This is a genomic window from Alteromonas sp. AWQ4_252 (assembly GCF_056158205.1).
This window is the reverse complement of record NZ_JBSWSV010000001.1, coordinates 3,055,906-3,113,576: the sequence shown is the minus strand read 5'-3', so window position 1 is coordinate 3,113,576 and position 57,671 is coordinate 3,055,906. Positions and strand designations below refer to the sequence as shown.

General features: G+C 44.6%; 51 protein-coding genes (2 of these 51 only partly in view). 34 read left to right on the top strand and 17 right to left on the bottom strand.

What is annotated here, in order from left to right:
* From sdhA to ACXACM_RS13680, 11 genes are all read left to right on the top strand, one after another.
* Positions 1–669: the end of a succinate dehydrogenase flavoprotein subunit gene (gene sdhA, locus ACXACM_RS13730; RefSeq protein ID WP_474822409.1), read on the top strand. 1,104 nt of this gene lie to the left of the window's left edge; only the last 669 of its 1,773 coding nucleotides appear in the window; the start codon falls outside the window, past its left edge; its stop codon occupies positions 667–669.
* A gap of 14 nt (positions 670–683) precedes the next feature.
* Positions 684–1,394, top strand: a complete 711-nt coding sequence (locus ACXACM_RS13725; RefSeq protein WP_474822408.1) for a succinate dehydrogenase iron-sulfur subunit — start codon at positions 684–686, stop codon at positions 1,392–1,394.
* A 170-nt stretch (positions 1,395–1,564) separates the two neighbouring features.
* Entirely contained in the window at positions 1,565–4,387 is a 2,823-nt protein-coding gene (locus ACXACM_RS13720; RefSeq protein WP_474822406.1) for a 2-oxoglutarate dehydrogenase E1 component, read from the top strand.
* 10 nt (positions 4,388–4,397) lie between these two features.
* Positions 4,398–5,891: a 2-oxoglutarate dehydrogenase complex dihydrolipoyllysine-residue succinyltransferase gene (odhB, locus tag ACXACM_RS13715; protein ID WP_474822404.1), complete on the top strand. Its 1,494-nt coding sequence runs from the start codon at positions 4,398–4,400 to the stop codon at positions 5,889–5,891.
* 142 nt (positions 5,892–6,033) lie between these two features.
* Entirely contained in the window at positions 6,034–7,200 is a 1,167-nt protein-coding gene (gene sucC, locus ACXACM_RS13710; protein WP_070124077.1) for an ADP-forming succinate--CoA ligase subunit beta, read from the top strand.
* Positions 7,200–8,072, top strand: a complete 873-nt coding sequence (gene sucD / locus ACXACM_RS13705) for a succinate--CoA ligase subunit alpha (protein ID WP_474822403.1) — start codon at positions 7,200–7,202, stop codon at positions 8,070–8,072. Before sucC ends, sucD begins: the two co-directional genes overlap by 1 nt.
* 122 nt (positions 8,073–8,194) lie before the next feature.
* Complete coding sequence (locus tag ACXACM_RS13700; RefSeq protein WP_474822402.1) at positions 8,195–8,704, top strand: RNA methyltransferase; 510 nt, start codon at positions 8,195–8,197, stop codon at positions 8,702–8,704.
* A 588-nt stretch (positions 8,705–9,292) separates the two neighbouring features.
* Positions 9,293–10,183: a PEP-CTERM/exosortase system-associated acyltransferase gene (locus ACXACM_RS13695; protein ID WP_474822401.1), complete on the top strand. Its 891-nt coding sequence runs from the start codon at positions 9,293–9,295 to the stop codon at positions 10,181–10,183.
* Between the two features lie 127 nt (positions 10,184–10,310).
* Complete coding sequence (locus ACXACM_RS13690) at positions 10,311–12,128, top strand: alpha-amylase family protein (RefSeq protein ID WP_474824356.1); 1,818 nt, start codon at positions 10,311–10,313, stop codon at positions 12,126–12,128.
* A gap of 287 nt (positions 12,129–12,415) precedes the next feature.
* Entirely contained in the window at positions 12,416–13,876 is a 1,461-nt protein-coding gene (locus ACXACM_RS13685; protein ID WP_474822399.1) for an MFS transporter, read from the top strand.
* A 2-nt stretch (positions 13,877–13,878) separates the two neighbouring features.
* Positions 13,879–15,573: an alpha-amylase family glycosyl hydrolase gene (locus tag ACXACM_RS13680; RefSeq protein ID WP_474822398.1), complete on the top strand. Its 1,695-nt coding sequence runs from the start codon at positions 13,879–13,881 to the stop codon at positions 15,571–15,573.
* Positions 15,574–15,599: 26 nt separating this feature from the next.
* Here the strand turns inward: ACXACM_RS13680 and ACXACM_RS13675 are convergent, their stop codons facing one another.
* The gene (locus ACXACM_RS13675; RefSeq protein ID WP_474822397.1) at positions 15,600–16,637 is read right to left on the bottom strand and encodes a LacI family DNA-binding transcriptional regulator; all 1,038 of its coding nucleotides are present in this window, start codon (positions 16,635–16,637) and stop codon (positions 15,600–15,602) included.
* A 218-nt stretch (positions 16,638–16,855) separates the two neighbouring features.
* Between ACXACM_RS13675 and glnS the strand changes: the two genes are divergently transcribed.
* Together glnS and ACXACM_RS13665 are read left to right on the top strand one after the other, a co-directional pair.
* On the top strand, positions 16,856–18,523 hold the full coding sequence (glnS, locus tag ACXACM_RS13670) for a glutamine--tRNA ligase (RefSeq protein ID WP_474822395.1): 1,668 nt from the start codon (positions 16,856–16,858) through the stop codon (positions 18,521–18,523).
* 173 nt (positions 18,524–18,696) lie between these two features.
* On the top strand, positions 18,697–19,614 hold the full coding sequence (locus ACXACM_RS13665; RefSeq protein ID WP_474822394.1) for a sialate O-acetylesterase: 918 nt from the start codon (positions 18,697–18,699) through the stop codon (positions 19,612–19,614).
* An 18-nt stretch (positions 19,615–19,632) separates the two neighbouring features.
* On the opposite strand, the gene ACXACM_RS13660 is transcribed toward ACXACM_RS13665, so the two are convergent.
* Positions 19,633–20,379 carry a YciK family oxidoreductase gene (locus ACXACM_RS13660; RefSeq protein ID WP_474822393.1) on the bottom strand — a complete coding sequence of 249 codons (747 nt, stop codon included), beginning with the start codon at positions 20,377–20,379 and terminating at the stop codon, positions 19,633–19,635.
* 291 nt (positions 20,380–20,670) lie between these two features.
* Here ACXACM_RS13660 and ACXACM_RS13655 point away from each other — a divergent pair, with 291 nt between their 5' ends.
* The 5 genes from ACXACM_RS13655 (at position 20,671) to ACXACM_RS13635 (ending at position 26,669) form a co-directional block, all read left to right on the top strand.
* The gene (locus ACXACM_RS13655) at positions 20,671–23,271 is read left to right on the top strand and encodes a VolA/Pla-1 family phospholipase (RefSeq protein WP_474822391.1); all 2,601 of its coding nucleotides are present in this window, start codon (positions 20,671–20,673) and stop codon (positions 23,269–23,271) included.
* A 188-nt stretch (positions 23,272–23,459) separates the two neighbouring features.
* Positions 23,460–24,479 (top strand): protease SohB, encoded by a 1,020-nt coding sequence (sohB, locus tag ACXACM_RS13650; protein WP_474822390.1) that lies wholly within the window; start codon positions 23,460–23,462, stop codon positions 24,477–24,479.
* Between the two features lie 13 nt (positions 24,480–24,492).
* Positions 24,493–25,119, top strand: coding sequence for a TetR/AcrR family transcriptional regulator (locus ACXACM_RS13645; RefSeq protein WP_474822389.1), 627 nt, complete (start codon positions 24,493–24,495; stop codon positions 25,117–25,119).
* Between the two features lie 27 nt (positions 25,120–25,146).
* Positions 25,147–25,911 (top strand): Nif3-like dinuclear metal center hexameric protein, encoded by a 765-nt coding sequence (locus ACXACM_RS13640; protein ID WP_474822388.1) that lies wholly within the window; start codon positions 25,147–25,149, stop codon positions 25,909–25,911.
* 5 nt (positions 25,912–25,916) lie between these two features.
* On the top strand, positions 25,917–26,669 hold the full coding sequence (locus ACXACM_RS13635; protein WP_474822387.1) for a methyltransferase domain-containing protein: 753 nt from the start codon (positions 25,917–25,919) through the stop codon (positions 26,667–26,669).
* 2 nt (positions 26,670–26,671) lie between these two features.
* On the opposite strand, the gene ACXACM_RS13630 is transcribed toward ACXACM_RS13635, so the two are convergent.
* Complete coding sequence (locus ACXACM_RS13630) at positions 26,672–27,691, bottom strand: 2-hydroxyacid dehydrogenase (RefSeq protein WP_474822386.1); 1,020 nt, start codon at positions 27,689–27,691, stop codon at positions 26,672–26,674.
* Positions 27,692–27,825: 134 nt separating this feature from the next.
* On the opposite strand from ACXACM_RS13630, the gene ACXACM_RS13625 reads away from it, so the two are divergent.
* Positions 27,826–28,686: an NAD(P)-dependent oxidoreductase gene (locus ACXACM_RS13625; RefSeq protein ID WP_474822384.1), complete on the top strand. Its 861-nt coding sequence runs from the start codon at positions 27,826–27,828 to the stop codon at positions 28,684–28,686.
* On the opposite strand, the gene ACXACM_RS13620 is transcribed toward ACXACM_RS13625, so the two are convergent.
* Positions 28,666–30,363 carry a response regulator gene (locus tag ACXACM_RS13620; protein ID WP_474822383.1) on the bottom strand — a complete coding sequence of 566 codons (1,698 nt, stop codon included), beginning with the start codon at positions 30,361–30,363 and terminating at the stop codon, positions 28,666–28,668. The two genes, ACXACM_RS13625 and ACXACM_RS13620, sit on opposite strands and share 21 nt — an antisense overlap.
* A 238-nt stretch (positions 30,364–30,601) precedes the next feature.
* On the opposite strand from ACXACM_RS13620, the gene ACXACM_RS13615 reads away from it, so the two are divergent.
* Both ACXACM_RS13615 and ACXACM_RS13610 read left to right on the top strand, forming a co-directional pair.
* Positions 30,602–31,720, top strand: a complete 1,119-nt coding sequence (locus ACXACM_RS13615; protein ID WP_474822381.1) for an enoyl-CoA hydratase/isomerase family protein — start codon at positions 30,602–30,604, stop codon at positions 31,718–31,720.
* A 62-nt stretch (positions 31,721–31,782) separates the two neighbouring features.
* Complete coding sequence (locus ACXACM_RS13610; RefSeq protein WP_474822379.1) at positions 31,783–32,604, top strand: putative RNA methyltransferase; 822 nt, start codon at positions 31,783–31,785, stop codon at positions 32,602–32,604.
* Positions 32,605–32,644: 40 nt separating this feature from the next.
* Here ACXACM_RS13610 and ACXACM_RS13605 read toward each other — a convergent pair whose 3' ends face one another.
* Together ACXACM_RS13605 and ACXACM_RS13600 are read right to left on the bottom strand one after the other, a co-directional pair.
* Entirely contained in the window at positions 32,645–34,168 is a 1,524-nt protein-coding gene (locus ACXACM_RS13605; RefSeq protein ID WP_474822377.1) for a DUF3413 domain-containing protein, read from the bottom strand.
* A gap of 9 nt (positions 34,169–34,177) precedes the next feature.
* Positions 34,178–34,393, bottom strand: a complete 216-nt coding sequence (locus tag ACXACM_RS13600; RefSeq protein ID WP_474822376.1) for a YejL family protein — start codon at positions 34,391–34,393, stop codon at positions 34,178–34,180.
* A 152-nt stretch (positions 34,394–34,545) separates the two neighbouring features.
* On the opposite strand from ACXACM_RS13600, the gene yejK reads away from it, so the two are divergent.
* The 3 genes from yejK to ACXACM_RS13585 all read left to right on the top strand — a co-directional run bounded on the left by yejK (position 34,546) and on the right by ACXACM_RS13585 (position 37,451).
* Positions 34,546–35,616 carry a nucleoid-associated protein YejK gene (gene yejK, locus ACXACM_RS13595; RefSeq protein ID WP_474822375.1) on the top strand — a complete coding sequence of 357 codons (1,071 nt, stop codon included), beginning with the start codon at positions 34,546–34,548 and terminating at the stop codon, positions 35,614–35,616.
* Positions 35,617–35,766: 150 nt separating this feature from the next.
* Positions 35,767–36,642 carry a 6-carboxytetrahydropterin synthase gene (locus ACXACM_RS13590; protein ID WP_474822374.1) on the top strand — a complete coding sequence of 292 codons (876 nt, stop codon included), beginning with the start codon at positions 35,767–35,769 and terminating at the stop codon, positions 36,640–36,642.
* A complete protein-coding gene (locus ACXACM_RS13585; protein ID WP_474822372.1) occupies positions 36,633–37,451 on the top strand; it encodes a M23 family metallopeptidase in 819 nt (272 codons plus the stop codon). The genes ACXACM_RS13590 and ACXACM_RS13585 overlap by 10 nt, the downstream gene beginning before the upstream one ends.
* A gap of 33 nt (positions 37,452–37,484) precedes the next feature.
* Here the strand turns inward: ACXACM_RS13585 and ACXACM_RS13580 are convergent, their stop codons facing one another.
* Complete coding sequence (locus ACXACM_RS13580) at positions 37,485–39,248, bottom strand: M61 family metallopeptidase (RefSeq protein WP_474822371.1); 1,764 nt, start codon at positions 39,246–39,248, stop codon at positions 37,485–37,487.
* A gap of 116 nt (positions 39,249–39,364) precedes the next feature.
* Between ACXACM_RS13580 and ACXACM_RS13575 the strand changes: the two genes are divergently transcribed.
* From ACXACM_RS13575 to ACXACM_RS13560, 4 genes are all read left to right on the top strand, one after another.
* A complete protein-coding gene (locus ACXACM_RS13575; RefSeq protein WP_474822369.1) occupies positions 39,365–40,039 on the top strand; it encodes a PilZ domain-containing protein in 675 nt (224 codons plus the stop codon).
* Positions 40,040–40,062: 23 nt separating this feature from the next.
* Positions 40,063–40,524 (top strand): Mpo1 family 2-hydroxy fatty acid dioxygenase, encoded by a 462-nt coding sequence (locus tag ACXACM_RS13570; RefSeq protein ID WP_474822368.1) that lies wholly within the window; start codon positions 40,063–40,065, stop codon positions 40,522–40,524.
* Between the two features lie 153 nt (positions 40,525–40,677).
* On the top strand, positions 40,678–41,751 hold the full coding sequence (locus tag ACXACM_RS13565) for a sensor histidine kinase (protein WP_474822367.1): 1,074 nt from the start codon (positions 40,678–40,680) through the stop codon (positions 41,749–41,751).
* Positions 41,752–41,989: 238 nt separating this feature from the next.
* Positions 41,990–42,817 (top strand): LytR/AlgR family response regulator transcription factor, encoded by an 828-nt coding sequence (locus ACXACM_RS13560; RefSeq protein ID WP_474822365.1) that lies wholly within the window; start codon positions 41,990–41,992, stop codon positions 42,815–42,817.
* 49 nt (positions 42,818–42,866) lie between these two features.
* On the opposite strand, the gene ACXACM_RS13555 is transcribed toward ACXACM_RS13560, so the two are convergent.
* A complete protein-coding gene (locus tag ACXACM_RS13555) occupies positions 42,867–43,865 on the bottom strand; it encodes an ATP-dependent 6-phosphofructokinase (RefSeq protein ID WP_474822363.1) in 999 nt (332 codons plus the stop codon).
* 148 nt (positions 43,866–44,013) lie between these two features.
* Between ACXACM_RS13555 and ACXACM_RS13550 the strand changes: the two genes are divergently transcribed.
* Entirely contained in the window at positions 44,014–44,862 is an 849-nt protein-coding gene (locus ACXACM_RS13550; protein ID WP_474822361.1) for a DUF6279 family lipoprotein, read from the top strand.
* A gap of 16 nt (positions 44,863–44,878) precedes the next feature.
* Here the strand turns inward: ACXACM_RS13550 and ACXACM_RS13545 are convergent, their stop codons facing one another.
* Positions 44,879–46,525, bottom strand: coding sequence for a response regulator (locus ACXACM_RS13545; RefSeq protein WP_474822359.1), 1,647 nt, complete (start codon positions 46,523–46,525; stop codon positions 44,879–44,881).
* A 95-nt stretch (positions 46,526–46,620) separates the two neighbouring features.
* Here ACXACM_RS13545 and ACXACM_RS13540 point away from each other — a divergent pair, with 95 nt between their 5' ends.
* The 3 genes from ACXACM_RS13540 (at position 46,621) to ACXACM_RS13530 (ending at position 48,537) form a co-directional block, all read left to right on the top strand.
* On the top strand, positions 46,621–47,151 hold the full coding sequence (locus ACXACM_RS13540; RefSeq protein WP_474822357.1) for a VC2046/SO_2500 family protein: 531 nt from the start codon (positions 46,621–46,623) through the stop codon (positions 47,149–47,151).
* Positions 47,152–47,234: 83 nt separating this feature from the next.
* Complete coding sequence (trhO, locus tag ACXACM_RS13535) at positions 47,235–48,257, top strand: oxygen-dependent tRNA uridine(34) hydroxylase TrhO (RefSeq protein WP_474822356.1); 1,023 nt, start codon at positions 47,235–47,237, stop codon at positions 48,255–48,257.
* Between the two features lie 37 nt (positions 48,258–48,294).
* The gene (locus tag ACXACM_RS13530) at positions 48,295–48,537 is read left to right on the top strand and encodes an EF-hand domain-containing protein (protein WP_216026444.1); all 243 of its coding nucleotides are present in this window, start codon (positions 48,295–48,297) and stop codon (positions 48,535–48,537) included.
* Positions 48,538–48,580: 43 nt separating this feature from the next.
* On the opposite strand, the gene ACXACM_RS13525 is transcribed toward ACXACM_RS13530, so the two are convergent.
* From ACXACM_RS13525 to ACXACM_RS13515, 3 genes are all read right to left on the bottom strand, one after another.
* Positions 48,581–49,912 carry a DEAD/DEAH box helicase gene (locus ACXACM_RS13525; protein WP_474822355.1) on the bottom strand — a complete coding sequence of 444 codons (1,332 nt, stop codon included), beginning with the start codon at positions 49,910–49,912 and terminating at the stop codon, positions 48,581–48,583.
* Positions 49,913–49,999: 87 nt separating this feature from the next.
* Positions 50,000–50,662, bottom strand: coding sequence for a CoA transferase subunit B (locus ACXACM_RS13520; protein ID WP_474822353.1), 663 nt, complete (start codon positions 50,660–50,662; stop codon positions 50,000–50,002).
* Between the two features lie 2 nt (positions 50,663–50,664).
* Positions 50,665–51,372, bottom strand: coding sequence for a CoA transferase subunit A (locus ACXACM_RS13515; RefSeq protein WP_474822352.1), 708 nt, complete (start codon positions 51,370–51,372; stop codon positions 50,665–50,667).
* A 104-nt stretch (positions 51,373–51,476) separates the two neighbouring features.
* On the opposite strand from ACXACM_RS13515, the gene ACXACM_RS13510 reads away from it, so the two are divergent.
* On the top strand, positions 51,477–52,376 hold the full coding sequence (locus ACXACM_RS13510) for a LysR family transcriptional regulator (RefSeq protein WP_474822351.1): 900 nt from the start codon (positions 51,477–51,479) through the stop codon (positions 52,374–52,376).
* A gap of 43 nt (positions 52,377–52,419) precedes the next feature.
* On the opposite strand, the gene ACXACM_RS13505 is transcribed toward ACXACM_RS13510, so the two are convergent.
* Complete coding sequence (locus tag ACXACM_RS13505; RefSeq protein WP_474822349.1) at positions 52,420–53,181, bottom strand: hypothetical protein; 762 nt, start codon at positions 53,179–53,181, stop codon at positions 52,420–52,422.
* A 79-nt stretch (positions 53,182–53,260) separates the two neighbouring features.
* Complete coding sequence (locus ACXACM_RS13500; RefSeq protein WP_474822347.1) at positions 53,261–53,959, bottom strand: sensor histidine kinase; 699 nt, start codon at positions 53,957–53,959, stop codon at positions 53,261–53,263.
* Between the two features lie 222 nt (positions 53,960–54,181).
* On the opposite strand from ACXACM_RS13500, the gene cysB reads away from it, so the two are divergent.
* Complete coding sequence (gene cysB, locus ACXACM_RS13495; RefSeq protein WP_474822346.1) at positions 54,182–55,156, top strand: HTH-type transcriptional regulator CysB; 975 nt, start codon at positions 54,182–54,184, stop codon at positions 55,154–55,156.
* Between the two features lie 11 nt (positions 55,157–55,167).
* On the opposite strand, the gene ACXACM_RS13490 is transcribed toward cysB, so the two are convergent.
* The 3 genes from ACXACM_RS13490 to pabB all read right to left on the bottom strand — a co-directional run.
* Complete coding sequence (locus ACXACM_RS13490) at positions 55,168–56,541, bottom strand: L-serine ammonia-lyase (RefSeq protein ID WP_474822344.1); 1,374 nt, start codon at positions 56,539–56,541, stop codon at positions 55,168–55,170.
* A gap of 148 nt (positions 56,542–56,689) precedes the next feature.
* Entirely contained in the window at positions 56,690–57,262 is a 573-nt protein-coding gene (locus ACXACM_RS13485; protein WP_474822343.1) for a CoA pyrophosphatase, read from the bottom strand.
* A protein-coding gene (gene pabB, locus ACXACM_RS13480; protein ID WP_474822342.1) for an aminodeoxychorismate synthase component I crosses the window boundary here: on the bottom strand, positions 57,255–57,671 show its final stretch. The gene runs 975 nt beyond the window's last position; 417 of the gene's 1,392 nt are visible here — the last part of the coding sequence; its start codon lies off the right edge, out of view; its stop codon occupies positions 57,255–57,257. Before pabB ends, ACXACM_RS13485 begins: the two co-directional genes overlap by 8 nt.

The window sequence follows — 57,671 nt, the reverse complement described above, 5'->3', positions numbered from 1 at the left end:
TTGACTGTTGACGAAAACGGTAATGACAAGGTAGTCAACGGATTATTCGCCTGTGGTGAAATTGCCTGTGTTTCTGTACACGGCGCTAACCGTTTGGGCGGAAACTCACTACTCGATTTGGTTGTATTTGGTCGTGCCACAGGTTTACATCTGGGTGAAAAATTATCAGAAATTGCACCAAGTCGTGATGCTTCTGAGTCTGACCTTGACGCTGCAATGTCCCGCTTTAATCGTTGGGAAAGTTCTGAAAAAGGAAAGGGCGAAGACCCGGTACAGATAAAGAAAGATTTGCAAGAATGTATGCAGCTTAACTTCTCGGTGTTCCGCGAAGGTGACGCTATGGCTGATGGTCTTGAGCAACTTAAGGAAATCAGAGAGCGGCTTAAAAATGCTCGTTTGGATGATAAAAGTGCCGACTTTAATACTCAGCGCATTGAGTGTTTGGAACTGGACAACCTTATGGAAACTGCTTACAGCACTGCCGTTGCAGCAAACTTCCGCACTGAGAGTCGTGGTGCGCACAGTCGTTTCGACTTCCCTGAACGCGATGATGAGAACTGGTTATGCCACAGTATCTACAACCCAGCGACAGAAAGTATGTTGAAACGTGACGTCAATATGGCGCCTAAGTTACGGGAAGCGTTCCCGCCGAAAGTGCGTTCATATTAAGAGAGGCTAGTATCATGCAATTAAATTTTTCAATATATCGTTACAACCCTGAGGTTGATGACGCGCCTAAGATGCAAGACTTCAAGCTTGAAGTGGAAGAAGGGCAGGACATGATGGTGTTGGATGCGTTGCTCCAACTCAAAGAACAGGACCCTACTTTGTCGTTCCGTCGCTCATGCCGTGAAGGAGTATGTGGTTCAGATGGTATGAACATGAATGGCAAAAATGGCCTGGCATGTATTACGCCGCTTTCTGCTTTAGGTAAAGGAAAGATTGTCATCAGACCATTGCCTGGATTACCTGTTGTTCGTGATCTGGTTATAGACATGACACAGTTTTACAATCAGTATGAGAAAATTAAACCGTTCCTCATTAATGACAGTAAGCAGCCTCCGGCCCGCGAGCATCTTCAGTCACCTGAAGATCGCGCTAAGTTAGATGGCCTGTATGAGTGTATTCTGTGTGCCTGTTGTTCAACGTCATGTCCGTCTTTCTGGTGGAATCCAGAAAAATTTGTTGGTCCTGCAGGTCTGTTGCATGCTTATCGTTTTCTTATCGATAGTCGTGACACTGCTACTGAAGAACGGCTTAACGATCTTGATGATGCGTTCAGCGTCTTCCGCTGTCACGGTATTATGAACTGTGTCAGTGTTTGTCCTAAAGGACTAAACCCAACAAAAGCAATTGGACAAATTAAGTCAATGCTTTTACAACGGGCTGTTTAGTACATTTTCTGACTCTTTTTAATGGGTACAGACTGTATTTCACTGAATGGCCATCCGTTGGGATGGCTATTTTTTTATATATACGGCATAAACGGTTGGTTCTTATAAAAATAACAGCCATAATATAAAGCCGTATTAAAAGTTTTTCCTAAACGTAGCAAGGCACAATAATGCAAGAAAGCGTGATGAAAGCGTGGTGGGATTCCTCGCATATGGCGGGCGCCAACGCTGCCTATGTGGAAGAGCTGTACGAAATGTACATCGATGATCCACAAAGCGTTTCTGATTCCTGGCGACAGGTCTTCGACTCCCTACCGAAGGTCGACGGCGTTGAATTGGAAACAAACCATACGTCCATTAAAAACCAGTTCAGACAGTTAGCGGCTTTAGGCCCGATTGCAAGAATGACCTCGGGCTCGTCTCAAGAGGGAGGAAGTCCTTCTGATGACCGTCAGGTCAAGGTTTTGCAATTGATTAACGCTTACCGTTTTCGTGGTCACCAGAACGCAAATTTAGATCCGCTCGGATTGTGGAAACAACCCAAAGCAAGGGATTTAGACCTTTCTCACCACAGTCTGACTGATGCAGATCTTGACGTTAATTTTAATGTAGGTTCCTATGCCATTGGTAAAGATACCATGTCATTAGGGGAACTCTACAAGTCACTTAATCGAACATATTGCGGTTCAGTGGGTGCGGAATATATGCACATCACTGATACTGAGCAAAAACGCTGGTTGCAACAGCGCATCGAGTCTGTTGAGGCTCGTCCTCAGATTAGTAAAGAACAAAAAATTTCTATTCTTAAGGGCTTAACCGCTGCCGATGGAATGGAAAAATACTTGGGAGCCAAGTTTCCAGGTGCAAAACGATTCTCCCTTGAAGGTGGTGACGCACTTATTCCCATGTTGAAAGGGCTTATTACCGAAGCGGGAAGCGTTGGTACCAAAGAGGTCGTGATTGGTATGGCTCACCGCGGGCGTCTGAATGTACTGGTTAATGTCTTGGGTAAGAACCCATCCGTACTGTTCGATGAGTTTTCCGGAAAACACGATAACTCATTGGGTTCCGGCGACGTGAAATATCACGCCGGTTTCTCATCCGATTTTGCAACACCCGGTGGCAATGTTCACCTTGCACTGGCGTTCAACCCCTCTCACCTTGAGATTGTTAACCCGGTTGTAATGGGTTCTGTTCGAGCGCGTATCGACCGTCGAAACGACGATTTTGGCAAGGTGTTACCCATAACTATTCACGGCGATTCAGCTATTGCCGGACAGGGTGTGGTTCAGGAAACGTTTAACATGTCTCAAACCCGCGGTTTTGCTGTGGGCGGTACCGTGCGAATTGTTATCAACAATCAGGTTGGTTTCACTACGTCCAAAACTGAAGACACACGTTCTACGCAGTACTGTACCGACATTGCGAAAATGGTTCAGGCACCTATTTTTCACGTTAATTCTGACGATCCTGAAGCAGTTTTGTTTGTCACAAACCTGGCATTAGAATATCGCAACAAATTCAAGAAAGACGTTGTTATTGATTTGGTTTGCTATCGCCGTCACGGCCACAATGAGTCAGATGAGCCAAATGCTACGCAACCTTTGATGTACCAAAAAATTAAGAAACATCCGGTACCTCGTCAGCTCTACGCTGACCAATTAGTTGCAGAAGGTTCCATTGAGGCCCGCGATGCTGAGAAAATGATTGAAGAGTATCGTGCAGCATTGGATCATGGTGCATGTGTTGTTGAAGAATGGCGTCCAATGACTGAGCACTCTGTCGACTGGACTCCATTTATCGGCCATGATTGGGATGTTCCATATGACGGAAGTATTTCAGTAGAAAAACTGAAGGCGCTAGGGGAGTCCATTAGCGATTACCCGGAAGATTTCAAACTACATTCCCGCGTTAATAAGGTTTATCAAGACCGCAAAGCCATGGCTTCCGGTGACAAACCTCTGGACTGGGGAATGGCGGAAAATCTTGCTTATGCATCTATTGTTGACGACGGTCACAATATTCGTATGACTGGGCAGGATTCCGGTCGAGGCACTTTTTTCCATCGCCATGCAGTTTTGCATAACCAGACAAACGCTGGCACTTTTATGCCCCTTCAGAATATCCGTGATGGGCAAGGCGAAATTGAGATCTTTGACTCTGTTCTGTCTGAAGAGGCAGTAATGGCGTTTGAGTATGGATTTGCCACTGCCGAACCCAGTTGCCTTACTATTTGGGAAGCGCAGTTCGGTGATTTTGCCAATGGTGCGCAGGTTGTGTTCGACCAGTTCTTAAGCTCGGGCGAAGCCAAGTGGGGTCGTTTGTGTGGTCTTACAGTACTGTTACCACATGGTTACGAAGGTCAAGGTCCTGAGCACAGTTCAGCCCGCCTTGAGCGTTTCCTGCAAATGTGCGCCGATCACAACTGGCAGGTTTGTGTACCTTCTACACCAGCTCAGGTCTTCAATATGATTCGCCGGCAGGTTATTCGACCCATGCGTAAACCGCTTATTGTAATGTCGCCGAAATCATTGTTGCGTCACCCTCTGGCGGTATCAACACTTGAAGAACTTTCTGAAGGTGTATTTAAAAACGTTATCGGCGAAATTGATGACATTGATGCAGCTAAAGTTAAGCGTGTGGTGATGTGCTCCGGTAAGGTATATTACGATTTGCTTGACCAACGCCGTAAGAATGAACAGGATGACGTCGCGATTATTCGTCTGGAACAGCTGTATCCCTTTCCACAGGAAGAATGCGCTAAAATTGTAGCGCAATACAGTCATGTTAAAGATTGGGTATGGTGCCAGGAAGAGCCTCAGAATCAAGGCGCTTGGTACAACAGTCAGCATCACTTCTGGCAAGCCATTCCCGATGGCGCAAAATTATCATACGCGGGACGTGAAGCGTCAGCTTCTCCTGCTGTAGGCTATTTATCAGTACACAACCAGCAACAGAAAGCCCTGGTTGAAGACGCACTCACGATTAAATAAAGGAACAGAGATGACAATTGAGATAAAAGTTCCGGTTCTGCCCGAATCAGTTGCCGATGCCACCATTGCAACTTGGCATGTAAAGGCCGGTGACACAGTAAAACGCGATCAAAACCTGGTTGATATTGAAACTGATAAAGTTGTGCTTGAAGTGGTTGCACCTGCTGATGGTGTGATTGGTGAGATCTTAAACGAAGAAGGCGCAACAGTACTGGGCGAACAAGTTATCGCCAAATTGAGCAAAGGCGATGGTGCGCCAGCAGCTGCTAAGCCTGCAGAATCCAAAGATGCGGCAAAAGCAGACGCACCTGCGGCTTCTGGTAAAACGAGTGATGTTAAAGTACCGGTTTTGCCTGAGTCAGTAGCTGATGCCACTATCGCTACATGGCACGTTGCAGTTGGCGAAGCAGTGAGCAGAGACCAGAACCTTGTAGACATCGAAACTGACAAGGTTGTACTTGAAGTTGTTGCTCCTGCAGATGGGGCTCTTTCTGAGATCCTTGCTGAAGAAGGTGCCACTGTTACCGCAGAAGAAGTAATCGCGAAATTCGTTGAAGGTGCTTCCGGTTCAGCTTCTGCACCTGCTGCAGCTGCGTCTGATGATAGCGAAGATAGTGATGCACTTAGTCCTTCCGTTCGCCGCCTGCTGGCCGAAAAAGGTGTTGATGCATCTAAGGTGAAAGGCTCAGGTAAAAACGGCCGCATTACCAAAGAAGATGTTGAGCAATATCTTAAAGCTGGTAGCGATACCAAGACCGCTCCTGCAGCAAAATCTGAAACGGTAGCTGACCTGCCCACTGGCGATCGTACCGAAAAACGTGTTCCCATGACACGTCTTCGCAAAACAATTGCTAATCGCCTGCTTGAGGCGAAAAATTCCACAGCCATGTTGACGACATTTAACGAAGTTAATATGAAGCCAATCATGGATTTGCGTAAGCAATATCAGGACAGTTTTGAGAAGCGCCACGGTATTCGCCTTGGCTTTATGTCTTTCTATGTAAAGGCGGTTACTGAAGCACTTAAGCGCTTCCCGGATGTTAACGCTTCTATTGATGGTGACGACATCTGTTATCACAATTATTTCGATATCTCTATTGCCGTGTCTACTCCGCGAGGTTTGGTGACTCCGGTATTGAAGGATACGGACAGCCTGGGTATGGCGGGTATCGAGAAAGGTATTAAAGCGCTGGCACTTAAGGGGCGTGATGGCAAGTTGTCCATGGCCGAACTCCAGGGTGGTAATTTCACCATTACCAATGGTGGCGTTTTCGGTTCTCTGATGTCTACGCCTATCATCAATCCTCCACAAAGTGCTATCCTTGGAATGCATAAAATCCAGGATCGCCCTATGGCGGTAAATGGCAAGGTGGAAATACTGCCTATGATGTACCTTGCATTGTCTTATGACCACCGGATTATCGATGGTAAAGAGTCAGTTGGCTTCCTGGTTACCGTGAAGGAAATGCTGGAAGATCCAACACGTCTGTTACTAGACGTATAAATTGATTTGTAATTGTGTGCAGGTAAACACTCACTGCGAATGTTTACCTGTGCACCTGGTCAGTCTTTGAGTGAACAAGGCTGATATTTTAATCAAGTCGCGTGTGCGGCTTTTGTCTTACTAAAAATCGGATAGAAACACCATGAATTTGCATGAATACCAAGGTAAGCAGCTATTCAAAGAATACGGCTTACCAGTTTCTGAAGGATACGCATCAGATACACCTGAAGGTGCAGTAGAAGCAGCCGATCGAATCGGCGGTGACGAGTGGGTAGTAAAATGTCAGGTACATGCTGGCGGTCGCGGTAAAGCTGGCGGCGTTAAGCTTGTAAAAGACAAAGAAGACATTCGTGCTTTTGCTGAAAAATGGCTTGGCAAAAATTTGGTGACTTTCCAGACTGACGAAAAAGGTCAGCCTGTTAGCAAGATCCTGGTTGAATCTTGCACTGATATCGCCAACGAATTGTACTTAGGTGCGGTTGTTGATCGCGGTACGCGTCGGGTTGTTTTCATGGCTTCAACAGAGGGCGGTGTCGAAATCGAAACCGTTGCTGAAGAAACACCTGAAAAAATCCTGAAAGCTGAAATTGACCCTATTGTTGGTCCTCAGCCTTATCAAGCACGTGAAATGGCATTTAAACTGGGTCTGGAAGGCGTACAAGTTAAGCAATTTACGCAGATCTTCCTCGGTCTGGCGAAAATGTTTGAAGATCTTGACCTTGCGCTGATTGAAATTAACCCACTGGTTATTAAAACTGATGGCAACCTGCACTGCCTCGACGCCAAACTGGGCGTAGACGGTAACGCATTGTATCGTCAGAAGAAAGTTAAAGAGATGCACGATCCTTCACAGGAAGATGCCCGTGAAGCGCACGCTGCGTCTTTCGAGCTGAACTATGTTGCACTAGACGGTAACGTAGGTTGTATGGTTAACGGTGCAGGCCTTGCAATGGGTACAATGGACATCGTAAACCTACACGGCGGCAAGCCAGCTAACTTCCTGGATGTTGGTGGCGGCGCGACCAAAGAGCGCGTTGCTGAAGCATTCAAAATCATCCTGTCTGACAGCAATGTTAAAGCAGTATTGGTAAACATCTTCGGTGGTATCGTGCGTTGTGACATGATCGCAGAAGGTATCATCGGCGCAGTAAAAGAAGTCGGCGTTGAAGTGCCTGTTGTTGTACGTCTCGAAGGTACAAACGCTGATCTTGGCCGTGATGTTCTAGCTAACTCTGGTCTTGATATCATCGCTGCTGAATCGCTGACTGATGCAGCAGAAAAAGTTGTTGCTGCAGCGGAGGGCAAATAATGTCTGTATTAATTAATAAAGATACTAAAGTAATTTGTCAGGGTTTCACTGGCGGTCAGGGTACATTCCACTCTGAGCAAGCAATTGCTTACGGTACGCAAATGGTCGGTGGTGTAACACCGGGCAAAGGCGGTACTGAGCACTTAGGTCTTCCTGTATTCAATACTGTACGTGAAGCGGTAGAAGCAACTGGCGCAACTGCAACAGTTATCTACGTACCAGCACCTTTTTGTAAAGATTCAATTGTTGAAGCTGCAGATGCGGGTATCGAGTTAATCGTGTGTATCACTGAAGGTATCCCAACCCTTGATATGCTTTACGTGAAAGAATACGTAGAGGCGAAAGGTGTTCGCATGATTGGCCCTAACTGCCCAGGTGTTATCACTCCTGGAGAGTGTAAGATTGGTATCATGCCTGGTCACATACACAAGCCTGGTAAAGTAGGTATTGTTTCTCGCTCTGGTACGCTCACGTACGAAGCAGTTAAACAAACTACTGACGAAGGTTTCGGCCAATCAACTTGTGTTGGTATCGGTGGTGACCCAATCCCAGGTTCTAACTTCATCGACATCCTGAAAATGTTCCAGGACGATCCACAGACTGAAGCCATTGTAATGATTGGTGAAATCGGTGGTACTGCTGAAGAAGAAGCGGCTGCTTTCATCAAAGAAAATGTAACTAAGCCGGTTGTTTCTTATATTGCTGGTGTAACAGCGCCTCCTGGTAAGCGCATGGGCCATGCCGGTGCAATTATCGCAGGTGGTAAAGGTACTGCAGACGATAAATTTACAGCGCTTGAAGCAGCAGGCGTTAAGACTGTTCGCTCTCTGGCCGACATCGGTAAAGCATTGCGCGAACAAACAGGCTGGTAATACTGCCTTTGTTTACTAAAGCCCGCATATTTGCGGGCTTTTTTTTGCCCATCACAATAGGGTTCAAGACATGAGTCACATTGTAGTATTCTAAATTGGGAATTTAGTTTGAGGAAACTGTCGTGAAAGAACAGGTGAGTATTGGGTTAATTAACCCTAAAAGTGCGTCAAATGTGGCTAGTGTGTTGCGTGCAGTGGGATGCTTTAATGCTTCCAGCGTGTTTTACACTGGCCAACGCTATAACTATGCAAAAAACTTTAACGCTGATACTAAGGCCATGCATAAGATCATTCCAACTGTCAGTGTAGATGATTTGCGACATATCAGACCAAGTGGGGCAAAAGTGGTTGTCGTGGAGCTCATCGAAGGTGCCATTCCATTACCAGATTATGTCCATGAGGATAATGCATTCTATATTTTCGGCCCTGAAGATGGGTCTGTACCCACAGATGTTTTGTCTTGGGCTGATGACGTAATTTATATTCCAACCAAAGGTTGTCTGAACCTGGCATCAACAGTAAACATAGTGTTGTACGACCGTTTGGCGAAAGGTCAGTTTGAAAGGAGTAATGCACTCATACGTGCATCAAGGGACAACAACAATCGCGGTAAGGTTGAGCCAGGTTGTTGATTCATAGCTAAAACTCCGTGTGACGCAAATTGGTAACACTCAAGTTAATAGCAAAATCAATGTGTCAGCTTTTTTTACGATCTCGCAGCCAAATAGTTCTTTGTGCAATAAAGATCCAGATCCTCTCACCCAAAATCGATCTGGATAGACCAGATATATTTATAAAGGTGTATTTGTAATACAAAGGGATACATATTGTTGTGATAACACATAAACAATAATTAAAACAAAAGTTTATTAGTCTTTAGTACGGTGATTTCTCATATAAATAAACGTAATAGTGCCCATCTTACCTTTTGGATCACATAAAAAATGTTGCTCGACTAAACTTTTGTCGAATATTTTGTGAAAGTGGTCTGATATTTGATTAAGATTCATTGAAATAATAAACGCATATAAGAGTACTTATTCGCAATCTGCGTGAAGATTCGTTTTTGGTTCGCAGATCCCTTTTTTCTGTCTAACTTCAATCGTTCTCACTTGCTATAGCCTGGCGCACAGGTTTTTAGATTGCGACTGTTTGCAGTGGAAGCATCAAAATTAGACTCTAAAAATAAAAATACAATTTGAAAATCGTTGGGAGTCAAAGTGAAACGTCGCTTGCTAAATGCTTTTAAAAAAGTGCATCAAGTACCGGGGGTCAAGCAAATGGTTCGGCCTTTGGTTCGTCGGCAAATGAATAAGGCCATTGATGCTGCAGCCGAACATTTTTTTGAACACTTTACTCTGGTAGTAGCCAGAGAAGAAAATGATCAACGAACGTGTTTTAAGACTCGTCACCAGGTTTACTGTGAGGAGATGGGATACGAACAGGTTCGTCAAACTAAAATGGAATTTGATGAGTTTGATGAGTATGCGTTAAGTTGTTATATAAAACATAAAGCGTCTGGTGATTGTGCAGGTACTATTCGTGTCGTTATGCCTCAACACAGTGGACAAATGTTGCCAATGGAACAAAACTGTCCCGAAGCTATTCGAATTGATGAAAACAGCCCAACCCGCTGTCCACGTCACGCGGTATGTGAGATATCTCGGTTAGCAATACCGAAACGATTTCGCCGACGACAATCCGATTCCAACTTATCCCCTGTTACAGGCAAATCTTTAGATAAAGGCTTCAACAAAAAGAAGCGTACAAGAAACTTTCCGTATTTAACGCTAGCTCTCTATTTTTTTGCTGCAACAATCTGCGTACTTCGAGATGTTGAAAATGTATATGTAATGATGGAGCCAAAACTAGCAAGAAGCCTTCGAATGCTGGGTATTGAGTTTAATCAGATTGGTGGCGTCATTGAATACCATGGTGAGCGGGCAGCATATCGTTTGTCTCCAGATGAGTTCCTACAACAAATTTCACCATCCCTTAATCGTTTTTATCACAAAATAACTAAAGAGTTGGAAGCTATTCCCAACTTTGGTTCTCTTCGGCCCAAGCCTTCGGCACTTGTCTCTAAAGGTCAAAAGACCCGTGCGGCTTGATATGTGAATACGTATGTATGTTGTTTCTTAAACCCGAGCCTGTATGCTCGGGTTTTTGTTTTGATGGGGAGCGGGAATGCGTTACTTTTCTCTAAGACAACATTTTGTGATGTTAATTGTGTTATTTATGCTCGCGGTGAGTTTGGAGTCTACTGCACAATCTGGAGAACCTGATTTGAACACGCAGCGCCAGAAAAAGCCTGTTATTTATCAGGTTTTCACCCGGCTTTTTGGAAACAAGAATACCGCTAACAAACCCTGGGGAACGATTGAGGAAAACGGTGTAGGAAAGTTTAGTGATATCAATGATGAAGCCCTTAGGGAGATAAAAGCACTTGGGGTTAGTCACATTTGGTATACCGGCGTTCCACATCATGCCTCGGTGACAGATTATTCACACTTCGGGATCCCCGTAGACGATCCTGACGTGGTAAAAGGCCGTGCGGGTTCGCCTTATGCTGTTCGCGACTACTACAATGTTGACCCTGACCTCGCTGATGATCCACGCAACAGACTGGCTGAATTTGAAGCATTAGTCAGTCGAACTCATCGCCATGGTTTGAAGGTTTTAATTGATATAGTACCTAACCACGTTGCCAGGCGTTATGAGTCATTAACAAAACCTAAAACTACTTTTGGCCTGGATGACGATGTCAGCCAAGTTTATCATCGCGACAACAGCTTTTACTATGTACCTGACCGTGCATTCGAAGTTCCCGAATTTACCCGTGAAACTATGCCTCTAGGTGGGCAGAAACACTTAATGGCAGATGGCGAATTTTCAGAAAAGCCCGCGAAATGGACAGGCAATGGTGCTCGTTCCCCAAAACCCGATGTTAACGACTGGTATGAAACGGTAAAAATAAATTACGGCGTATCGCCAGCGGGAGAAATGGAATTTTTACAGCCAGATCCCAGCTTCGCTCATAAATCCATACATGCTCATTATGAATACTGGCAAGAGGTGGACGTTCCTGATTCGTGGGAAAAGTTTAAGGATATTGCTTTGTACTGGCTGGATAAAGGCGTCGACGGTTTTCGCTACGATATGGCAGAGATGGTGCCTGTCGCTTTTTGGTCATATCTTAACAGTCATATTAAGCAGGTTAATCCAGAGGCTTTACTATTGGCCGAAGTTTATCAACCTGAGCGCTACAGACCTTATATTTCAATGGGTAAAATGGACTATTTATATGACAAAGTCGGCTTTTACGATACGTTAAAAGCAGTCATGCGTGAAGAAGGTGATGTTAAAGAGCTCCACCGAGACCTCATGCAAACAAGTGATATAGAGCATAACTTGCTGCATTTTATCGAAAATCATGACGAGCAGCGTATTGCCAGCCCCGAATTTGCAGGTGATGCAATGAAAGGTAAGCCTGCCTTGGTGGTGTCTGCTTTCTCTAACTCTGGTCCCATGATGATATATTTTGGTCAGGAAGTCGGGGAAGATGGGAGTGAGTCCCTGGGTTTTGGAAACCCATCACGAACATCCATATTTGACTACGGTGGTGTTCCTGCTCACCAGCGATGGATGAATAATGGTGCATTTGATGGCGGACAACTAAGTAGTGAAGAACGTGGCTTACGGGAATATTATAAAAAAGTACTAACCGCAGCGGCCTCTCACGATGCAGTCAAGGGGGAGTATGTTCCACTGTCACCTCATTTGACCGTAGATGGTCAACTCAGTGACCCTTTAGTGTTTGCTTTTGCACGATCACAGGGCAAAGATAAAATTATAAGTGTCAGTAATTTTTACAGTAAGAAAACGGTATCTGTCTCTCTGGTGTTTCACAAAGAGTTAATGCAACGTTTGCAATTGCAACCTAGCACAACCCTTAAAAATATATTGGATGATGCCACCGTTAACATTCTCCCGTATCAAGACGGAGTAAAAATTAAGATGCAGTTGCCACCACTTGCATCTTTTGTCCTTGAGTAACAACCGGATTATAGAAAAAAGCGGTGGGGATATATTTATAAGGCCACACAAGTTTTTCGCATTTTTCAATAATTCAAGGCGCTGTTACAACACGCTAAGTTTTGTATGACAGGTTTGTGAATACGTATGCAGGGGATTGGCTAACGTAAGCTCTGTGCGTACTATGCAAATTAATTAACTAAATATTAACAGTGTATGGCGAAGCATTGTCAGTAAATCGTTGCAGATAATGTCATTACACAAAAACACAATCTTTGAAATCCACACAAAAATAACAAGAGACATTTATGCAACAATCTCAGCCTAAGCTCCCGTTTTGGCAAATTTGGAATGTCAGTTTTGGCTTCCTCGGTGTCCAGTTTGGTTTTGCATTACAAAATGCGAATGTGAGTAGGATCTTGTCTGACCTCGGTGCCGATTTACACTCACTTTCTCTGTTTTGGCTAGTAGCACCAGTGATGGGGCTCATTATTCAGCCTATTGTTGGTTCAGCGTCAGACAGAACATGGAACAGGTTGGGGCGACGTCGTCCATTTATCCTTATTGGCGCCATTGCAGCTGCTATGGGAATGCTACTGATGCCCAATGCACCGCTATTTGTGACAGTGATGGCGCCGATGTTATTTGGGGCTGTGATGTTAGCGCTTATGGACGCGTCTTTTAATGTCTGTTTTCAACCATTTCGCTCATTAGTATCAGATATGGTTCCCGCATCCCAGCGCAATATTGGGTATGGCGTACAGGCATTACTCATCAATATAGGTGCGGTCATTGGTTCATTGCTACCGTTTATTCTTACGAATCTGGTGGGGCTGGATAACACAGCATCGTTAGGGGAGGTCGCGCCATCAGTGATCTGGGCATTCTACCTGGGTGCAACTGTGCTTTTAGGTTCTGTGATATGGACTGTGATCCGCACAAAAGAATACGCACCAGAAGAGTACGCCCGTTATAAGGGGTTGGATCTTGATGCAAATGAAATAGAAAAACAAAATAGACAAGGCGTTTTCGAATTACTTCTGGCGATGCCAGGTACAATGAAGCAACTTGCTGTGGTTCAATTTTTTTCATGGTTTGCGCTCTACATAATGTGGGTTTACACCATGCCCGCTATTACTCAGCATATTTGGGGCGTGGACAAACAATGGTTTGATCCAAAATATATCGCAATGATGGTAGATGTTCCCTCACATGTAGTCGCAGCGAAAGGCGCCGCTGGTGATTGGGTTGGTATATTGTTTGCCGCATACAGTGTATTCGCTGCGATTTTTTCCGTCTTTCTTGCTCGACTCGCGGATACGTTTGGACGCAAAACTGTCTATGCATCATCTCTGGTACTTGGTGGTGTAGGATACCTAAGCTTTCTTGTTCTACAGGATTTTGAACAAGTACACGTTAATTTACTCATCACAGAAATTACTGTTCCTCAAGGCGCGGTAAATCTTATCTTCCCTATGATTGGTGTTGGCATTGCTTGGGCGGCTATCTTGGCGATGCCTTATGCCATGCTTGCGGGCTCTTTGCCTGCGGCTAAAACTGGCGCGTACATGGGGATCTTCAATTTTACTGTAGCAGTACCTCAAATCATTGCTGGCTTAAGCGCCGGATGGATTGTTAGTTCATTATTTGACAATGATGCAATAAATATCATTCTGGTCGCAGGAATTTCAATGCTCTGTGGTGCTATTGCCGTTGCCTTCGTAAGCGAGGTAGCGCCGGATATAAATGACACTGATAAGGGAGCCTGATAATGGTCGCAGTAACCCGGACACTTTCTTGTGTTCTTCTCACATCTTTTACTTTAACTGCATGTTCCTCAGCTACTTCTTCAGTGACTGTTGGAACAGCTGACGTAGATGTTGTTATTCAGGGCACAAGCGAGCCTTTTACCAAAGAAGCGGTGTATTTTGTGATGACTGACCGTTTTGTTGATGGCGATAAAAATAACAATTACGAAGATCAGGGCGGTGAGCATCCAACTTGGCAACTTCCTCTGCATGGGCCTGAGAGTCAAAGCGCCTACGTGGGCTATATGGGCGGCGATCTCAAAGGTATAGTGAATAACCTCGATTATATTAAAAGCATGGGCTTTACCGCTATTTGGACGACACCTGTAGTGGATAATCCAGACCAGGCATTTACCGGTAGTGAACCTATTGATTTTGGTGGGCAATTCAAAGATGGCGGTAAAACTGGATATCATGGCTATTGGGCAACAAACTTTTTTCAACCGGATGAACATCTTGTCAGTTCTGATCTCAGTGTGAAGGATTATACTCAAGCCTTGCATAAGAAAGGGTTGAAGGCGGTATTTGACATTGTTGCTAACCACGGTTCGCCGAGTTTTTCAATGCCTGTCGACCAGCCTGGCTACGGCGAGATATATGATAAAGATGGAAACTTGGTTGCTGATCATCAAAACTTACACCCAACGGCGTTAGATACAACGTTGCCCACCCAACGTTTTTTCCATCCCTTTCCTGACTTGGTAGAGCTATCTAACCTTAATGAAAGTAACCCGGACGTGCAGGAGTATCTCATAAACTCTTACCTGTACTGGATAGAGCAGGGTGCAGACGCCTTTCGCATTGATACAATTCGTCATGTACCTCATCATTTTTGGCGGCTGATGTCTGATAGGATCCGCGCTGTACACCCTGATTTCTATATGTTTGGTGAGAGTTTTCAATACGATGCCAACTTTATCGCCCAGCATACGCTACCGAAAAATGGTGGTATAAGTGTGCTTGATTTTCCAATGCAAAAAGCAATGGTTTCAGTATTTGGTCAAGAGAACAAGGGTTTTGAACTATTAGGTGAAACGTTATTTCTCACTCACGGGCCCTATAACAATCCGTATGATTTAACCATTTTTTATGATAATCACGATATGCCACGAATTGATGCAACGAACAATGGGTTTATCGATGCACATAATTGGTTGTTCACTACCAGGGGAATTCCTGTTGTGTATCAAGGCTCAGAGATTGGTTTTATGCGCGGAACCGCCGAGCACAGTGGTAATCGCAACTATCTAGGGCAGGGCAATATAGATAAGGCACCTGATCATGATATCTATAAATCACTAAAAGCCATCGCCAGGGTTCGCCAGGAAACGCCCGCTTTGCATAACGGCTTGCAATATGTGCTGTCTTTAGATGGAAACCTGGCCGCATTTTATCGTGTTCTGCAAAATAGTGATGTTCAACAAACTGCACTTGTGCTGCTGAACAAAGGTGACGAGAGCGCGGAGTTCAGCATCGACGAGCATTTACAATCCGGAGAGTGGGTGGAGCAACTCAGCGGAAGAACCATTTCCGTAACTGCATCCGGTGAATTGAACGCAACGGTTAACGGGCACTCTGTGCAGGTTTGGGTGAGGGAGGGGAAGATTAATGATCGGGCGTTCTTGTCTGCGCTAACGGAACAAATACAGTATCAGTAAAGGTAGCGCGGGGCGTTTCGCCCCGCCTAGATAATGGTGTTGTCGCAGCCACATGACTGTCGAATAATAAGCTCTGCTGGCATAAGATAATCACTAACAGTTTCTTTATTAATGGCTTTAAGCAGGGATTCCACAAGTAACTCTCCTGCTAACCGCGTATTCTGCTGAACAGTGGTTAATGCCGGTGTTGTGTAACCGGAGACAGAAATGTTGTCATAGCCCGTTACAGCAATTTCTTCTGGTACCTGTATCTTTTCATCTCTAAGTGCCTGAAGTACGCCGGTAGCAATAAGGTCTGATGCACACACGACCACATCTGGCCTTTGTTCTCCTGCCAAGAGTGTTTTCATCGCCTGGTAGCCTGCCTGTTCTGTTGAAATAGCGTCAAGTTGTTTGATATGACCGCTCATAAGGTTCGCTTCTTTCAACGCTTGCTGATAACCTTTGAAACGGGCGTAAAACTCCGGCGCGTGGCCGCCGGCATCACCAACGAATGCAAAGCGTTTGTGGCCAACTTTTATCAGGTGTCGGGTAAGGTCAAATCCGCCTTGCAGGTTATCGCAACCTATCGAAATTCCAGGATGCTCAGTATCAGGAGCTCCCCACCTAACAAAATGTGTTCCTTGATTTTCTAGCTGTGCGAGTTTATCCCGGTATTCAGTATAATTGCCGTATCCCAGCAAAATAATGCCATCCGCTTTCTTGGAATCTTCGTATTCGGCATGCCAATCATCTTCAAGATGTTGAAAAGACACGAGTAAATCAAAACCCGCAGTGGCACAAGCGCGGGTAATACTTCCCAGCATATTGAGAAAAAAAGGATTTATCATGGAATCGTCTGACGTGGGGTCTTCGAACAAAAGCAGCGCGATAGTATTACTCTTTTGCTTGCGCAAATTGCTGGCGTTTTTGTCGACTTTGTAATTGAGTTCCCGTGCAATACGCTGCACTTTCTGCCGGGTTTCTAGATTGACTAATGGACTGTTATTCAACGCTCTGGATACGGTAGACTGGGATACACCAGCCCGGTGAGCAATATCAAAGGAAGTAGCTTTATCTTTCATTTCATCAACTTAAGAAGCTGTGCAACAAACACTATTGGTGTGAGAATAGCACAGTTTTATAGGTTAGCAGACTAGCAGTTGAATGAAATTAGTATAGAAAGCGGTTTCTTTCTATTCAATTAGCAAGTAAGGCGTCAATTAATCATAGTGGCTAAACCAGTCACAGGGTATAATATTCACTTTTGCGAAAAAGTTTACTATTTAAGGGGAATGTCAGAATGGCGGAGACGGAACATCATCCGACCAACTTTATCCGGCAAATCATCGACAAAGATCTTGCAGCAGGTGTACACGACGCAATTAAAACGCGCTTTCCACCAGAGCCAAATGGTTTCCTGCACATAGGTCACGCCAAATCTATTTGCCTGAATTTTGGCGTTGCCCGGGACTATCAGGGCACGTGTAACCTCCGATTTGATGATACCAATCCAGTGAAAGAAGACATCGCGTATGTAAACGCAATTAAAGAAGATGTCACTTGGCTTGGTTTCACTTGGGAAGGTGATGCTCGCTATTCTTCCGACTATTTTGAGCAACTCCACGGTTTTGCAATGGAGCTTATAGACAAAGGTCTGGCCTATGTCGATTTTTCCGATCAGGATACTATGCGTGAAATGCGCGGAACGCTTACAGAGCCCGGGAAGAACAGCCCTTACCGCGATACGTCTGTGGAGACCAACAGGGCGGAGTTTGAAAAAATGACTGCCGGCGAATACGCGGAAGGTGCGTGTTCCCTCAGAGCCAAAATTGACATGGCTTCGCCATTTATGTGTTTACGAGACCCTGTTATCTACCGGGTGAAATTTGCACACCATCATCAAACAGGTGACAAATGGTGTGTGTACCCAATGTATGATTTTACTCATTGTATCTCTGATGCCATAGAAGGCATTACTCATTCATTGTGTACCCTTGAATTTCAGGATAACCGTCGCTTGTATGACTGGGTAATTGAGAACATTTCTATTGACTGCACACCCCGTCAATACGAATTCTCCAGGTTAAACCTTGAATACACTGTATTGAGTAAACGCAGGCTTATCCAATTAGTGGAAGAAGGGCATGTTGAGGGCTGGGATGATCCGCGTATGCCGACCATCGCAGGACTTCGCCGAAGAGGCTATACGCCCGCATCGGTACGTGAGTTTTGTAAACGGATTGGTGTGACCAAGATGGATAACATGGTTGAAATGGGTATGCTCGAGGCCTGTATTCGTGACGACTTAAACGTTAATGCACCTCGGGCGATGGCTGTTTTAGATCCTGTCAGGCTAGTCATCGAAAATTATCCTCAAGGGCAATCTGAGACTCTAACGGCACCAAACCACCCTAACGACACTGAAATGGGCGAACGCACACTGCCGTTTAGTGGCGAGATTTGGATTGAAGCTGATGATTTCAGAGAATCTGCAAACAAGAAATTCAAACGGCTAGTCCTGGGCAAGGAAGTGCGTTTGAGAAACGCTTATGTAGTGAAAGCCGAGCGTGTTGACAAAGATCCGGATGGCAACATTACCACTATTTATTGTTCTTTCGATGCTGACACATTAGGCAAAGACCCTGCAGATGGTAGAAAGGTTAAGGGCGTAATTCACTGGGTAGATGCTAAAGCCGGTGAACCTGCCCAGTTCAGACTGTACGACAGACTGTTTACTGTGCCTAACCCCGCTGCCGAAGAAAGCTTTACCAGTGTTATTAATCCAGGTTCGCTGGAAGTAAAGCACGGTTACGTTGAGCCTAACTTAAACACTAACCCTTCGGCAGGCGGGTGGCAGTTTGAACGAACCGGATACTTCTGCCTCGATAGTAGTTCAGCGCCCGAGAACAAAGTATTTAACCGCACCGTCGGTTTACGCGATACCTGGGCAAAAATGGGTGAGGGCTAAGTAAACCTCGTTAAGTTTGCTTAACAAAACGCGTCCTTGAAGTGACCCCAATAGTTGGACATACCAATTACTGGGGTTTTTTTATGCCGAAACAGGTTCGGCGTAAACTCCCTCTTGCAACCACGACTTTAACCGGATTAGTATAATCTTTCGCCATGTCAGGATTTATTATTATGCCGAAGATTATTTGTCATCATATTTTTGCTTTTGTGTTCCTCTGTGCTGCGCCTGTTTGCCAGGGAAAAACCTTCGACGTTTATTTTCTTGGCGGGCAATCTAATATGGTGGGTTACGGTTATTCTAAAACGTTAGAGCCGTTATTTCGTGACCCTTCTTCACAGATTTACCTGTTTGCAGGTCATCCGGCAGAAGACGATGACCGTCGAGGCGGGGCTGGCGTTTGGGCGCCATTACAGCCTGGTACTGGCGTTGGGTTTAAGTCGAATGGCAGGGTGAGTTTGTACAGTGATCGTTTTGGCCCGGAAGTTTCCTTTGGACATGCCATTAATGAATTAAGTGAAAATCGCAATATAGCTATCATTAAATACGCAAAAGGAGGCTCCGCACTGGCAGAAAATACTGGCTATGGCAGCTGGTATCCATTTTACAGCGATAAACAAGGCATCAATCAGTTCGACCACTTTCTGACGACGATTAGAGACGGATTTGATGAACAGGATATCGACTTAGATGGTGAAACTGATAAGTTGATACCCGCAGGTATTGTGTGGATGCAAGGTGAGTCAGATGCCGCTGCAAGTAGCGCAGTAGCCGCGGAATATGAAAGAAACCTTATGCAAATGATGAAGTTGATCAGGGCTGCTTTGAGGGATGACGCGCTACCCGTGGTAATCGGTAAAATAACGGATTCCGGAGCCAATAGCGGCAGTGTGAAAATGCCACATATTAAGGTGGTTCACCATGCGCAGGAATCATTCGTTGCCGCTGACACATGCGCAGCTTATGTTACCGCGCTGGACAACGAACAACACATAGAAGACGGTTGGCATTACACATCTAAAGCTTACATAGCATTAGGTGAAGCTTTTGCTAAGGCTATGTGGTCTTTGAAAACCTCTTGCTTTCCATAGCATTGCGATTTCGTACACTTATTTGGGCTGACAATCGAGACTTTCACCATTGACTTTACTACTGTCTTCTCCCATGAGATACAAATATAAAGGCATTATGTCTGCTGGTGTTTTTAACGTTTGTGGATCTTCAGCAGGGTATGCACTGGCGCGCATATTTGTGCGAGTTGCTCCAGGGTTAATACAATTGAATCTTATGTTTCGATTTTCGTATTCCGACGCCAGGACTTGCATAATTCCTTCAGTGGCAAATTTTGACACGCTGTAGGTACCCCAAAATGCTCTTCCTTTTCTCCCAACACTTGATGTTGTAAAGATAACCGAAGCATGTTGCGCCTTTTCAAGGGCGGGGAGCAACGCCTGAGTCATCAATGCAGCGGCGTTAACGTTTATTTGCATCACATCCTGCCATTCTGTATCGGGAATGTCTTTAAAAACACTGAGATGTCCCAGCATTGATGCATTGTGTAACAGGCCGTCTAAAGCACCAAACTGGTCAATGATACTTTGTGTCATATCCTGATAATTTTTCGCTGTAGCCCCTTTCAAATCGAGGGGAATAATAGCGGGTTCTGCACCACCGTTACGCACGATTTCATCGTATGTACGTTCCAGTTTGTTGACTGTTCTCCCAAGTAGAATACAAGTCGCACCATGGGCCGCGAAAGTTTTAGCAGCTTCTGCACCTATGCCGTCTCCAGCGCCGGTAATGAGTATTGTTTTGTTATGAAGTAAGTCAGTAGGCGCATTATAGATATGTGACATTAGCGATTTTCCTCGCGTTGAATTTTGGAAAAATTAATAGATAGTGACGGGATCATACTTGTGATAATTGGTTTGTAAACTATTGTCCTAATAAGAGCGTTTAGAAAAATTTAATTTACGAAAAGTTAACAAACCTTTGCAAAATTTAAATAAAGCCCATAATATTAAGCTATATACAACTGGTCATACTTGTTTAATTTTTGTATTAAAACCCGGGAACGGGACTAGATTGAACGCATTTGAATGGTTTTTACCAGACAATAACAACAAAGCTTTAGTAAGGGAGACAAAATGAGAAAACTCTTTATTAGTACAAGCGTTGCCCTGGCGCTTGGTTTATCGGGTTGTGGCGGCTCTGGCGAATCAATGGACGAAATACAGGCGGATACGCCTGTTCAAACGCCATTCTCCCGTGTTTTATTCGACCCGGCAGAAGGCAATCTGAATGTACCGAACGACTTACTTATGTTACCGGGCGATGACGGCTTCTTCGATTACACATTGAATATTCCCGTGGATGATCCCACAGATTTCACCGACCCTCAAAACGCACTTAACGTGTTAGACGGTTGGTCTACTCAACATCCCTTTGTCATCGATGTCGATACACCCAGTGGCGTATCATTAGATGCCAGTACTTTATCAGCAGGGGTTTTACTTTTTGAAGCAACACTCGGTCTTGATCAAAGTGACCCTGATTGCGCCACTGCTGAAATTCCTTCATCTGGTTGCAAAGTAGGCGACCAACTTCAGTACGGTGTCGACTATGTATTAACGCTAGTCGATGACGACACCATTTCTGTGGTGCCGCTAAAACCTCTTAAACCTGCTTCTGGTTATATGTTAGTAATGACTACAGACCTTAAAGATAGCAGTGGAAAAGGGGTGAGAGGTTCCAGTTCATGGGAGCTCGCCCGTCAGGACATTAACACAGCACCGCTAAGTTCAGACTCTCAACTCTTGCTACAAGGATTGGTGAATTCCTTGGTTGCGCCAATTACAGCGCTTGGTTACGAACGCGATAGTATCTCATACATCTCAGCGTTTACTACGCAGAGTACGGATGTAGCGTTACAATCAATTAAAAAAGTGATGGTGGCAGAATATGCAGCTCGTGCGGCCGCGGGTGACCCCACCGCCGCTCAGGCACTTCCCATGGTCACAGTTTCTGATGCCAGTGGAGCAAGTAATGCTATGGAAGCACTGGGATTAGTAAGTGATATAACATTGGCCGGTGCGGTTCAACTTGGTATTGCCAGTCTGCCCGATGAACTAAGTGCCTTTGCTCCTACAATTCAGGCAACTCTTGAAGCCGGCGGTTTTGATTCCTTGAAAACCTGCGATGGGCTTACCGCTACAGTACGGGGCGATCTGGCGGCCATTTGGGGAGCGTTAAACGATTTTGCTGTAGGTGTTTCCTCTGGCATCCTTGCTCAAGCTGGGCCATTCTGTGCTGCAAGCCGATATGAAGGTAACATTTCACTGCCTTATTATTTAGCATCGCCGTCAGTTGAAGAACCTCTTGCGCCTACTACTGAGTTTTGGGAAGCTGCGTGTGACAGTGGAATTATTTTAGCAAGCTTGCCCACTGAAACTCTTGCTGCTGCAACACCTGGACCAAATGCTGCACTTTGTTCTCAACTTGGACTTGCCGATTTACGCATCGGCGGTCAGATGGTCGACAGTAAGCGAAATATAACCAAGTTTAATCCGGTTCCAGAAGCGAAAAGTGTACAAACGCTGGATATACAGGTTACGATTCCAGACCCATCTGTAGCAGCTGTACTTGGCAGAACCCTAGCAAAACCTGATGCAGGCTGGCCGGTAGCGATATTGATGCACGGTATTACGAGCAAAAAAGAAGACATGCTTGCAATAACTGGCGCGTTGTCTTTAGCAGGTATTGCCACTGTAGCCATTGATCACCCGTTACACGGGAGTCGCGGGTTTGATATAAATATGGACGGGGTGGACGAAATAAATGCCACATCCGTCGCTGCTACTCATTATATGAATCTACAATCTTTACCGACAGCCCGTGACAATGTTCGTCAAAGCGTCTCCGACATGCTGGGCTTGCGTTTAGGAATGAATGTAATTAACGATCAAACCTCTACTATGGCGGCTAATTTTGATATGAGCCGTGTATATTTTATGGGGGTTTCACTGGGCGGAATCACCGGGGTTAATTTTAACGCAGTGGCCAACAGTTCCATGGGTGACGAATTGGCTGCCCTTGATGGTTTGTACACTGTTCAGGCTGCATCGTTGGAGTCACCGGGTGGCGGTTTGGCGCAATTCCTAATTGAATCACCATCTTTTGGTCCGTTGATAAAAGGTTTATTGCTATCTCAAGCTTCCGAAGCGTTCCAGGCACTCCTGGTACAACTCTACGACACCACTGAAGTAACACAAGCGCAATTAGTTGCGGCAGTGGATGCGTTTTACGGCAATGCCACAGAAGAACAACTGGCAACAGTGCAGGCTGTTTTTAATGAATTTGCATTTGCAGCACAGTCAGTCTTAGACGCCGCCGATGCCAATAATTACGGCGCATTGTTAGGAAGTAATACTCCAGTGCATATGATGACTGTTGTCGGGGATGGTGGAGACACTAACTTACCAGACCAGGTTATCCCAGTGACTACGGGTATTCCATTGGCAGGGCAACAGCCTCTGGCGGCTATTATTGGTTTGGAGCAGGTTAGTACTACTACGGCCGGCGAAGACGTATCGGGTTTGGTTTTATTTACAGAGGGCGCTCATGCTTCGAGTCTTAGTCCGACTGCTAGTGCAGCAACTACGACTGAAATGCAAACTCAGGTTGCCACGTTCTTAGCTTCAGACGCCACGGTATTGCCTATAACCAATACCGATGTGGTGAAAAATTAATCTCTAAATAGCGAAAAGGCCGGGTTACCGGCCTTTTTTTTGTCTGTACACTGGTACGGAGTCGTCAGCACTCATAAACGCTGGTAATATTACGCAGTTTATACAACGCGGGTTAATACAAATGACAATAGTTCATCACCAGCGTATTCATTAGGTATTACTCAAAGCGACATAATCAGGAGAGTAGTTTGGAGTTTATTTACGATTACGGGCTTTTTTTGGCAAAAGCCGTAACCCTAGTCATCGCGATTGTTTTGGTTCTCGTTGCGGTAGTGGGGGCAGCCAGTCGGCAAAAGCCAGGTAAAGGACAACTGGAAATTGTTTCTATTACCGAGCAATTAAGCGATGTTAAACAATACGCACAATCTGTGTTGTTGGATAAAGCAGCCCTTAAAAAGCTGGCCAAAGAACAAAAAAAAGAAGCAAAACAAAATAGTAAAGACAGCACTGAGCAGTCAAAATCCCGGTTGTTTGTTTTAGACTTTGTTGGGTCAATGGATGCTCATGAAGTTGATCGATTGCGGGAAGAGATCACCGCGATCTTAAGTATAGCTGAGCCGCAGGACGAAGTTTTACTTCGCTTGGAAAGTGGCGGTGGTGTTGTTCATGGATATGGTCTGGCCGCGTCACAGTTGCAAAGAATCAAAGAAAAAGGGCTTAAGCTAACAATTGCAGTTGATAAGGTCGCGGCAAGCGGCGGTTACATGATGGCATGCGTAGCTGATCATTTGTTGTCTGCTCGTTTTGCATACATCGGTTCAATTGGTGTATTGGCGCAGATCCCTAACGTGCACAAATTACTGAAGAAACATGATGTTGAATTTGAACAACACACGGCTGGCGATTACAAACGAACGCTCACAGTTTTTGGAGAAAATACTGAAGAAGGTCGGGAAAAGTTCAAGCAGGATCTACAAAGTATTCACATGCAGTTTAAAGACTGGGTACAATCCCAGCGAGAAAAACTCAACATTGATCAGGTAGCTACAGGTGAAGTCTGGTTGGGTAACGAAGCCTTAGAAAAAGGCCTTGTCGATGAATTGATGACATCTGATGATTACATTATGTCACATCATCCTGCCCGTGAGATTTATGCGGTCAAGTACACGACAAAGAAAAATATGGCAGAGAAGTTGGGGATCTCACTTTCAACTGCCGTTGAGCGCAGCGTTACGCGATTACTATCCAAATCGCGTTTTTGGTTCTAATGCTTTAACGGCTATGGCTAAAGAAACGAAAATTCGTATACTCGATGCTGCAGAAGCCTTGTTCGCCGAACAGGGCTATGCGCAAACGTCCATGCGAAATATAACCGCCAGAGCAGATGTTAACCTGGCTTCCGTGAATTACCACTTTGGCAGTAAAAAGAACCTCATACAGCAAGTGCTAAAGCGTTATTTTGATGTTCTCATGCCGCAAGTAGACAAGGTTATTTCTGAGTTACCGGCACAAAGAGGCGTTAGTGGTATAGAAACCGTGTTGTTGTCTTTGGTTCCACCAATGATGACATTGTCAGACTTAAGGCCAAATGGTACTGAACGTTTTGTACAACTACTAGGCCGGGGCTATACAGAAACCCAAGGTCATTTACGTCGCTTTATCATGACAGGTTATGGCGGTACCGTAGCCCGGTTAATGGAAACTATACATAGCTGTTTACCTGATATCGCCGATGATGAGTTGTTTTGGCGAACACATTTCGCCATGGGAAGTTTCGTATTTTCAATGGCATCGAGTCAGGCTCTTACGGAAATAGCGGAGGCTGATTTCGACCAGCAGGTTTCCATCAAGGATGTGATCCTTCATATGGTGCCATTTATGGCTAATGGCATCGCAGGGTCCCGCTAATTAGATTAACTTTCTTCAGGTTTTCCTATGTCCATACCTAGAACCACGCTTATTAATTACCTAGCAGATAAACTTAACACGGCTGAAATTCAGGATTACGCGCCAAATGGCCTACAGGTTGAGGGTAATGAAACCGTATCCCGTATTGTCACAGGGGTGACTGCATCACAAGCGTTAATTGAACAGGCAGTGAAATTAAACGCAGACGCAATTCTGGTTCATCACGGCTATTTTTGGAAAGGTGAAAACCCCACCATTACTGGTATGAAAGGACGTAGAATACGCACATTACTACAGCACAATATTAATCTTCTTGCGTATCACTTGCCTATTGATGTGCACCCTGAGTTTGGGAATAACGTGCAGCTTGGAAAAGTTTTAGGGTTAGAGCAACTTTCGCCCTTAAGCGGTGTTAAGCCTTCGGGAATTATCTACACAGGTAAGCTCGTTAAAGAAATTGATGCTACTGAATTTGCCAACCATATTGAAAAATGTCTCACTCGTTCGGTGATACACGTTCCGTACGCTGGTCGTGCCTCCTTATCAAAAGTGGCATGGTGTACCGGAGGTGGGCAAGGGTATATTGAAAAGGCTGTTGCTGCAGGTTGCGATGCTTTTATCAGCGGTGAAATTTCCGAGCAAACCACACATGTAGCCAGGGAAGCTGGTATTCATTATTTTGCTGCTGGACATCATACCACTGAGCGCTATGGTGTAAAAGCGTTAGGAGCACACATCGCAGCGGCGTTTAACGTCGATGTGAATTTTATCGATATTGATAATCCGGCGTAACTGGCGTGAAAGAAACCGATCAGTATTTTGATGGCATTGCACAAAAGTTTGCACAAAATATTTACGGCACAACTAAGGGGCGTCTTCGCCATATGTTGTTGCTTGAGATTATAACCCCTTATCTATCGAGTAACGTACCTTTACAGGTTGCTGATTTAGGTGGGGGCACGGGCATAATGAGCAGAGCCATTGCCCAATTTGGTCATCAGGTCCAGTTGTACGATGCCTCTGAAGACATCCTTGAGCTCGCCCGGGAGTTTATTGGTGATGATGATAGCATTCAGGTGCAACTTGCCAGTATTAACGATATTGAAGATTTGACGGCATGCGATCTCGTCGTTTGTCACGCGGTTCTAGAATGGCTGGCGGAACCTTTGGACACGCTTGCTGAGATATACCGTAAAATGCGCACTGGTGCGCGATTAAGTTTGAGTTTTTTTAACAAGGATGCCGCACTTTTTGGAAATGCTCTGTACGGAAATTTTGATTATATTGCCAAAGGTATGAAGGTAAAGAATCAGGTGCGGCTGAACCCCAATAATCCGCTTAGTCCAAAAGCGGTATTAACCAAAGCCCGTGAGCTTGGTTTCAACGTTGAGCGGATCAGTGGTATTCGTTGTTTTCACGATTACATGAAAGACAAAAACCTTACTGACGAACAGTTCTCGCAACTTTTTCAACTCGAACGCAACTATATGGCAAAAGAACCCTATTGTTGGCTTGGCAAGTACATGCATTTTATGCTCATAAAAACATAAGACTACTTTGAAACGTTTTTTTGTGGCACTACGAGAAACGAATTCGTGGTCGCTTCACCCTTTTGCCAAGCAATAATATTGCTCAAGGTGGTCGCGGAAATTTGAGATAGCGCCTCTTTGGTAAAAAAGCCTTGATGACCAGTTATCAGCACGTTATGAAAGGTCGATAAACGTTCAAAAATATCGTCTTGAATGATGTCAAAAGAGTGGTCTTTGAAAAAAAGCTCCGACTCCATTTCATACACGTCCAAGCCTAAATAGCCAATTTGGTGGGATTTTAGACCGTTAATAAGCGCATGGGTGTCGGTTAAACCACCACGAGAGGTGTTAATTAGCATGACGCCTTTTTTCATTTTGCTGATGGTGTTGTCATTTATCAGGTGATAGCTGTCTTTATTTAACGGACAATGCAAACTGATGATATCGGATTGTGATAGCAGCGTATCCAAATCAGTATATTTTGCTCCACCGTTTTGAAGATGTTTGTCAGGGAAGGGGTCAACACAAAGTACCTGGCAGCCGAAACCCAAGAGGATGTTAGCTGTTGCCCTGCCAATATGCCCGGTACCGATTATGCCTGCAGTTTTACCTGCCATATTAAAACCTAGCAACCCATTTAAATTGAAGTTGCCGTCTTTCACACGGTTATAGGCTTTATGCATTTTGCGATTAAGTGTGAGCATCAATGCTACGGCGTGCTCTGCAACCGCTTCCGGTCCGTAAGCTGGTACGTGTGAAACAGCAATATTGTGCTGTTTCGCGACTTCTAAATCCACATTGTTATAACCTGCGCAGCGAAGGGCTATATGAGAAACACCATACTCAGCGAGTCTGGATATTATTGTGTCATTTACCTCATCATTGACAAAAACACAGATAACATCTAACCCGTTACAGAGTGAAAGGGTGGACTCGCTTAACGCGACAGGGAAGTATTGAATTTCAACAGAACTATCAACCTCCGCATTGATCGCTTTCTCTTCATAGGGTTGCGCACTAAAAACACCCACTTTAACAATCATGCTATTAATTCCTTTCTCTTTTTTGGGATGGCGAATGCTATTTGTATCTTTAACTTACGGGCAAATATCGGACATGGGTTTAAACACATTGTGTTATTATGAGACTACCTTAACCATCCTTGTGTGAAAATATTATGTCAGTAAAAAAAGTCACTTTTCTCGGTCTTGGTGTAATGGGCTACCCCATGGCAGGGCATCTTCAAAAAGCCGGGTATGATGTGGTGGTTTATAACCGTACGAATCGAAAAGCAATCGAGTGGCAGCAAGAGTATGGTGGCAACATTTCAGAAACGGTGGCCACAGCCGTGAAAAACGCTGATGTTGTATTTATGTGTGTCGGTAACGACAACGATGTGTTAGAGGTGGCAACACAAGCCTTAGCTTCTATGAATGAAGGGGCCATTCTTGTGGACCATACTACGGCGTCGGCAGAGTTAGCCAGAACGCTATCGGAAGATTGTAGCGCAAAGAACATCGGGTTTCTCGATGCGCCAGTTTCTGGTGGTCAGGCTGGCGCTCAAAATGGTCAACTGACCATTATGGTGGGTGGTGATGAAGCAACTTTTTCAGTGGTTCAGCCAGTTATGGATGCCTATGCCAGACACAGTCAGTTGTTAGGAGATGTAGGTAGCGGTCAATTGGCTAAAATGATGAATCAAATTTGTATAGCAGGCATTGTACAAGGCTTGTCTGAAGCTTTGCATTTCGGGCAAAAAGCCGGGTTAGATTGCGCTGCAGTAGTCGATGTAATTTCAAAAGGTGCTGCTCAGTCCTGGCAAATGGAGAATCGCGCGGCGACTATGCTGGCTGGAAAATTCGATTATGGATTTGCCGTGGACTGGATGAGGAAGGACCTTTCTATTGCATTGGATGAAGCGAGAAAAAACGGTTCCACATTGTCACTAACAGCGCTGGTCGATCAATATTATGCTGATGTGCAAAAGTCCGGTGGTGGCCGTTGGGATACATCCAGTTTACTCACGCGTTTGGGGTAAATCCTCTACTTTTGTTGCGACAGAGGCGGTTTCAGAATGAGCCGGCATGTGCTCCTGCGTTGGCAGTGTGAGAAAAAAATCGCTATCTTTTTCTGCTTGCAGTCTAAGTTGCCTTAATCGCTTGCGGTTGCTTTCGTTGCCGGTATCTGTCGCAAATTCACCCAGCAGGGAAGCCACTGTATGCGTTCGATACGAAGGGTGGCGACTTTCCAGCATACACTGTAGCAAGTTCAGGCCAAATGCATGAGTATGGGGGGAAAGCGCATAAGCTTGATAAAAGTAATACATTGCCCGAACATAGTCTTTTGTGATGAACATACGCATACCAGTCTCGTTGAGCTCAACGGCTCTATCGCCTGCAATACCCATTGCTTTTTCTGTACCGGTAAGCATACTTTCATTTGTCGTTTGCGCTGATAAGTCATCGTCTGATTGGTTTTTTTCATGCGCCATTGCCAGTAAATCCCTGGCTTTCTCTTTATTTCCTATTGCATTGTAGGTTTTCGCTGCAACAATAAGCGTAGATGCTTCGGTACGGAGCAGGGCATCCATGTGATCCTGAGAAAGGTACTGCTGCGCTTTATCATAATCCTTTTCCAATGTAGCCACATAAGCAAGCATAAAATCTTTTTTCTGAGTTTGCTGATGATCAACCTGGTTGCGCCCGGCAATGCCGATAAGCTTTTTCGATTGCTGCAGGCTTTCTGCTCTGTTGGTATTAGGTTGCTGTTCTGCAATTGAAAGATAAAACTCGGCCAACTCAAAAGTGAACTCATTGAAGCGATCTCTGGTTGAGCGGTTGTAATCTCTTTTCTTTTGCAGCAAATCGATGCCTTCTATGATTTTGTCTTGTTTTTGGTAAGCCAACGATTTGAGTTTAGTTGCCGGTACACTTAATTCACTGGTTTTAATATGATCCAGATAAAACTCAGCTTGTGACCAAGCTTGCTGTTCGAAAGAAAGGCAGGCTAACCATTCGAAAGCTTTATCTCTGGCAAGCCCGTTGCCAATGAGATCGGTCAGTGCGCTTTTGCAGTCACTCCAGTTTCCCGCCAGGTATTCGCACTTTATTTTGCCCCATTGCGCCCATAAGACTTTCTCAGATACGGCCAAAACCGATTCGTAAATCCCTTTAGCCTCTTTTACTTTGCTGCATTGAAACAGTATTCTTGCATATAGCTTTTTCACGTCATTTGTTAACTTAGGTGGGATCTTGCGGCCGCTCAGGGTTGATATGAGGCTAAGTGCTTCGTCAATGTTGTCGTTATCCATACTGTTCAGTACTTTTGAAACGAAACGTCTGTAGGCTAAGTAATGTTCAATCCCTCGTCTTAGAGATGCAATGTTGTATGGCTTTATAAGAAGTAAATCGGGTTGTGTGTCTATTATTTGACCTATGGTTTGAGGCAATCTGTCTGCAGTAATAAATACAATACCAGTACTTGGGCGGATAAATTGGCTTTGTTTTAACTGATGAATCCATTCCACGCCGTTTTTACCCGAGCCAAGGTGAAAGTCCATTATGATAAGCTCAAAGTTTTGCCGCTTAAGGGCTGCTTTGAGTTCTGACCCATTACTAAAACTGCTAATGGTAAAAGCTCCCATTGGGAGCAGATGGCTACGAATAGAAGAGCGGGCTGTGGCGTTATCCTCTACAATTGCCAGGCGATAAGACATGTATTTCACCATGTTAAAGTCAGTGGGAATTTACAAGCAAAGATGCAAACTCTTTAAGCTACCAATCAATCCTACATCTCAATGCTAAAGAGCGAATGGTAATATATTTCATCTTAACAGTGGTTTAGACTTTCGTCAGGTTAGATTTACATCTGTATGAAAATTAACTTGCACGTTTACGTTTACGTAAACCTCGCTCTCCTTTAATGTTAAGTAAAACGATAGCCACGAGAAGCAGATGATAAAACCTACGGAAGATAAAATCATTGTTACTGAGCATCCTACTGCGTGTGGGCGATGTTTTGGTCAGTTAACCTTAAACAAGCCGAAGGCATTAAACGCCCTTGATTTAGAGATGGCAACAGCTATCCTGAGCGTGCTGAGAGAGTGGCAATCCAGGCAAGATATACTATTCGTTGTGATAGATGCTGTAGGGTCTCGTGCCTTTTGTGCTGGTGGCGATATTGTATCCATGTATCGCGCCATGGTGGATCAATGTGAAGGCACACCAGCATTCATTCGTCAGTTTTTTACCACCGAATACGAACTTGATTTTACTATTCATACATTCTCTAAACCCATTGTCGTCATTGCAGACGGTATTGTAATGGGGGGAGGTATGGGATTACTGGCTGGGGCGAGTCACAAAGTGGCAACAGAAAATACAGTATTAGCCATGCCCGAAATTACCATTGGCCTCTTTCCCGATGTTGGCGCCAGTTATTTTCTACCTAAATTGCCAGACAACACCGGGCTTTTTCTTGGTTTGACGGCGTCGAAACTCAACGGCACGGAATGTAGATATTTATCCCTGGTGGACTATGCCATTTTGAGCCGTAATATTTCAAACTTACTTTCTAAGTGGCGGCAAACCCGTTGGACCGGGAGTGTTGAACAATCTCTCTCAATGAGTTTAGAAACTACAAATGTTGAATTAGCACAACCTAACCGCGTAGCTCAGTGGCAATCGACCATAGCAAGTATCTGTGAAGAGGCAACGGTGAGTAACGTTGCAAAAAATCTAAAGAAAGTGGATAGTGGCGGCGACCCGTGGTTCGATGAAGCCAGAGAAACATTCTTTTCTGGTTCAGCTATTACCGCTTCCATATTTTTCGAACAGTATAAAAGAGGCAAGGAACTTGACCTTGCAAGTTGTTTTAAAATGGAATTAACAATGGCATGTCGGTGTGCCGAGTACGGAGAGCTACAGGAAGGCATAAGAGCATTACTTATCGACAAAGACAATCGGCCAGCATGGCGATTTAACCGGGTTGAAGATGTGCCAGAACAACTCGTTAGCTATTTTTTCGACTCTCCCTGGGGCGAAGCAGATCATCCTCTATCTTCGTTATCATAATAGACTCGTGGCTTTCTGACAGGCTATTTGTTACATTTCCCGTTTTTTACTGGGAGTGAATAATGTGGCAATGCCCGCTGTGTGGTGATGATTTAATCAGCACTTCCTCACCATGGCGCTGTTCGAATGGTCATAGTTTTGATGTGTCGCGCCGTGGGTATGTCAATCTACTTCCAGTACAGAAAAAGGGCAGTAAATCGCCTGGTGACAACAAGCAAATGATCAGCGCGCGGCAGTGTTTTCATGCTAACAAGGGCTTTGATCCGTTAATGGAAAGGCTGGCAGAACTATGCATCTCCCATTTTCCACAGCGTGAACTGGTGCTGTATGACGCAGGATGTGGCGAAGGCGCTTATCTTGCATTTGTTTGTGAAGCACTGACTAACACAGGAAAAATGGTCCATCCGGCAGGAAGCGACATTTCAAAGGTTGCCATCGACCTCGCGGCTAAACAAGTTCGGCATGCACAGTTTGTTGTTGCCAGCAGTTTTGCTTTACCGGTTGTAAGTAACGCAGCAGATATTGTGTTACAGATCTTTGCTCCAGGTAACGATGATGAGTTAAGCCGGATAACCGCGAAAAACGGTGTACTCATTCACGTAGCACCAGGCGCTGACCACCTGTTCAGGCTAAAACAAGCAGCCTACGATATGCCAAAACCTCACGAATTGCCCAACGATAAAAGAGATGGTTTCACCCTTGTGTCCCGGGAACGCCTTCAGTTTGATGTGAAGTTGGTTTCTGAGGAGCATGCCTTAGCATTACTAAACATGACACCTTTCACCTGGCGACTAACTGACATACAAAAAGAAGCCCTCAGCCGTGAAATCACACAGGCAGAAGGTGATTTTGTTATATCTGTATGGAGAAAGGCCGAGCAATAGCGACGTCACACTGCGGGTAGTGCGCAGTGTGACTTCTCGTTCAGTGACTGTCTGAAAAGTGAGTCAGGTGCTTAATAGCCCGACTTAACAAGTCGACATTCAGGGGGTCGTTACTGCGTTTTTGTGTAACTGAATTAGTAATTTCGTAATTCCCGTTACTTAATACTTCAATAATATTATCACCTTGGGCAACAATGACTTTCTCTCCAGATGTACTTACTAACCAGTTACGTTTTGGCGAAAGTAGGTTTTGGCCAGTAGCGTAAAAATTAGTAGGTGCATGACAACCCAGGGCATTTAGCACTGTAGGAGCAAGATCTTCAGTGCTCGCCAAGCTAGCTTTGATATCCAGTGTCGTCATTAACGTTCCCTTTCTGGTTGCCTGCTGAGAACCAAATCCGGTGGCAATGATGACGTCTCCGCTGGCAATCACTTCTTGTGCAAGATAGTCTTTTATTTTGTTTGCTGGTAGAAATGCAATGTGTAAACCTGCATGGGTATTGTTCACTGGCTGGCGATAAGCATCGAGCATACGAGTGGGTAGATTCTCGTCGATGTTTACTGATACCGGCATTCCAAGGCCTACTGGCAATGCGAGTAAAACCGGACGTTTATTTTCCAGCGTGCCCTGGTAAATCTCGGGCACACCAAATAGTGTTGTCATCACTAATCCTTCCAGAGATGAGGCCGTGGTGAGGTAATTATCTGTGGTTCGCAAATCAAACTGAGGTAATGGGCCGAATTTGGCATCGTCAGTTTGGACCACCAGTGTAAGCGTTTTATCGCTTTCAATATTGCAGTAGACCGGCTCCGTAGGGTAAGTAATACGGTGTATCGTCGGGTCGAACTGCAGTTGCTTTCTCTCTTGATAGGTGTCGAGATCCAGCAACCCGTAGCGCGACATGGTGGTTTTCGCTGTTGCTGGATAAGAAAGAGGAAACATGTTGTCCTGTTTTATTATGGGCTGATAAAGCTCAGCGTCTGCCCACACATGAATAGCATGACTTGCGACAAAGCAAGTCAGGAAGAAACTGGTCACCGGAGTACCAATCCGATGTTGCTGTAGCCTGTCTACCCTTTTCCAAATTGCGTTGGCTAACACCAACTGAAACCCAAACCAAACGACAAATAGCAAAAGGAGGTAAAGCCATTGCTGGGCATCGAAACGACTAATCTGGGTTTGCGCCTCATTGCGGACTAAATCTGCTGAACTAATACTCAGATGAAATCCGGTTTTGTTATACAACAAGGCATCAAACGCCATTAATGCGAGACCGATAGCGGCGATAAAGGAACCGGCAACTTTAATAATCCTCGGTTGTGTGGCCAGGTAACAAAGGGGAAGGACAAAAATGACAAAACCGGAAAACGTCATAAAGCCGATATGACCGAACCAGTTGAAAATCATATATATATTTCCCAGGAATGTATCTGGGGAAGGGGAGGAAAATATAAATACAGATGCGATGATCATAGCGATGGCGATATTGGCCAGCGCAAACCAATGCCCCCAGTTAACTAAGCGCGTTACCCTTTGACGACGGGGAGACTCGGCTAAAATCATAATTTTGGCTTATCCGTTTATGCTTTTTACCAGCACTGAGGCAAACTGCTCAGCCATTGCTTTTCGGTTGTTTTTATCAACCTGCGTATTGATAATATGGGTTATTACATTACCCAATACCATAAGTTGCAGGTCTCGATTTGCGTTGTTTTCTTCTAAGGTGAAAATGACCTTATTCATTAAGGCTTCAAATTCAGAATCTGAATAACGGCTTTGCTGGGGCATTAGTACGCCTTTTTTACTGACTTCTTTGTTAAAAAAAGAATGGTTTTTAATTTTAAATGATTATAATCGTTGTATGTCTGATAACAATCATTCATTCATAAATCCTTCAAATCTGCTGTAAATTCTCAACCTGACAGGACCACACATTAACTATGAGTGCACTGATTCACCATTTTGTCGTTCATCGACTCGTTGTTAACGATGACGGCAAGCTCAATCTTATCCCGCGAAATAACTGTTTGACAGTGACACCAGAGATCGAATCACTGGCCCACCAGATTAATCACAGTTTCAATACCAAGCCAGGCAAAGGGGTAGGGCATTTTTCCGACGAGACTTCTGACAGTGAACAGGATGCTGATTCAGGGCAGACCGTGTTTCGCGAGGCATTGAAAGAATATACCCGGGCCCAGGATGAAAATGCTGATGATCTTAATGGTCTTTTTCATCAGTTCACTCTGACGTCTTCAGATCGCCTGATCAAGGCGTTAGCAGACACGGGAACAGTTGAAACCGGTTTTCTGATATTCTGTCAGTATGAATTTCTGGCAACTCAATACCTGATGATAACGCTACTGAACACACGTTCTCACGTTGAAGTGAACCAGGCTCTGGAACTCACAGCTCGTGAGCATTTGGATTTAGCGAAAATGCAACTGGCAGTTCGTCTTGATCTGACGCAACTTGCTATTCAGCCTGAGCAAAAACGCTATATCAGCTTTATTAAAGGCCGTATGGGAAGAAAGGTCTCAGATTTCTTCATGGACTTCATCGGTTGTGAAGAATTGGTGGATGTGAAGCAACAAAATAAGCAACTGGTTGCTAGTGTAGATGCTTATCTTGCAAGCGAGAATCTCGATAGAGAGGAGCAACATCAACATCGTGAAGAGGTAAAGTCATACTTTAAGGAAAAAATAGACAGTGGAGAAAGTGTTTCCATTTCTGAGTTGTCCGGAAGACTTTCTCCCGATGCAAACGAACAGCATAACTTCGAGACATTTGTGCAAAGTCAGGAGGCAGTATTAGAGGAATCTATTCAACCAGATCCGGCTGCGTTGCGACAATTAGCAAAATTTACCGGTCAGGGTGGCGGTATTTCCCTAAGTTTTGAAAGAAAACTGCTAGGTGACAGAGTGGTTTATGATCCTGTTACAGACACGATGACAATAAAAGGCATACCGCCCAATTTAAAAGACCAACTGACCAGACAGTCTGGCAATTGAGTTGGGCAAAAACAGCGTCGTGTTATTGCCTGAGCAAACGGTCAACTTTTTATACTAATTAGTTTACAATACTGAGGGTGAGTAAACACCCATCCATTATTTAAATATGCTGGAAACAGAATTTTTCGGCGAACAGCACTAAGGCGTTAAATGCAATTATTTGTCAATGATCTCACTGTCATGGATTTTTCTTATTTGTGTCCCGAACGGGGGATGGTAGGGGAGAGCTGGATTGTGGACGTTATCTTATCTGGCGATCTCAACGACGAGAGTATGATTCAGGACTTTGGTAAGGTAAAAAAGAACCTTAAACGACTGATTGATGATTATGTTGACCACAAGTTACTGATCCCCGCAGACTATGCCGGTGTGGAAATTGTTCACCTGAACGATGAAGAAGTGGTGGATGTTGCTTTTCGTTGTGAAGATGGCCGTTTGTTTCAGCTGTATAGCCCGCCAGAGGCATATGCTTTTATTTATGGCGAATCTGTTACTATGGAGTCTGTCGGACGCTATCTCAAAGAGGTGATCGCCACACATTTACCCGAGAACGTAGACAACCTGGTGTTAAACCTGCGCACAGAAGTGATCGATAGCCCATACTATCACTATACACATGGCCTTAAGAAGCACGACGGAAATTGTCAGCGTATTGCCCATGGTCATCGCTCTCGCATTGATATTTATCACAACGAAGAAGCTAATGTAGAGCGTCAGCAATACTGGGCTTCTCGCTGGCAGGACATCTACATTGCTTCGTGCGAAGACAGCATTGACGTTTCTCTTAGGAAAGCCAGTGGTACTGTGCCCAATGACAGGCAATATGTATGTTACGCATATGAATCGTCGCAAGGGTATTTCGAAATTACCCTGCCGTTGGACAGGTGCGAGGTTATCAGCACCGACTCCACGGTAGAGTGTCTTGCTGAGTTTATTTATACGCAGGAGAAACTCGCAAGTCCAGGAACAACGATCAAAGTGTTAGCTTACGAGGGTGTTGGTAAAGGAGCCATGATGTGCGATTAACCCCTTTTGTTATATTACTCCCTCTATTGTGCGCACTGATTTGTGGGAGTAGTGCATTAGGAGCAGAGTTGGTGTTAAATGGCCAGTTCACTCAGGGCAGTCTGTTTCGTGGCCAACTTCCCGTTGATTCCCAGGTTAAACTCGATGGCAAACCCTTACTCGTAAATTCCCAGGGTAAGTTTGTTTTTGGTTTCGCCCGGGACGACCAATTAAGCCACACATTGAGCTGGGTATTGCCCGATGGAAGTGAGCACAAACGGGATATCGTATTAAATAAAAGAGATTACAAAGTCCAGCGTATTGATGGTCTTAAGCCATCTATGGTGTCTCCGCCCACTGCAACACTTAAACGCATCCGGGACGATAGCGTACGCGTTGCCAAGGCCAGGTCAATAGTCAGTGATTTCGACGGTGTATTCACTGGGTTTATCTGGCCTGCAGAAGGCCCAATTACAGGTGTTTACGGCAGTCAACGTATCTTGAACGGCACACCAAAAACGCCTCATTACGGTGTCGATGTGGGCGCGCCAACCGGTACTGAAGTAGTGGCTCCCGCAGCGGGTAAGGTTACACTTGTCAGCGATCTCTACTACAGTGGCAACACGGTAATTATCGATCATGGCATGGGAGTGTTTTCCACTTTTCTGCATTTGGACAGCACTGCGGTTACTGTGGGGCAGCACTTATCACAGGGGCAAAGGCTTGGTGAGATTGGTGCGACGGGGCGGGCTACCGGGCCCCATCTTGACTGGCGATTGAACCTCGGGAAGCTGCGTCTCGACCCTGCTTTGCTTGTACCTGAAAGGTAGTGTAATCAGCCCCTGTGCTCGGGGCTGAATAAATCAGCTGCGAAGCCACTCGGAGAATGCAGCACTGTCTTCAATAGTAAAATAACACGCTTCTTGCTGTTCTGGTTCAACCGGTAATGACAAGATTAATAGTCTTCCGTCTCTGACAACGGTAAGCTCAACCTGGGACTCAACTGTTTGATTAAGCAAACGTTGCAGCAATACATCTGACACTACCCAATGGTTGAGTGCAATAATCCTGTCATTTACTTGTAAGCCTGCGGCACTGGCTGCACCACCTTCAAAAACCACCTGCACTGTAACACCTAAATCGGAATTTTTAACCATTGCCCCCAAGGGGTGCCTTTGATAAGCCGCTGATGGCGGTTGACCGCCTCGATCTGCGAGACTATTTTTTGGCCTGGTGTGTAGGGAAATGCCAATTTCACTCACCCAATCTGCCAGCGGCACATCTTCGGTACCGTAGACGACACGGGATAAATAGTCTGATACATCTATACCAAAGGTCTGTTGACAAACAGTTTCAATAACATCGTCAGGCGTACCTATTTCATCAGCACCATATTGACGCCACAATTGTTGCATGAGGGTATCCAGTGTCACCTGACCTTTGGATTCTCTGCGTAAAAGAAGATCGAGGCCGAAAGCGATAATCCCGCCTTTCGTGTAATAGCTGACAATATTATTTGGTGCACTGGCATCTTGCTTATAGAACTTAGTCCACGCATCAAAACTGGATTCAGCCACGGATTGCTTGTATCGGCCTTTAGACACCTGCAAGCGCGTGAGGTTTTGAGCTACGATTTCAAGATACTTTTCGGGGGTGATAAGGCCCTTACGGGCAAGTGTCACATCGTCATAGAAGCTCGTGAACCCTTCGTAAATCCACAATTGTGGTGTGTACACTTCAGCTGCCAGGTTAGGGGCCAGCATCACTTCTGGTCTTAATCTTTTTACATGCCACGTGTGGAAGAGTTCGTGACAGCACAAACTAAGAAACGTGATGTATTGATCAGTTTTACTGCCGGCCTCTCGCTCTAAAGGAAGATCGAACCTGGGGTAAAGCAAAGCCGTTGAATTTCTGTGTTCAAGACCTCCAAACCCGCTGTCGCTTAACAAGGTTATAAATAAATAGTGCTCAACGGGAGGTGGCCCGGGAAAAAGATCAAGATGGTGTTCACAAACCGGGATCATGTCCTGACAAATTCGGCGGGTATTAACCGGCGTATTACCACTGTAAACAAACCCAAACTCAACACCCTGCACGGTAACCGAGTCGTAGACACATTGCCCCATGAACAAAGGATGGTCGATAAGTTCAGCGTAATTAGCACACCGAAAGCCGCTATTGGTTTTTGGCATACTCGTGTGTATCGACCAGTCCTTAAGATAATCAGGTAATATCACGGCCACTTCGCAGGGTAACGCGCTTAGTTCCGCAACAGATAAAAACACGCTGGTACCATTTACAAAGCCATATTCGTCGTTTAAATAAGCCGCTCTTACTGATAAATCAAACGCGTATACGGTGTATTGTACTAATAATGCCCGTTGACGAGCGTCTATTTGCCATGTCTGTTTATCGACTTTTTGAATATCAACCGCTTTACCATGTGTGGTATCAGCCTGGATGGTGACGATATTTTTAGCAAAGTCACGCACCATATAACTACCGGGGATCCAACTTGGTAACGTCAGGGTAAGTACTTGATGTTCGCTTGCCGGTATGGCTAGACTAACGGTAAAGATATGCTCAGCACGGGACTGCACTGAAAGCGAATAATGCAAACAAGTCATTAATATTCCAAAATTACAACCTAGGTCTATTATCATGCCTTAGAACAAGTGTTTTGTCAGCATGGTGAATTATGGTTATATTGAACCGATAAGCAGTAGCCACAAGAGTATTTTTTATGACCCAAAAGGACGTACAGAGGTTATCAAAGGCGGATATTGATATTTTGACGCGCTTAGCGCCCGGTACCCTGGTCGATCTACAAATAGATACGCCAACCTCACCGCAGAGGCTTAAAACTTACTACGCTGGCACTGATATTCCAAACGGGTTCATTTTCCAAGTGCCAAATACCCATAAATGGGCGAATATCAGAGATCAACTTGTCGCTGGAAATAATGTAGTAGTAAGGTTTGTTATCGAAGGAGCAGTGGGGCAGGTTATCGCTTTTAAAGTGCCCATTTTAAAGTGTTTTTCAAAGCCTATCAGTATTCTTATTACTGGTTTCCCTACCACCATTCAAACGTTAGGTTTACGGGCTGAACAGCGGGCTCAGCCAGGCATACCGGTGATCCTCAAACCAGAAGAGGAAGGGAATACTGAAACAAAAGCGTTAATCCTCGACGTTTCGAGAACTGGATGTAAGCTGGCTATCCCCGTTAATAAAGATAATGCAATGCTAGATGTTAACAAAAATATTACATTGGGATGTACATTAGACGGAGAGGACATTAGTATTGCTTGCATGGTCAAAAATGTCTCGCAAGATAAGGGGTATCATTTCTATGGTATCCAATTTGCCCTCAATCAAACTGGTGTAGAAAGGGTGATAGAGCGACATATTTTGATATAAAAACAATAACACAGGAGCCTTCAATGCGCGAAGTTGAACGTTTACTCACTCTTTACGGTGAAAGTCACCAGAATAAAGTTAACATTGCTATCCACGGTATTGCGGTACCATCGATATATCTTGTGACTTTGGGACTGTTTTGGAGTATCCCCGTACCAGAGTTCTTAGCGCAAACAGATATAACCTGGGCCCATATCGCCGTTCTACCAGCCTTATATTACTATTTCATGTTGTCGGGTGTTATCGGGGCCGCAATGACATTGCTTACTATCGTTTGTTTCTTGATTATCGAAGCGATAGCGACTACCGCGTTACCTGTATGGCAATTCAGCGTTGCCTTGTTTGTCCTGATGTGGGTATTACAATTTGTTGGCCACAAAATAGAGGGCAAGAAACCTTCCTTTCTTGACGATCTGCGTTTTTTACTCGTTGGGCCTGCGTGGTGGTGGACCCATTGGTTAAAACGAATCGGTATTGGCTATTAAACAGTAGTAAGAGGAAAAGTGGGCGCTTTCTATAAAGCTGGGTAGACAATATTCACCGAGTGCGACCAGGCGTCCTGCCAATACGACCAAGCCAAGGGCACAGTTTTCGTTTGCGCGTATAATAAAAACATGCTTTGAAATTACGGTAGAAATGTGAGTCGTTGGCAACAGCTTTTTGAAAGCAATGAACGTTTATTCTGGGCACTACACAGTGTCGGCTGGGCAGGTTTTGCCCTGGTCTATTATATTGGTTCATTTTTACATGATGTTCGGCCTATTTGGGTTTTCATCATTCTCCTCAATGCTTATGCGGGATGGTTGTTGACTATTCCCCTTCGCTTTGTTTTCCGCTGGGCACGAAAATTATCCCCATTAAAAATGATCATAACCGTGGTGTTTGCCTGTTATTTGGTGGCGCTAGTTTGGGCAGTAGTGAAAAACGTTAACTATTGGGAAATCTATAAGCACGGCTATCGGCCGGATGCCTGGTATTTGTATTTTACCAACACCATCAATTCACTCATCATGGTGGGCTGTTGGAGTGGGCTTTACTTCGGTATTAAGAATTTTCAGATGTTACAAAAAGAAAAGCAAAATGCCCTTAAAGCCAGCACCATGGCGCACCAGGCACATATAAAAATGCTCCGCTATCAACTTAACCCTCATTTCCTCTTTAACACGCTCAATGCTATTTCCACTCTCATTTTGCTTAAAGAAAATGATAATGCAGAAACTATGGTATCTAGATTGAGTGACTTCCTGCGTTATTCTCTGGATAACGACCCTATAAAGCGGGTGACTCTGGGCGAAGAAATTAAAGTGTTAAGGTTGTATCTTGAAATAGAAAAGGTGCGTTTTGATGATCGTCTGGAAGTTAATTGGGAGATAGACCCTACGTGTGAATCAGCATTAGTACCCAGTATGATACTTCAGCCATTAATAGAAAATGCCATTAAGCATGCCATTTCTAAAATGGAGAATGGCGGTCAGATAGCCATTAGTGCCAAGCGTTTTGGTAACGATCTATTAATTGATGTTGCTGATAATGGACCAGGTGCAGATATCAAAGACGGTCAGTTGAAGCGTGAGAATGGTGTGGGTCTCGTCAATATCAGAGAGCGGTTGCACTCTCTATACCAGCGAAACTTTGCCTTCTCGGTGGAACACAATCAACCTTCGGGGGTGCGCGTACGCCTCCGGCTACCCTATGACGTAAAAGATTTCTGATAGGTGGTGTTGGTTGCTATCAAGTGGGTGTAAAAACCTTTTTAGGGCGTTGAAAACCTGACGAAGCACCCGATAATATGAAAGAAAAGCAAAGGTAGTTCGGTCTACAATTAAGATAAAGTAAATGAGTTACCTTTTAGCGTTGAGCGCAGAACCGCGGAAATAATAAACTGTTTGATAAGTTTCCTCGGGCTTTATGCTCAGCATTGGTTTGGAATAATGATAAACAGGCTCTAGTATGAGTGAGCAAAAAATAAGAACAGTGGTTGTAGATGATGAACCGTTAGCGAGAAAAGGGCTTCGGGCGCGTCTTGAACGCCATAGCGACATCGACATTATCGCTGAGTGTCAAAACGGTCTGGATGCGGTAAGCTCAATTTCTAAAAACAGGCCTGATCTTGTTTTTCTCGACATCCAAATGCCGGGGTTAAATGGCTTTCAGGTAATCCATAAGCTACGCGAACTTAATCAGCCTATTCCTATGATTATCTTCGTTACGGCATACGATAGTTATGCAATTAAAGCGTTTGATATTCACGCGCTAGATTACCTGCTCAAACCCGCTGACGATGCTCGGTTGAGCGACGCACTTAACAAGGTACGCGAGTATTTTACGACCCAGCATCAGGATGAACAGTCACGTAAATTAGTCAGCCTGGTTGCAGAACTCACCGGTGATGATTGTGAAGAGATCTTGCGCAAGCTGGCGAGTGGTGAAACCATTGAAACTAATCCTTATCCAGAGGTACTGGCAATAAAGGATGGTTCAGAAGTGACCCGGGTTGCCGTACAGGATATTCAGTGGATAGATGCCGCAGGAGACTATATGTGTGTTCATGCGCTGGACGGTATGCACATCATGCGCAAAACCATGAAAGAGCTCGAACAAGAACTTAATCCACAATGGTTTGTGCGTGTTCATCGTTCGGCAATTGCCAATATTCGTTTTGTAAAGAAATTGGTAAGTCATATCAGTGGTGAGTACCATCTTATTTTGCAAAATGATACAGAATTAAAAGTAAGTCGAAGTCATCGCGATAAAGTTAAAGCAGCTATGAAAATGTAAAAAAAGCCGGTTGTACCGGCTTTTTTTAAATATGCAAAGGCTTAAACCGTTACGCGTAACGGTTATTGCTAAGCATATGAAGCGTGCTAACCGTTGAATTATCCAAAGGTTTTTGTTCAGCCCAGGTGTCACAAAGGGGCACTTCCACGGGCTTGCCATTTTTTTCACCGATCATAACAAGATGAGCCGTCGACCCGATGAGCGTGGCTGCATGAGCGCCGAGCTTCAATGCTAATAACCGGTCTTGCGACACTGGCGAGCCTCCACGCTGGACATGACCTAAAATAACCGGGCGAACGTCGGTATCAGTTTGTTCCTCCAACTGAGCCACCAGGTTATTAATACCGCCGGGCCATAAGTTCTCGGCCAGTACGATAATGTAGCTAACGTTACCCCGTTGCTCTCTTTTTTCGTTCAACTGACATAAAATATCTTTTAGCGTTGTCGCTTCGCTTTTGAATAATTCGGGTAAAATAACGTAATCTGACGCTGAAGCTAGGGCGCCATTCATCGCGAGAAAACCGGCGTGTCTGCCCATCACTTCTACCAGGAATATACGTTCGAACGCATCTGCTGTATCCCTGACTTTATCTATTGACTGCACGGCAGTTTCTATGGCGGTAAAATAGCCGATGGTTGCATCAGTACCATTAATATCGTTATCAATGGTGCCAGGTAATGTCAGGATCTGACCGGGCCAATACGCAGCGAGATGTTCCGCCCCCCGAAATGAGCCATCGCCGCCAATAACGATTAGGGTATCTATATCCAGCCAATCGAGATTTTCTGCCGCTTTTTGTGCGCCTTGTTCAGTTTTAAAGGCTTCACATCGGGCACTGTGTAAAATAGTACCGCCGCGCTGGGTTAAGTTATGAACCATCGAACTGTCCAGTCGTTGATATTCCTGGTTCAACAAACCGTTGTAACCGTGCTTGTATCCAATGATGTTATGGCCTTCTCTTTCGCACACCAAAACAATAGCGCGAATACAAGCGTTCATACCTGGCGCATCACCACCAGAGGTTAGTACTGCGACTTTTTTAGGCACGGGTTATCCTTTATATTGATTTGATTCTGTGGTTATTGTAGAGAATATACTCTCGAAAAAACAAGTTTTTACATTTTGTTACCTGTTCATGCGAACCTTTATCAGCGTGCTCAACTCTTAGCATTAATAACAAAAAGGGATCCTCACTATGAAGTATGTCATCACTGTGATTTGTATCATGTTGATATCAGGGTGTAGCAATAAGCTTGCATATAACAATATCGATTGGCTCATTTATTGGTATATGGATGATTATGTTGAATTAAATGAGAAGCAAGAAGCTATTTTTGACGCACAACTTAAAGGGTGGATAGACTGGCACCGCAGTCAGGAATTGCCAAGGTATATCGACCACTTAAAACAATTGAGAAACGATTTACAAAGCCAATCTCTCGATGTGCAGAAACTAATTGGGCATTACGAACAAGCTTCGAGCCACTGGCAGCGTTTGCGCAATGAAATTACACCGGCTCTTGCCGTTATTGCAACGGACCTTAGTGATGAACAAATGATTCGTCTATTTGCTGCCCTTGAATCTGATAATCAGGAACGTCGGGATGAGCTCGCTGAATGGGCTAATCTCACTGATGAAGAGAAATTAGATGAGCGAGTAGAAGACCTGGTAGATAACATGGAAGAGCGGATTGGTCGGTTAACGAAAGAGCAGGCTGACATCGTTCATCGCTACGCCCCAATGTTCAAATCTTCTTCCCAGTTATGGTTGGAATACCGCACTGATTTACAACAACGGGCGCGCCGATTGTTTATTACCCGCAAAACTGATCCGAATTTCGCAGATAAGCTGACTGATTTGCTGCACAATCCTGAACAGTATCGTTCCGATGATTTTATCGAAGTGTGGGAACACAACCGTCAAACCCACGCCAAGTTGGCGGCGGAGATGGCGGCAACGCTTACCGTAAAACAACGAAGTGAAGCGATAGAGCAAATCAATGAATTTATCGATGATTTTACGTCGATACAATCAGCGAATTAATTAAGGCCTGAAATTGCTATGCAGCTTTACCAGTTAGCGTGGCTAATTCTTCTTTGAGGGCGTCAAATTTTTGTTGATGTTCTTCTTTTTTGGAAATAGCAGACAACATGTTTGAGAGCCGCCTACAGTCGGCCTTTAGTGAAAGCTGATCTTTAGTTTCATCAGATAACAGCTTAATGATGCACTGTAGTTGGTTCAGTGCAACACCCGTGTTAACCGGTGAGAACTTCAGTGCCATTTCAAACGAAGTATATGCTTTTCGATATTCGCCTTGTTGATAATGACTAATTCCCTCGCGATTGTGCTGAATGTACTGCAGCCGCTTGTCACTTACCTTCCTTTTCGAAGTTTCAATACGCTCGGCGTCTTCTGCCGGCAATACAACGCCCGCATTTTGCAGCTTGTGTTGCAATTCTTCTGCTTCTTCATATTCTCCAAGGGAATACATTACCGAGAGGCTATCGGGGGCATAATCTCCAGGAAAAACGTCGTATTTGTGCTCGATTGCATTCTGACTGTCTTGCAGTGCTTTCTTTGCCTCGGTAAGTTTACCATCCAGACTAAATATTCTTGCATACGTAAGTTGTTCGTAAATGACTAAATCAAAGTCGTCATTGTATCTCAACAAGTACTCGTCTGATCGGCCTCGTTGAATGGCCAATGTAACTTCTTGCTGAAAACGATTCTTGATTTTTCTATCTTCAGTATGCTCAGCAACGTCTAACAGGCTTCTAATATAACCACACCAGTAGTTAGCATGTTGTTGTTGGGTTTTCCTGCACAACTTCCATATGGCCAGTGCACTGTCACTTGCCAGTACATATTCTTCATACTTACGTGCAATTTTACACGCGATGTGGTGACGGTTAACAGAGTAGGGGGATATCTTAATTGCGTACTTTATTTGTGCTAAAGCATCTTCCTTTTGATTTTTAAATGTTAAAGATTGTGCTAGTACATCGTAGGCATCCGCGTTAAATCGATTACTTTCTAATACCTTGTTCGCAAGACGTATTGCATTGTCAGTATCACCCATTTTAAGGTGATTTTGTGCTTTGGCGAGGGTAACCCACAATACAGACCGATTCGATTCGAACGTATCTAATAATGATGCTGCTTCTTGATATTCATTGCGCTGCCAATGTAGCTCAACCATAATTTTTGTTAGTGAGCCTTTGTATTGAGGGCTCTCGTAATACAAAGAATGGGCCTTGGTTAAAGCTCGGGGATAATCATCTTCATATAACGCCTGATGAACGGGGAGTAGCGCTTGCCGTTTTTGCCACGCTCTGTTCAACCTCGATTTTATTTGCGCTTGAGAAAAAGGTTTTACAAGATAATCATCGGGGCCACGATCCAACGAACCCAAAACAATAGGCCGCGTGCTGTCCGCACTAATCAACATAAAGATTGCGTCGGGTTTAATGAACTTCTGCGCTCTGAGTGTATCGATTAGTTCGAATCCATTTTTTTTATCTGCCCCCAAATGCAAGTCGCAGATAATAATATCGAATTTTCTTTTTTTGCACAGAGACAGGGCTTGTTCCGCTGATGACTTGGTGACAACTTCCGTTGCACCCATAGCGTGTAAGAGCCCTCTTAACACAAGCAAGAATGGGCGCTGATCTTCCACAATCAAAACGCGCTTGTTTGCGTATTTCATGTGAAGCTGATTCCTTGATATAGACATTAGTATAATGATTGATGGTAATTGTCGAAATCGCAAGTATAGAAATTCGTACGTGAGTGACTAATGGTATGCGTGATCATGCCGATATACCGATCATGAAAGAGGGAATCGATACAATGTTTTCGAACCAGACAATATTAGCGAAAGATCTAGAGTGGTCAGGTACTGTCGTGCGCGCCACAAATCATCGCGCATTATTTGCTTTATATATGGCAATGCAAAGTCAGCCCGGAAAGGAGACACTACGCCTTGAGCCTGACAAAGAGCAAAATACAGTTTCTGACGGCGACTATCCGCACCGCCTTAATCACTACCCAAAGGTAAGCCTGGCAGCCGATAGCAGTCACATTCGAGCACTTGAAATTTCTTCTCAATTGGTGAGTAAAAACAACATTCGTGCTTTATCGTTGTGGCAAATCATGCACCCGGATCCCCTCAGTCATAAAAATGATAGCTTAGCTATTCCGGCTGAAATAAAAGCTAATTGCAGTCTAGTGACACAACAAAAACTTGCTGCGTTGAAAGCACCTGAAATTGAAAGAGACGCAACAAAACTCACTGATATAGTAGACGGCTCCCAAACGCTTCTTACCGCCTGATTTGGCAAACCACCAGATATTTGCTATATTGCGCGCCGCATTTTGCACTGGTTTTACGTTCCAATTAGCAAAGGTAATAAATAATGTCTCAATATATCGTCTGCGCGATGTACAAATTCGTTGCGCTTGATAACTATGTCGCCATGCGTGCGCCATTAACTGAAAAAATGGAATCCCTGGGGATAAAGGGAACACTTCTTCTTGCCGAAGAAGGAATCAACGGCACAGTATCCGGTTCACGAGAAGCCATAGATGGTCTGCTTGCATATCTAAATAGCGATCCACGGATCAATCCAATTTCTTTCAAAGAGTCTTTACACGACACACAACCTTTCTACCGTACGAAAGTAAAGTTGAAAAAAGAAATCGTCACGATGGGCGTTGAGGGCATAGATCCCCGTCATACCGTTGGCACTTACGTCAAACCAGAAGCCTGGAACGCGTTGATTAGTGATCCTGAGGTGTTGGTTATTGACACCCGTAATGATTACGAAATAGAGATTGGCACGTTCAAACATGCTGTTGATCCAAAAACCAAGACTTTTCGAGAGTTTCCTGACTATGTTAAAGACAACATGGACCCGGAAAAGCATAAAAAAGTGGCCATGTTCTGTACCGGCGGTATTCGCTGTGAAAAATCTACCGCTTATCTAAAAGAGCAGGGCTTTGATGAAGTCTATCACCTCGAAGGCGGTATTCTTCAATATTTGCAGGATGTTCCAAAGGAATCATCATTGTGGGAAGGTGATTGCTTCGTTTTTGATAATCGCGTTGCGGTAAATCACGATTTAGAGAAAAGCCACTATGACGCATGTTACGCATGCCGGTTGCCAATTACTGAAGCTGATAAGAACTCCGATAAATATGAACCAGGTGTGAGCTGTCCCCGTTGTTACGGTACCCACAGCGAAGAGCAGATTGCGCGCTTCCGCGAAAGGGAGAAACAGGTACAGCTTGCAAGAGAAAGGGCTGAAGAACACGTAGGTACTGACGCTCGAATAGCAATGGAAAAACGTCGCCTCGAAAAAGCAGAGGCCCAGCGCGCACGGGCGCTGGCAGCGAAACAACAAGCCGCCAGTGTAGACAGTGATACCGTTGAACGTTAAACTGGCTCCACAAGACGTAAACAAGTAGGAATAATCAGTGAGTACGCAATTATCTGAAGAAAAAATCGCTGAAATAAAGAAAGACTTTAGCTTTTTCGATCAGGACGGTAATGGTCAGATCGATTTACCTGAATTTATTGAGTTACTAACTGTACTATCGCCGAAAACAAAGGCGAGTCATGTTCAGGAAGGTTTTAAACTCATTGATAGCAATAATGACGGTTACATTGATTTCGATGAGTTTCTTACCTGGTGGCAAGAAGCCTGGTGGGAATACTGATTGTTAATCATCAGAAAATTAAAGCGGGCAGGGCCCGCTTTTTTTATTCTTCTTCGTCATCAATAGGCAAATCGCGCTTGCGTTTCACAATTGGCATATCGCCCGCTTCTTTGCCTTTCATTGTATTTACCCGTTTTTTCTTAACAGGTACATCTGAACGCCTGACGTCAGTTGCTTGTCCTGGCTTATCGCCTTCAGTTTGATGTACCGATGACTTGGCTTTTTTACCTTTAAATTTTGCCGGGAATGCTTCGTTGGATACACATTCCAGCGGGTAGTTAACGTGTGCTTTGATATTCAGATAGCTTGTCCAATCCCGCGGGCCAACTAAAGATAACGCTACGCCTTTGTCTCCAGCGCGCCCGGTGCGACCGATACGGTGAATATACTCGTCTGCCTGCTTGGGCAAATCAAAGTTAATGACTAAGCCTACTTTGCGTAAATCAAGCCCTCTGGAGGCGAGATCAGTTGTCACCAATACACTGTGTTGACCTCTGCTAAAGTCGTTCATAATGGCTGCGCGTGTGTTTTGAGGTAAATCGCCGCGCAATGCTATGGCGTCTAAATTGGCCTCATTTAATAGCGCTGCAATGCGATCAGTATCTTCACGAGTAGCTGTAAACACAACAGCTTGGTTATAATCGTAACTCGCTAAAAGCCCGCTTACCATACGATCTTTATGACTTACATCATCGGCGTAAAATAATGACTGACTGATGTCCTGATGCGCTTCTGTTGCATCACCCACGGCTACTCGTACTGGCGCTTTCAATAGACTTTTTGTCAAATGCTGTAGAGCAATATTGTCAAGTGTGGCTGAAAACAACATTGTTTGTCGTTTGCGATGATCAGCATAGCGATTAATAAGATTGAGTTGGTCGGCAAAGCCTAAATCCATCATGCGATCAGCTTCATCGAAAATCAGCAACTCAAGCCCGTTAATGAAAAATGATTTATCTTCCAGGTGGTCAGCTATGCGGCCTGCTGTGCCAACAATAACGTGAGGCTTTTTTCTCAACACTTTTGTCTGATCGTTGTAATTCTCGCCACCGAGAATGAGTGCGCTTTGAATGCCTAAACCGGTTGCTAAGCTTCGTAACTCAGAATACACCTGTTTGGCGAGTTCGCGGGTGGGCGCCAAAATCAATGCTCTGGGATCCTGGCGACTCAATGGCTTCGTTGTCATAAGCCGGTGCAATAGCGGTATTAAAAAAGCAAACGTTTTACCCGACCCGGTTTTCGATGACGCCATAATGTCTTTGCCTTGCATTGCAGGCAAAATGGTCTGTTCCTGGATTTCGGTTAGTGATTCCAGGCCCTTTTCTGTCAGGCGCTTAACAATTTTGTGGTGGACGGGAAGATCAACGATTAGCAATGGAAAACCTCTTCAGTAACTATGGTGTATATTATCCATGAATGCTGAAGGAAGTGAAAGGACAGGGGAGTAAACTCCCCTAATTAGTTAGCAAACAAGTGCCATTTCAGGAATATCCCCATCGGTTACTAAAGCGCCTGCGGTTTTACTGCGTATTTCTTCTACCGATACGCCTGGTGCACGCTCTTTCAAATGAAATGCACCGTCTTTTACTTCCAGAACGGCTAAATCTGTAATGATGCGCGTGATACAATTCACCCCGGTAAGCGGTAGGGTACATGCCTGCAGCAGTTTTGAATTTCCGTGTTTATCTGCGTGAGTCATAGTAACAATAATATTTTTTGCGCCAGCGACTAAATCCATCGCTCCTCCCATGCCTTTTACAAGCTTGCCCGGGATCATCCAACTGGCAATATTGCCATTAACATCTACTTCGAAAGCGCCTAACACGGTAAAGTCCACATGACCGCCCCTAATCATAGCAAAGCTCTCAGCTGAGCTGAAAATTGACGCGCCTGTTATGGCAGTAACGGTTTCTTTGCCAGCGTTAATCATGTCCGCGTCCACTTCCTCTTCAGTAGGGTAGCGACCCATACCAAGCAGGCCATTCTCAGATTGCAGCATGACATCTATGCCTTCAGGCACAAAGTTTGCCGCTAACGTTGGAATACCAATTCCCAAGTTAACATAGTCACCATCTTTAAACTCCTGAGCCACACGCATTGCAATTTGTTCTCTCGTAAGTGCCATGTTTATGCCTCCTGTTTTGCCGTTACTTTGCGTTCGATACGTTTTTCAAAGCTACCCTGAATAACACGATTTACATAAATGCCAGGGGTGTGAATGGCTGCGGGGTCTAAAGTGCCAGGTTCGACTATTTCTTCAACCTCAACAACAGTAATTTTTCCAGCTGTGGCAACCATTGGGTTGAAATTCTGCGCCGTATGTCGGTAGATACAATTGCCGTATCTATCTGCTTTCCAGGCTTTTACAATTGCAAAATCACCCGTAATAGATGGTTCGAGAATATAGGGTCGACCATCGAACTCTTTTACTTCTTTGCCTTCACCTACGGGAGTACCATAGCCAGTTGCGGTGTAAAAAGCGGGAATACCCGCACCGCCTGCGCGAAGCTTTTCGGCAAGAGTGCCTTGTGGGGTGAGTTCCACCTCTAATTCGCCGCTGAGTAACTGCTTTTCAAACAGGGCATTTTCGCCAACATAGGACGAAATCATTTTCTTTATTTGTCGGTCTTCCAGCAAAATACCCAAACCAAAGCCGTCAACACCACAATTGTTTGAAACAACAGTAAGGCCCCGCACGCCTGTTTTCTTTATTTGAGAAATGAGCCCTTCAGGAATTCCACACAATCCAAAACCACCTGCAACAATGGTCATATTGTCTTTCAGACCTTCCATTGCAGCTTCATAGGTGGTTACTACTTTATCGAAGCCTGCCATTTGCCTCTCCTATTGATGAGTTATTCGACAATAAGAGTATCAGTGAGTGATAAAATTTTGTAAAATTGATTTTATATCATTATTAATAAGATAATTTTAATAGTATGGCTATTTCCTATCGTAATATGCAGGCTTTTGTTTGCGTTGCAGAATCAGCGACTTTTGCAGAGGCAGCTGAAAAACTACACCTTACACAACCCGCACTGTCCAGCGCCATTAAGAAAATGGAGGAGCAACTAGGTGGTAAGTTATTTAGTCGCAGTACGCGGCGGGTATCATTAACGCCAGAGGGAGAGACGTTTTTTCCCACTGCAAAGCGGTTATTGAATGATTGGGATGATGCTTTTCACGATATACAAAATCTGTTTGCTATGAAACAAGGTAAGCTAACCATTGCGTCTATGCCGTCGTTTGCCGAAAGCTGTTTGCCAGATGTATTAATGTGCTTTCACGAAATGCACCCAAATATTCGACTGCGAGTATTAGACGTGGTGATGGAGTCAACCATTGCTTCAGTACTAAACGGTGAAGCAGAAATTGGCTTTACGTTTGAACCCGAGCTAAAGGATGGTCTTGTTTATCATTCTCTATTTGTCGATGACTTTATTGCTGTGGTTTATCCGCAGCACCCTTTGGCTAAAGAGACAGAAGTCAATTTATCAGAAGTTCTTACCCATCGCTTTGTTGCCATGAATCGAGGTTCAGCAGTACGTCGTTGGACAGAAGAGGCAGCGGTTGGCGTAGGGGCTTTAAATATCGTCACCGAAACTGGCCAGTTGGGTTCAGTAGGCCAGTTTATAGCCAGAGAAATGGGAATATCAATTGTCCCAAACCTCTGTCGCCATCAAATGAAAAACAAGGGACTGGTTTGTTTGCCTTTAAAAGGAAACCCACTTTCTAAATCTGTGGGATTAATTAAGCATTCCCGCGGCAGCTTGTCTGTGGCAGCAGACGCATTTTGGGACTATTGCGTTACCGTGTTTAAAGAACGAGCCGATAAGTGATCGTCACCATGCTAAAGGCTCGTTAAATTTACTCTCTGAGTATTTACCACTTTTTCTTAGGGGCAAACAGCTCGTCAAGTTCATCTCGCTCTTCTTCTGCTCGTCTTGCTCGATCTTCAGCATTAGCGGTTTTCAAATCGTCCTGAATAGATTTTAGCCATTCTTTAAGTGTGCTTGAACGACTTAAAATATATTCATCTGGCTGGTTCTGATTATCCAGCGCGGTAATAGCTTTTTCGAAATACTGGCGGGCAGAACCAAGCATATTTGACTGCATAGCACTTCTGCCTCTTTTTACCAGGGTTTCCACGTTGACTTTTAGTTGCAAGCGTTCGAGGTTTTTGTCTTCTTCAGAAAAAGTACGTGAATCTATCTTGCCCTTGCTGTGTTCAGAGCGGAGCAAAATTCGTAACTTTTTCACAGCCTGAATATACTGAATGATTAGCTTATCGTTATCCGGCAGCGCAAATTCACCTTGCGGTGTCGGGTTAGCTGCCAATGCGTTGGTATTATTTTCTTCAGCATTGGCAATTCGTTGCTTGATGTCTGCTGAACCCGCTCCTAACTCTGCTTGTGCTTTTAACGCACCGAGAACCCTGGCGTGAAGAATTTGCATCAAGCGGGGAGATATAGGCATGTTGGCACAAGCCATAATGACGCTTTCAGTCTCATCCACAATACCACGATATTTCGAGGCTTCCGTTCTTCGCTCAGCGTCTTGTTTTGCTCGATGTTGCTGCCAGCCGTTTATGACAATCGCCGCTACGACAAGCAAAACTATAAGTATAATTATTATGGTAAACATGCAAAAGCTTCCAATGTTGTGCCAATATACTGTAGGTGATTGACAGTATAAATAATTTATCGTCCTGTATAGTGAGATCTTAAGGCAATTTTACTTCAAAAACACTACCACCAAGTGCGCCACCGTTGGTAAGTGAAATCGCACCTTTCTCTTCATGAGTATCGTGGGCGCGAACAATTAACCTGGCAAAATACAGACCGAGGCCAGTTCGTCCCTGACTCACCTGAAAAGTAGATAGTGCTTCGTCGGACCTCGATAGCATTGTTTCCGGATAACCAGGACCATCGTCTTCTATACGAATAACTAAATGTTTGTTTTCGACAAAACCGCTAAGATTTATTTTAGACGTGCCGTATCGCATAGCATTGATGAGGACGTCATTAACTAAAAGAAAAATAAGCTCTCTGTCCAAATACCAACTGACTGCATCGTCGACGGTTACCGATACATGCAGATTCTTCTGCTCCATGTAAAGACGAACTGACGACATTACATCTTCAAACAGTTCATCAACAAAACACTCATCCACAGTCATTGGAAGCGAATCAAGCTCTGTCCGATAAAGAGACAAAATCTGCATCAGGTTCGTGTTTAGTCTCGTCGCTTCATAATGCACACTGGCAACTTGTTCTCTGGCTTGATCGTTTTCTGCTCCAAACGTGTCGTTGAGCGTTTCTATAGACTGAATGAGCAAGCACAATGAGTTTTTCATGTCATGCACCGCTGCAGCTAAAACAGAGGAAAAATCTATGGTCTGTTCGACATTTTGTGTTGACATATAACCTCATTACGCCGTGAGTAAACCGATGGCATAAAGATCTCCAACCAGTATACATAGCTGTGAACTTGAGCATATCAGCCTGTAAATGTACTTCCTAATTAACGTTTTACACGTCATTATTAAATACTATAACAAAATGTACTATAGCAATAATCTGTACTTTTAGTTATAACGTAAAGTCAGAAATAGTAACGTTCCAGTCGGTGAGGGACACCACAGATGAAATTACAGCAGCTTCGCTACATCGTAGAAGTCCAGAATAATAACCTCAATGTATCAGCTACTGCAGAAAGCTTGTATACGTCTCAACCAGGGATCAGCAAACAAGTTCGAATGTTAGAAGATGAACTGGGAGTCCAAATTTTTGGACGGAGTGGTAAGCACCTCACTCACGTTACTGACGCTGGTAACGATGTCATCAATATCGCTCGTCAAATTTTATCGAAAGTTGAGAGCATTAAGTCTGTAGCCCGTGAACACACGTTGCCAGATCAGGGCAAGCTAAATATTGCTACAACCCATACTCAGGCGAGGTATGCATTACCCGATGTTATTCAGGGCTTCATGAATAAATACCCCAAAGTCTCTTTGCATATGCATCAAGGGACACCATCGCAAATTTCAGATTTGGCCGCCAAGGGTGAAGCAGACTTTGCCATTGCCACCGAGGCATTACATTTATACAACGATCTGGTGATGTTGCCTTGTTATCACTGGAATCGCAGTGTCATTGTAAATAAAGATCATCCGTTGTCGAAAAAAGGCACCATTGATATTGCAGATATTGCCGAATACCCACTTGTCACCTATGTCTTTGGGTTTACCGGTCGTTCTGAACTCGATCAGGCATTTGAACGAGCGGGTTTGACACCAAAGATTGTTTTCACAGCGACGGACGCAGATGTCATTAAAACCTATGTAAGATTAGGTGTGGGCATCGGGGTTATCGCATCTATGGCGGTGAGTGAAGATCTGGACGATGATTTGGTCAAAATAGACGCATCCCACTTATTTGATTACAGCACGACAAAAATAGGCTTTCGCAAAGGCTCATTTTTGCGAACTTATATGTATGACTTTATCGAGCGATTTGCTCCCCACCTGACGAAAGACAAGGTGGAGAAAGCAATGATGCTGAAAAATAATGATGAAGTTGAAAAAATGTTCAGGGGCATTACTTTGCCCGTGAAATAGTTATAACGTGTTCAACACTCGATAATATTGACAGCCAAACCGCCTCGTGCGGTTTCTTTGTATTTGGTTTTCATATCGTTGCCCGTGTCACGCATGGTTTTTATCACTTTATCTAACGACACCTTGTGCTCTCCTGAACCACGCAATGCTAATCGACTGGCATTAATGGCTTTGATAGCGCCCATAGCATTGCGCTCAATACATGGCACTTGTACTAAGCCTCCGACAGGGTCACAGGTTAGTCCCAAATTGTGTTCCATACCAATTTCAGCTGCATTTTCTACAGAATCCACAGTGCCCCCCATGATTTCCGCCAAAGCGCCAGCTGCCATAGAGCACGCCACACCTACTTCTCCCTGACAACCTACTTCTGCGCCAGAAATTGATGCGTTCTCTTTGTAGAGGATCCCAATAGCACCTGCTGTAAGTAGAAAACGGGCTGCAGTTTCCTCGTCCACAGGACGAATAAACTTGTCAAAATATGCTAAAACGGCAGGGATGATACCGGCTGCACCGTTTGTTGGCGCAGTGACAACCCTTCCTCCGGCGGCATTTTCTTCGTTTACGGCCAATGCAAATAAATTAACCCAATCCATCGTTTGCATGGGGTCTGCTGAACGCTCAGACTGTAATCTGCGGTATAACCCCGGTGCCCGGCGGACGACTTTCAACCCACCGGGTAATATGCCTTCGTTCTCAATACCACGGTCAATACAGGCTTTCATAGTCAGCCAAATCGCAAATAGTTTTTGTTTAACTTCATTAGCAGGGCGCAGCACGCTTTCATTTTTTAGCATTAATGAACTAATGCGCAATCCATTGGCATTGCATTGCTGACAAAGCTGTTCGGCGGTTTTAAATGGAAATGGCACCTTTGCCTGGGTGGTCATGGCAAGGGTTTTCGTCTTATCGAAATCTTCATCTTTTATTATGAACCCACCACCAATGCTGTAATAAGTTTGTGCTTTTAATAATGTTTCGTTTTTGTCAAAAGCATAAAAAGTGAGCGCATTTGCGTGCTTGGGTAATGTTTTACGACGATGAAAAACAATGGCATTTTTGTTGGGAAAGGACACCGGATACTGACCGTTCAGGTGCAGTCGTTGATCAGTTTCAACATCTGCAAGGAGACTATCAACTGCATCTACATTAACATCTTCAGGCGTTTCACCCAACAACCCTAAAATTACGGCTTTCCCGGTGCCATGACCTTTACCTGTTTGCCCCAGAGAACCAAACAGCTCTACCCGAACACTACTTATGCGTTCAACTATATTACTATTTGCAAGTTCGCCGGCAAATTCAGCACCGGCGCGCATTGGGCCAACAGTATGAGAACTGGAAGGACCGATACCAACACTGAACATATCAAAAACACTGATCATAACCGTCTTCTACTCACCGAAATACATTAAACATTTGTTATGATCTTGCCTAGTTACCAATGGAACTACAATACAGAAAAGCTAATATCAGGATAAGTAAAGCTAATAATTCGTAAGCCCGGATGTACAGCACGTAGTATGAATGGCGCTATGGATAGAGGTGGTGCGACAGGTTTCGCAATATGGCTGCCGTTGCCCCCCAAATCATACGTTGCTTCCAGGGCATAAAATAAATTGGAAAGCGCAGTTGCTCTCTATGGGCATAATGGATCAAGTGCCGCTTTCGGTCGACCAATGTGTGTAACGGCACTTCGAATATGTCCGCCACTTCATTTTCATCTTTAACCAATGATTGTCCAGGGTCAACAAAACCTATCACTGGTGTCATGCTATAGCCACTTATGGTTCTATATGGTGGCAGAATACCGACAACATCGACCATAGAAGGTGAAAGACCAATTTCTTCTTCGGCCTCACGTAATGCAGTGGCGATGGCATCGCGGTCATGGGCTTCCTTCGCGCCACCCGGGAAACTAATCTGACCAGGATGATGGCGCAAGTGCTTTGCACGCTGGGTGAGGAGTACATCTAATCTGTTGCCGTAATCAACCAGGGGAATAAGAACTGCAGCCTGCCTTCCGCTACTTTTTAACGGGTAGTCAACTTCATATTTCACGTTGCGAATATGATGAAATCGCGTTGTGAACTCTGTTCTAGTCAATGGTTTTCTCCAAAACAGGTAGTATTCGGGATACCTTGTCCAATGTTTCCTGATATTCTTCTGTGGCAACAGAATCCATAACAATGCCGCCGCCTGCCCAACAATGCAGATGTCCTTTTTCAGCCAGCAGCGTGCGGATGAGGATACTTGAATCCATGTCTTGTCTGAAACCAAGGTAAAAAATAGAGCCGCAGTACACATTGCGCCTGTGAGGCTCAAGTTCGTCTATGATTTCCATGGCCCGGATTTTGGGCGCACCAGTAATAGATCCCCCCGGGAAAGCGCCTGCGAGCAATGCCATCGCGCTGGAAGAAGGCTTCAATTTTCCGATCACTGTACTTACCATATGGTGCACTGCATTGTAGCTTTCAAGTGCAAACAAAGACGGTACATCCACAGAACCCGGTAA

Coding starts and splice junctions, on each gene's coding strand:
- cysB (WP_474822346.1), top strand. CDS start 54,182: ATGAAATTACAGCAGCTTCGCTACATCGTAGAAGTCCAGAATAATAAC.
- ACXACM_RS13640 (WP_474822388.1), top strand. CDS start 25,147: ATGTCCATACCTAGAACCACGCTTATTAATTACCTAGCAGATAAACTT.
- ACXACM_RS13550 (WP_474822361.1), top strand. CDS start 44,014: ATGAAGTATGTCATCACTGTGATTTGTATCATGTTGATATCAGGGTGT.
- ACXACM_RS13515 (WP_474822352.1), bottom strand. CDS start 51,372: ATGGCAGGCTTCGATAAAGTAGTAACCACCTATGAAGCTGCAATGGAA.
- ACXACM_RS13575 (WP_474822369.1), top strand. CDS start 39,365: ATGACCCAAAAGGACGTACAGAGGTTATCAAAGGCGGATATTGATATT.
- sucD (WP_474822403.1), top strand. CDS start 7,200: ATGTCTGTATTAATTAATAAAGATACTAAAGTAATTTGTCAGGGTTTC.
- ACXACM_RS13505 (WP_474822349.1), bottom strand. CDS start 53,181: ATGTTTACCATAATAATTATACTTATAGTTTTGCTTGTCGTAGCGGCG.
- ACXACM_RS13620 (WP_474822383.1), bottom strand. CDS start 30,363: ATGTCTTATCGCCTGGCAATTGTAGAGGATAACGCCACAGCCCGCTCT.
- ACXACM_RS13665 (WP_474822394.1), top strand. CDS start 18,697: ATGCCGAAGATTATTTGTCATCATATTTTTGCTTTTGTGTTCCTCTGT.
- ACXACM_RS13540 (WP_474822357.1), top strand. CDS start 46,621: ATGCGTGATCATGCCGATATACCGATCATGAAAGAGGGAATCGATACA.
- ACXACM_RS13645 (WP_474822389.1), top strand. CDS start 24,493: ATGGCTAAAGAAACGAAAATTCGTATACTCGATGCTGCAGAAGCCTTG.
- ACXACM_RS13500 (WP_474822347.1), bottom strand. CDS start 53,959: ATGTCAACACAAAATGTCGAACAGACCATAGATTTTTCCTCTGTTTTA.
- ACXACM_RS13605 (WP_474822377.1), bottom strand. CDS start 34,168: ATGATTTTAGCCGAGTCTCCCCGTCGTCAAAGGGTAACGCGCTTAGTT.
- ACXACM_RS13510 (WP_474822351.1), top strand. CDS start 51,477: ATGGCTATTTCCTATCGTAATATGCAGGCTTTTGTTTGCGTTGCAGAA.
- ACXACM_RS13520 (WP_474822353.1), bottom strand. CDS start 50,662: ATGGCACTTACGAGAGAACAAATTGCAATGCGTGTGGCTCAGGAGTTT.
- glnS (WP_474822395.1), top strand. CDS start 16,856: ATGGCGGAGACGGAACATCATCCGACCAACTTTATCCGGCAAATCATC.
- ACXACM_RS13490 (WP_474822344.1), bottom strand. CDS start 56,541: ATGATCAGTGTTTTTGATATGTTCAGTGTTGGTATCGGTCCTTCCAGT.
- ACXACM_RS13660 (WP_474822393.1), bottom strand. CDS start 20,379: ATGTCACATATCTATAATGCGCCTACTGACTTACTTCATAACAAAACA.
- ACXACM_RS13630 (WP_474822386.1), bottom strand. CDS start 27,691: ATGATTGTTAAAGTGGGTGTTTTTAGTGCGCAACCCTATGAAGAGAAA.
- ACXACM_RS13675 (WP_474822397.1), bottom strand. CDS start 16,637: ATGAAAGATAAAGCTACTTCCTTTGATATTGCTCACCGGGCTGGTGTA.
- ACXACM_RS13655 (WP_474822391.1), top strand. CDS start 20,671: ATGAGAAAACTCTTTATTAGTACAAGCGTTGCCCTGGCGCTTGGTTTA.
- ACXACM_RS13725 (WP_474822408.1), top strand. CDS start 684: ATGCAATTAAATTTTTCAATATATCGTTACAACCCTGAGGTTGATGAC.
- ACXACM_RS13600 (WP_474822376.1), bottom strand. CDS start 34,393: ATGCCCCAGCAAAGCCGTTATTCAGATTCTGAATTTGAAGCCTTAATG.
- odhB (WP_474822404.1), top strand. CDS start 4,398: ATGACAATTGAGATAAAAGTTCCGGTTCTGCCCGAATCAGTTGCCGAT.
- ACXACM_RS13685 (WP_474822399.1), top strand. CDS start 12,416: ATGCAACAATCTCAGCCTAAGCTCCCGTTTTGGCAAATTTGGAATGTC.
- ACXACM_RS13625 (WP_474822384.1), top strand. CDS start 27,826: ATGTCAGTAAAAAAAGTCACTTTTCTCGGTCTTGGTGTAATGGGCTAC.
- trhO (WP_474822356.1), top strand. CDS start 47,235: ATGTCTCAATATATCGTCTGCGCGATGTACAAATTCGTTGCGCTTGAT.
- ACXACM_RS13545 (WP_474822359.1), bottom strand. CDS start 46,525: ATGAAATACGCAAACAAGCGCGTTTTGATTGTGGAAGATCAGCGCCCA.
- ACXACM_RS13590 (WP_474822374.1), top strand. CDS start 35,767: ATGCAATTATTTGTCAATGATCTCACTGTCATGGATTTTTCTTATTTG.
- ACXACM_RS13580 (WP_474822371.1), bottom strand. CDS start 39,248: ATGACTTGTTTGCATTATTCGCTTTCAGTGCAGTCCCGTGCTGAGCAT.
- ACXACM_RS13570 (WP_474822368.1), top strand. CDS start 40,063: ATGCGCGAAGTTGAACGTTTACTCACTCTTTACGGTGAAAGTCACCAG.
- yejK (WP_474822375.1), top strand. CDS start 34,546: ATGAGTGCACTGATTCACCATTTTGTCGTTCATCGACTCGTTGTTAAC.
- ACXACM_RS13690 (WP_474824356.1), top strand. CDS start 10,311: ATGCTCGCGGTGAGTTTGGAGTCTACTGCACAATCTGGAGAACCTGAT.
- ACXACM_RS13680 (WP_474822398.1), top strand. CDS start 13,879: ATGGTCGCAGTAACCCGGACACTTTCTTGTGTTCTTCTCACATCTTTT.
- ACXACM_RS13610 (WP_474822379.1), top strand. CDS start 31,783: ATGTGGCAATGCCCGCTGTGTGGTGATGATTTAATCAGCACTTCCTCA.
- ACXACM_RS13560 (WP_474822365.1), top strand. CDS start 41,990: ATGAGTGAGCAAAAAATAAGAACAGTGGTTGTAGATGATGAACCGTTA.
- ACXACM_RS13720 (WP_474822406.1), top strand. CDS start 1,565: ATGCAAGAAAGCGTGATGAAAGCGTGGTGGGATTCCTCGCATATGGCG.
- sucC (WP_070124077.1), top strand. CDS start 6,034: ATGAATTTGCATGAATACCAAGGTAAGCAGCTATTCAAAGAATACGGC.
- ACXACM_RS13615 (WP_474822381.1), top strand. CDS start 30,602: ATGATAAAACCTACGGAAGATAAAATCATTGTTACTGAGCATCCTACT.